Annotated in this window: 55 protein-coding genes (1 of these 55 running past the window's edge); 17 read left to right on the top strand and 38 right to left on the bottom strand. The window is 71.0% G+C overall.

The window, feature by feature from the left end:
* Nucleotides 1-186, bottom strand: partial view of a hypothetical protein gene (locus tag N5875_RS20865; protein ID WP_318208051.1) — the 5' portion only. Its footprint begins 81 nt before the window's first position; 186 of the gene's 267 nt are visible here — the first part of the coding sequence; it begins with the start codon at nt 184-186; the stop codon falls past the left edge of the window.
* A 188-nt stretch (nt 187-374) separates the two neighbouring features.
* Nucleotides 375-1544 carry a transposase gene (locus N5875_RS20860; RefSeq protein WP_318208052.1) on the bottom strand — a complete coding sequence of 390 codons (1170 nt, stop codon included), beginning with the start codon at nt 1542-1544 and terminating at the stop codon, nt 375-377.
* Nucleotides 1545-1561: 17 nt separating this feature from the next.
* On the opposite strand from N5875_RS20860, the gene tnpA reads away from it, so the two are divergent.
* Nucleotides 1562-1990: an IS200/IS605 family transposase gene (tnpA, locus tag N5875_RS20855; protein WP_318208053.1), complete on the top strand. Its 429-nt coding sequence runs from the start codon at nt 1562-1564 to the stop codon at nt 1988-1990.
* A 63-nt stretch (nt 1991-2053) separates the two neighbouring features.
* On the opposite strand, the gene N5875_RS20850 is transcribed toward tnpA, so the two are convergent.
* The gene (locus N5875_RS20850) at nt 2054-2257 is read right to left on the bottom strand and encodes a hypothetical protein (protein WP_318208054.1); all 204 of its coding nucleotides are present in this window, start codon (nt 2255-2257) and stop codon (nt 2054-2056) included.
* Nucleotides 2254-2610 (bottom strand): hypothetical protein, encoded by a 357-nt coding sequence (locus tag N5875_RS20845; protein ID WP_318208055.1) that lies wholly within the window; start codon nt 2608-2610, stop codon nt 2254-2256. Before N5875_RS20845 ends, N5875_RS20850 begins: the two co-directional genes overlap by 4 nt.
* 113 nt (nt 2611-2723) lie before the next feature.
* On the opposite strand from N5875_RS20845, the gene N5875_RS20840 reads away from it, so the two are divergent.
* Complete coding sequence (locus N5875_RS20840) at nt 2724-3617, top strand: hypothetical protein (protein WP_338495373.1); 894 nt, start codon at nt 2724-2726, stop codon at nt 3615-3617.
* Here the strand turns inward: N5875_RS20840 and N5875_RS20835 are convergent.
* Nucleotides 3601-4017 carry a hypothetical protein gene (locus N5875_RS20835; RefSeq protein ID WP_318208588.1) on the bottom strand — a complete coding sequence of 139 codons (417 nt, stop codon included), beginning with the start codon at nt 4015-4017 and terminating at the stop codon, nt 3601-3603. The two genes, N5875_RS20840 and N5875_RS20835, sit on opposite strands and share 17 nt — an antisense overlap.
* 156 nt (nt 4018-4173) lie before the next feature.
* Between N5875_RS20835 and N5875_RS20830 the strand changes: the two genes are divergently transcribed.
* Nucleotides 4174-5010: a helix-turn-helix transcriptional regulator gene (locus tag N5875_RS20830; protein ID WP_338495372.1), complete on the top strand. Its 837-nt coding sequence runs from the start codon at nt 4174-4176 to the stop codon at nt 5008-5010.
* Nucleotides 5007-5243, top strand: coding sequence for a DUF397 domain-containing protein (locus tag N5875_RS20825; protein ID WP_338495371.1), 237 nt, complete (start codon nt 5007-5009; stop codon nt 5241-5243). The genes N5875_RS20830 and N5875_RS20825 overlap by 4 nt, the downstream gene beginning before the upstream one ends.
* A gap of 4 nt (nt 5244-5247) precedes the next feature.
* On the opposite strand, the gene N5875_RS20820 is transcribed toward N5875_RS20825, so the two are convergent.
* From N5875_RS20820 to N5875_RS20805, 4 genes are all read right to left on the bottom strand, one after another.
* Entirely contained in the window at nt 5248-6159 is a 912-nt protein-coding gene (locus N5875_RS20820; RefSeq protein WP_338495370.1) for a glycoside hydrolase family 19 protein, read from the bottom strand.
* Between the two features lie 231 nt (nt 6160-6390).
* Nucleotides 6391-7242, bottom strand: coding sequence for a VCBS repeat-containing protein (locus tag N5875_RS20815; protein ID WP_338495369.1), 852 nt, complete (start codon nt 7240-7242; stop codon nt 6391-6393).
* A gap of 139 nt (nt 7243-7381) precedes the next feature.
* On the bottom strand, nt 7382-8338 hold the full coding sequence (locus tag N5875_RS20810; RefSeq protein WP_338495367.1) for a VCBS repeat-containing protein: 957 nt from the start codon (nt 8336-8338) through the stop codon (nt 7382-7384).
* A gap of 179 nt (nt 8339-8517) precedes the next feature.
* Complete coding sequence (locus N5875_RS20805; protein ID WP_318208061.1) at nt 8518-9459, bottom strand: NADP-dependent oxidoreductase; 942 nt, start codon at nt 9457-9459, stop codon at nt 8518-8520.
* 224 nt (nt 9460-9683) lie between these two features.
* Between N5875_RS20805 and N5875_RS20800 the strand changes: the two genes are divergently transcribed.
* Together N5875_RS20800 and N5875_RS20795 are read left to right on the top strand one after the other, a co-directional pair.
* Nucleotides 9684-11246, top strand: coding sequence for a substrate-binding domain-containing protein (locus N5875_RS20800; RefSeq protein WP_318208062.1), 1563 nt, complete (start codon nt 9684-9686; stop codon nt 11244-11246).
* A 167-nt stretch (nt 11247-11413) separates the two neighbouring features.
* Entirely contained in the window at nt 11414-13321 is a 1908-nt protein-coding gene (locus tag N5875_RS20795) for a serine/threonine-protein kinase (protein ID WP_338495364.1), read from the top strand.
* A gap of 109 nt (nt 13322-13430) precedes the next feature.
* Here N5875_RS20795 and N5875_RS20790 read toward each other — a convergent pair whose 3' ends face one another.
* On the bottom strand, nt 13431-14714 hold the full coding sequence (locus tag N5875_RS20790) for an adenylosuccinate synthase (RefSeq protein WP_055600217.1): 1284 nt from the start codon (nt 14712-14714) through the stop codon (nt 13431-13433).
* A gap of 142 nt (nt 14715-14856) precedes the next feature.
* Here N5875_RS20790 and N5875_RS20785 point away from each other — a divergent pair, with 142 nt between their 5' ends.
* On the top strand, nt 14857-15669 hold the full coding sequence (locus N5875_RS20785; RefSeq protein ID WP_338495361.1) for a diacylglycerol kinase: 813 nt from the start codon (nt 14857-14859) through the stop codon (nt 15667-15669).
* Nucleotides 15670-15708: 39 nt separating this feature from the next.
* Here the strand turns inward: N5875_RS20785 and N5875_RS20780 are convergent, their stop codons facing one another.
* Nucleotides 15709-16209: a MarR family transcriptional regulator gene (locus N5875_RS20780; protein ID WP_318208065.1), complete on the bottom strand. Its 501-nt coding sequence runs from the start codon at nt 16207-16209 to the stop codon at nt 15709-15711.
* Between the two features lie 84 nt (nt 16210-16293).
* On the opposite strand from N5875_RS20780, the gene N5875_RS20775 reads away from it, so the two are divergent.
* Together N5875_RS20775 and N5875_RS20770 are read left to right on the top strand one after the other, a co-directional pair.
* The gene (locus N5875_RS20775) at nt 16294-17190 is read left to right on the top strand and encodes an ABC transporter ATP-binding protein (protein ID WP_318208066.1); all 897 of its coding nucleotides are present in this window, start codon (nt 16294-16296) and stop codon (nt 17188-17190) included.
* Nucleotides 17187-18761, top strand: a complete 1575-nt coding sequence (locus N5875_RS20770; RefSeq protein WP_338495358.1) for an ABC transporter permease — start codon at nt 17187-17189, stop codon at nt 18759-18761. The genes N5875_RS20775 and N5875_RS20770 overlap by 4 nt, the downstream gene beginning before the upstream one ends.
* A 28-nt stretch (nt 18762-18789) precedes the next feature.
* On the opposite strand, the gene N5875_RS20765 is transcribed toward N5875_RS20770, so the two are convergent.
* The 18 genes from N5875_RS20765 to N5875_RS20680 form a co-directional block, all read right to left on the bottom strand.
* Nucleotides 18790-19977, bottom strand: a complete 1188-nt coding sequence (locus N5875_RS20765; protein ID WP_338495357.1) for a cytochrome P450 — start codon at nt 19975-19977, stop codon at nt 18790-18792.
* Nucleotides 19978-20057: 80 nt separating this feature from the next.
* Entirely contained in the window at nt 20058-20720 is a 663-nt protein-coding gene (locus tag N5875_RS20760) for a response regulator transcription factor (protein ID WP_030323560.1), read from the bottom strand.
* Nucleotides 20717-22030: a histidine kinase gene (locus N5875_RS20755; protein ID WP_318208069.1), complete on the bottom strand. Its 1314-nt coding sequence runs from the start codon at nt 22028-22030 to the stop codon at nt 20717-20719. Before N5875_RS20755 ends, N5875_RS20760 begins: the two co-directional genes overlap by 4 nt.
* 104 nt (nt 22031-22134) lie before the next feature.
* Nucleotides 22135-24366, bottom strand: a complete 2232-nt coding sequence (locus tag N5875_RS20750) for a VCBS repeat-containing protein (protein ID WP_338495355.1) — start codon at nt 24364-24366, stop codon at nt 22135-22137.
* 108 nt (nt 24367-24474) lie between these two features.
* Nucleotides 24475-25344, bottom strand: a complete 870-nt coding sequence (locus tag N5875_RS20745) for an alpha/beta hydrolase (protein ID WP_318208071.1) — start codon at nt 25342-25344, stop codon at nt 24475-24477.
* 136 nt (nt 25345-25480) lie between these two features.
* Nucleotides 25481-26680 carry a kynureninase gene (gene kynU / locus N5875_RS20740; RefSeq protein WP_318208072.1) on the bottom strand — a complete coding sequence of 400 codons (1200 nt, stop codon included), beginning with the start codon at nt 26678-26680 and terminating at the stop codon, nt 25481-25483.
* Nucleotides 26681-26690: 10 nt separating this feature from the next.
* The gene (locus tag N5875_RS20735) at nt 26691-27548 is read right to left on the bottom strand and encodes a tryptophan 2,3-dioxygenase (RefSeq protein WP_318208073.1); all 858 of its coding nucleotides are present in this window, start codon (nt 27546-27548) and stop codon (nt 26691-26693) included.
* 124 nt (nt 27549-27672) lie between these two features.
* A complete protein-coding gene (locus N5875_RS20730; protein WP_318208074.1) occupies nt 27673-28485 on the bottom strand; it encodes a DUF3152 domain-containing protein in 813 nt (270 codons plus the stop codon).
* A 322-nt stretch (nt 28486-28807) separates the two neighbouring features.
* Entirely contained in the window at nt 28808-29221 is a 414-nt protein-coding gene (locus N5875_RS20725) for a DUF3151 domain-containing protein (protein ID WP_318208075.1), read from the bottom strand.
* A gap of 129 nt (nt 29222-29350) precedes the next feature.
* Nucleotides 29351-30805: an MFS transporter gene (locus N5875_RS20720; protein ID WP_338495353.1), complete on the bottom strand. Its 1455-nt coding sequence runs from the start codon at nt 30803-30805 to the stop codon at nt 29351-29353.
* A gap of 198 nt (nt 30806-31003) precedes the next feature.
* A complete protein-coding gene (locus N5875_RS20715; RefSeq protein ID WP_338495351.1) occupies nt 31004-32164 on the bottom strand; it encodes a MalY/PatB family protein in 1161 nt (386 codons plus the stop codon).
* Between the two features lie 67 nt (nt 32165-32231).
* Nucleotides 32232-33254 (bottom strand): class II fructose-bisphosphate aldolase, encoded by a 1023-nt coding sequence (gene fbaA / locus N5875_RS20710; RefSeq protein ID WP_318208078.1) that lies wholly within the window; start codon nt 33252-33254, stop codon nt 32232-32234.
* Between the two features lie 222 nt (nt 33255-33476).
* Nucleotides 33477-34016 (bottom strand): orotate phosphoribosyltransferase, encoded by a 540-nt coding sequence (gene pyrE / locus N5875_RS20705; protein WP_318208079.1) that lies wholly within the window; start codon nt 34014-34016, stop codon nt 33477-33479.
* Nucleotides 34017-34026: 10 nt separating this feature from the next.
* Nucleotides 34027-34812, bottom strand: coding sequence for an aldose 1-epimerase (locus N5875_RS20700; RefSeq protein ID WP_338499220.1), 786 nt, complete (start codon nt 34810-34812; stop codon nt 34027-34029).
* A 24-nt stretch (nt 34813-34836) separates the two neighbouring features.
* Complete coding sequence (locus N5875_RS20695) at nt 34837-35754, bottom strand: SRPBCC family protein (protein ID WP_318208080.1); 918 nt, start codon at nt 35752-35754, stop codon at nt 34837-34839.
* A 110-nt stretch (nt 35755-35864) separates the two neighbouring features.
* The gene (locus tag N5875_RS20690) at nt 35865-37547 is read right to left on the bottom strand and encodes a polyamine aminopropyltransferase (protein ID WP_338495349.1); all 1683 of its coding nucleotides are present in this window, start codon (nt 37545-37547) and stop codon (nt 35865-35867) included.
* Between the two features lie 36 nt (nt 37548-37583).
* Nucleotides 37584-38141, bottom strand: coding sequence for a DUF2617 family protein (locus tag N5875_RS20685; protein ID WP_318208082.1), 558 nt, complete (start codon nt 38139-38141; stop codon nt 37584-37586).
* 296 nt (nt 38142-38437) lie between these two features.
* The gene (locus N5875_RS20680) at nt 38438-38689 is read right to left on the bottom strand and encodes a hypothetical protein (protein WP_318208083.1); all 252 of its coding nucleotides are present in this window, start codon (nt 38687-38689) and stop codon (nt 38438-38440) included.
* Between the two features lie 100 nt (nt 38690-38789).
* On the opposite strand from N5875_RS20680, the gene N5875_RS20675 reads away from it, so the two are divergent.
* Nucleotides 38790-39959, top strand: coding sequence for a pyridoxal phosphate-dependent aminotransferase (locus N5875_RS20675; protein ID WP_318208084.1), 1170 nt, complete (start codon nt 38790-38792; stop codon nt 39957-39959).
* Nucleotides 39960-40038: 79 nt separating this feature from the next.
* Here N5875_RS20675 and N5875_RS20670 read toward each other — a convergent pair whose 3' ends face one another.
* On the bottom strand, nt 40039-40575 hold the full coding sequence (locus N5875_RS20670) for a YbjN domain-containing protein (RefSeq protein WP_030323595.1): 537 nt from the start codon (nt 40573-40575) through the stop codon (nt 40039-40041).
* Between the two features lie 140 nt (nt 40576-40715).
* Here N5875_RS20670 and N5875_RS20665 point away from each other — a divergent pair, with 140 nt between their 5' ends.
* Complete coding sequence (locus tag N5875_RS20665; protein ID WP_318208085.1) at nt 40716-41135, top strand: hypothetical protein; 420 nt, start codon at nt 40716-40718, stop codon at nt 41133-41135.
* Nucleotides 41136-41155: 20 nt separating this feature from the next.
* Here the strand turns inward: N5875_RS20665 and clpB are convergent, their stop codons facing one another.
* A complete protein-coding gene (gene clpB / locus N5875_RS20660) occupies nt 41156-43780 on the bottom strand; it encodes an ATP-dependent chaperone ClpB (protein ID WP_338495346.1) in 2625 nt (874 codons plus the stop codon).
* A gap of 135 nt (nt 43781-43915) precedes the next feature.
* Between clpB and N5875_RS20655 the strand changes: the two genes are divergently transcribed.
* Nucleotides 43916-44320, top strand: coding sequence for a TIGR03618 family F420-dependent PPOX class oxidoreductase (locus N5875_RS20655; RefSeq protein ID WP_318208087.1), 405 nt, complete (start codon nt 43916-43918; stop codon nt 44318-44320).
* Between the two features lie 173 nt (nt 44321-44493).
* Here N5875_RS20655 and N5875_RS20650 read toward each other — a convergent pair whose 3' ends face one another.
* Both N5875_RS20650 and N5875_RS20645 read right to left on the bottom strand, forming a co-directional pair.
* Nucleotides 44494-44814, bottom strand: a complete 321-nt coding sequence (locus N5875_RS20650; protein ID WP_030323603.1) for a hypothetical protein — start codon at nt 44812-44814, stop codon at nt 44494-44496.
* Complete coding sequence (locus tag N5875_RS20645) at nt 44811-45074, bottom strand: hypothetical protein (protein ID WP_318208088.1); 264 nt, start codon at nt 45072-45074, stop codon at nt 44811-44813. Before N5875_RS20645 ends, N5875_RS20650 begins: the two co-directional genes overlap by 4 nt.
* Nucleotides 45075-45181: 107 nt before the next feature.
* Here N5875_RS20645 and N5875_RS20640 point away from each other — a divergent pair, with 107 nt between their 5' ends.
* Nucleotides 45182-46186 (top strand): helix-turn-helix transcriptional regulator, encoded by a 1005-nt coding sequence (locus tag N5875_RS20640; RefSeq protein ID WP_318208089.1) that lies wholly within the window; start codon nt 45182-45184, stop codon nt 46184-46186.
* Nucleotides 46187-46214: 28 nt separating this feature from the next.
* Nucleotides 46215-46688, top strand: coding sequence for a hypothetical protein (locus N5875_RS20635; RefSeq protein WP_318208090.1), 474 nt, complete (start codon nt 46215-46217; stop codon nt 46686-46688).
* 60 nt (nt 46689-46748) lie between these two features.
* Here the strand turns inward: N5875_RS20635 and N5875_RS20630 are convergent, their stop codons facing one another.
* The 4 genes from N5875_RS20630 to dnaK are packed head-to-tail and all read right to left on the bottom strand — an operon-like array spanning nt 46749 to nt 50924.
* The gene (locus tag N5875_RS20630; RefSeq protein WP_015034631.1) at nt 46749-47192 is read right to left on the bottom strand and encodes a helix-turn-helix domain-containing protein; all 444 of its coding nucleotides are present in this window, start codon (nt 47190-47192) and stop codon (nt 46749-46751) included.
* A gap of 4 nt (nt 47193-47196) precedes the next feature.
* A complete protein-coding gene (dnaJ, locus tag N5875_RS20625) occupies nt 47197-48375 on the bottom strand; it encodes a molecular chaperone DnaJ (RefSeq protein ID WP_318208091.1) in 1179 nt (392 codons plus the stop codon).
* Between the two features lie 57 nt (nt 48376-48432).
* A complete protein-coding gene (grpE, locus tag N5875_RS20620; RefSeq protein WP_318208092.1) occupies nt 48433-49077 on the bottom strand; it encodes a nucleotide exchange factor GrpE in 645 nt (214 codons plus the stop codon).
* Nucleotides 49077-50924 carry a molecular chaperone DnaK gene (dnaK, locus tag N5875_RS20615; RefSeq protein ID WP_187621800.1) on the bottom strand — a complete coding sequence of 616 codons (1848 nt, stop codon included), beginning with the start codon at nt 50922-50924 and terminating at the stop codon, nt 49077-49079. The genes grpE and dnaK overlap by 1 nt, the downstream gene beginning before the upstream one ends.
* A 208-nt stretch (nt 50925-51132) precedes the next feature.
* Here dnaK and N5875_RS20610 point away from each other — a divergent pair, with 208 nt between their 5' ends.
* Both N5875_RS20610 and N5875_RS20605 read left to right on the top strand, forming a co-directional pair.
* A complete protein-coding gene (locus N5875_RS20610) occupies nt 51133-51612 on the top strand; it encodes a sugar transferase (RefSeq protein ID WP_318208093.1) in 480 nt (159 codons plus the stop codon).
* 118 nt (nt 51613-51730) lie between these two features.
* A complete protein-coding gene (locus N5875_RS20605; RefSeq protein ID WP_338495340.1) occupies nt 51731-53992 on the top strand; it encodes a (Fe-S)-binding protein in 2262 nt (753 codons plus the stop codon).
* A gap of 66 nt (nt 53993-54058) precedes the next feature.
* Here the strand turns inward: N5875_RS20605 and N5875_RS20600 are convergent, their stop codons facing one another.
* Nucleotides 54059-54787: a hypothetical protein gene (locus N5875_RS20600; RefSeq protein ID WP_338495338.1), complete on the bottom strand. Its 729-nt coding sequence runs from the start codon at nt 54785-54787 to the stop codon at nt 54059-54061.
* Nucleotides 54788-55002: 215 nt separating this feature from the next.
* Between N5875_RS20600 and N5875_RS20595 the strand changes: the two genes are divergently transcribed.
* On the top strand, nt 55003-55896 hold the full coding sequence (locus N5875_RS20595; RefSeq protein ID WP_338495336.1) for a Yip1 family protein: 894 nt from the start codon (nt 55003-55005) through the stop codon (nt 55894-55896).
* Nucleotides 55897-55929: the final 33 nt, after the last annotated feature.

Genomic DNA, 55929 nt, shown 5'->3' with positions numbered 1-55929 from the left:
GTCGAGTCGTGACCCGTACCGGCCGGCGGAGAACCCTTCCAGCACGGCCAGATTGTCGCGGCGCCGCACTTCGTCGGCCAGCACGTCGTAGAGGTACGCCTGCAACGACTGGCCTCGCTCACCCGCTATGGCCGCCAACCGGTCACGCATGTCCTCGGGCACGTCACGAATCTGCAGTGCAACCATGCATGCATGGTTGCATGCACACAGGTGGGCCGCAATCGCCCGAGCGGCTCACCAGTAGGTGACCTGCCGGAGGTAGACGCACTCGTGCCGGGGCAGGACGAGGTAGGTCAACTTGACCCGGCCGTGAACGACCGGGCTTGGAGGTAGGGCGCCACTGGCTGTGGTGTGGCCTCCTCCGTCCAGGCCACCTATGGGGTGGCTGGGACGCGTGACTCACGCCCCGCGGTCCACACGGCTTCGCCCTTGCGGTCGATGTTGTGGGACGCGTTGTCGTCCGCGTGCATGGTGACGCCGCAGGCGCGGCACGCGAACGTTGCCTGGTCGACTCGGTTCTTCCGGTCGATGTGCCCGCACTCGGAGCATTGCCGGCTGGTGTACGACGGATCGACGTACACCAGCGGAACCCCGGCCCGGCGTGCCTTGTACTCAAGGAAGGAGCCGAGCTGGTGGAAGCTCCATGAATGCAGTTGTGCCCGCTGGTCCTTACGGAGCCGTACCCGGTCGCGGATGCCCGTGAGGTCTTCCAGGGCGATACCGCGACCGGTGCGTTCAGCGGTGGTGACGATCTTCTTCGAGATGATGTGGTTGATGTTCGCGGCGTGCCGCGCTTCCTTGCGGCTGCGGTGCTTGAGCCGCCGTTTGGCGGACTGCGTGCCCTTGGCCTGCAACTTACGGCGCAGGTCGAGCTGCCGCTTTCGATGCCGGTTCAAGCCGCGCCCGGCAGCCCGGTAACCGGTTGATGTGGTGGCGATGTTGACGATCCCGAGGTCCACGCCGATGAACCCGGACGGGTTCTCGTTGACCGGGCCCTCGGGGACCTCGCACACCGCGATCAGGTAGAACACGCCGTCGCGTTCGATCAGATCCGACTCGCCCTTGCGGTACTCGCGCAGCGTCTTGAGCGCGCCTGCGGAGCAGGCGAAGCGCACGTTCTTCAAGCGACCGGCGGTAGTCCAGATACTGACGGTCCGCGTGTCGTACTGCCAGGACAGGCAACGGTCGTCGTACGGCTGTGCCGAGTCCGGGCGGAACGTGACCGGCTTCGACTCCGCCTTGACCCTGCGCTTCGATCCGGGCTTGCCGAGGTTCCCGGCCCGGATGTTCGCCTTCAACGTCGTGTAAGCGTCCCGCACCTTCTTGATCGTGTGCTGGGCCGCCTGCGCCCCGAGACCGGAGGCTTTCAGCTCCGCGTAGGTGTGCTTCCGCAGCTCGTACTCGCGCGGCACACCGTGCTCGAACGCCACACCGGAAACCCAGTTGGCCCGGTCGTTGACCGTGCGCAGCGTCGCACCGATGGCCGATGCCTGTGCGACATCCGGCATCAGCTTGACCTGCACGACGATCTTCACGCGAGCCATCGTACTACAGTTGATCTATGTCACCACGATGGGAACCAAACCCCAACATTCGCAGGGGTCGCACGGTCGTCTACACCCTCCACGCGCACTTGGTCTTCACGCCGAAATACCGGCGCGGCCCCTTCACCGACGAGATCCTTCGGCGCTGCGAGGAAGTCATGCGGTCCGTCTGCGCGGACTTCGAAACGGAGCTGGTCGAGTTCAACGGTGAGCGTGACCACGTCCACCTGCTCGTGCATTACCCGCCCAAGGTGTCCATCTCCAAGCTGGTGGGCTCCCTCAAGGGCGTCTCCGCCCGCAGGCTCCGCCAGGAGTACCCCGACCACATTCGCAAGTACCTGTGGGGGGCACACTTCTGGTCACCCTCATACTTCGCGGCTTCCTGTGGCGGGGCACCGTTGTCCGTCATCAAGGAGTACATCGAGCAGCAGAAACGTCCGTCGTGACCTGCACGTCAGAGCAGCCCAGAGAAGCGATTCCTCCCGGGCCCGAAGGCCCGGGGTTCCTCGCTAGATCCCGCTGAACATGCCGCCGGGAACGAACGCGTCGTTCCCCTTCGGGCCCTCGCCCTGGTACGTGGAGCCGTCCAGGTAGAAGGCCTCGGCGGCCCTCACCAGCTCGTCGGCCCGCTTCTCCACCTCGGCGACGAAGGCAGGTGGCGCACCGCCGACGACGTACTCCTCATCGGGGTCGTACTCCCAGCGCCGGCTCACTCGGACACCGCCCGCGTGGCCTCGGCCTCGACCGCACGCAGTTCGTCCATCGCTTCCCGGAAGGCCGGGTCGGCCCTGCCGCTCGTACGGTGGAGCGTGTCCAGCGCGGAGCGGCGGCGCGTGGAGAGGTCGTACCGCCGCTCGATCTCCACCTCGCGGGCCCAGACGCCGATCCAGCCGTGCAGGGGCCCGAGGGTGTCGTGCGCGGCGGCCAGGGAGAAGGCCTCGTTCTTCTGCTGCTCCATCTCCGCCAGCCGGTGGGGAGCAATGCGGGCAAGCGCGACGCGCAACGCGTCGGGGGTGCGCTCGGGACGCGGAATCCGCTCTCCGCCGTGCTCGGGCTCTGTGCTCACGGTGTCCTCCCAGGGGTCCCCCGCCGGCCTAGGGGGTAGGCGTGTCCGGCGGATCGGGACGGGGAGAGCGGCCCGCGGAGGCAGCGTCACGGGCGCCGCCTATGCTGCGCGCCATGAGCACGCCAGGCCGCAGTGCCGCCACCACCCTGACCGGCTGGGGCATGGTTCTCAGCGGGGTGGCCGCCGTCGCCGCCTCCCTGTGGGCCGTCTCCCCGTATCCGCCGCTCATACCCGAGCTGGCCCTCGCCGGCCTCGCCGTGCTCTGCGCCGTGGCCTGGGTCGTCGCCTCCTACCGGGCCCGCGCCGACGGCCCGCTCTCCAAGCGGTACGTCGAGACCCGGCGCCCGAACCCCGTCCTGCCCTACCTGTTCGCCTTCGGCATCCCCCTCGCCGCCCTCGCCGCCGTCCTCACGGGCTTCACCGTCAGCAGTTCCTACGGCCGCGAGACCGAGCGCCTGGAGCGGGTCGGATACGGCGAGTACGAGGTCACCGTCGTCCGCCTCGCCGCCGAGCCCCGTTTCAACCCGGGCAACGAGGACCAGGACCCGCACTACTACACCGACCTCACCCTGCGGATCCCGTACGAATCCGGCCCGCGCGAGGTCACCGTCCGGGGCATGTACACCCGCCACAAGCCGCCCGTGCCCGGCATGAAGGTGGACGTCCACTTCGCGCCCCGCGACCCCGGCACACCCGTGACCGAGAACGGCGAACGCGACCGGACGGGCCGGTTCGTGAGTCTCTTCGTGCTCGTCTTCGTGAGCCCGTTCCTCCTGGTCGCCGCGATCGGCATGAAGTCCCAGATGGACAAGGACGACCTGCACGAGCTGCGCCGGTTCAGCCCCGTCGTCCACCTCCCCGCGCTCGGCCTCCTGCTCACCGGCCTCGTCCTGCTCCTGCCGATGGCCCTGGAGTTCCAGCTGGCCGGCCGCGACCAGCTCTACGCCCTCCTCGCCTCTCCGACCCCGATCCTGGCGCTGATCTGGGTGATCAAGACACGGCGCTGAACAGCTCGGTCACGGCGCTCCGCAGCAACAGCGGGTGAACGAACCGGTCGGGACTCGTCGGCGGGAAGCGCCAGGACAGCGGCCACGTCCGTCCCGTCAACGCGGGCACCGGTACGTAACTCACGTGAGCCGGTCCCGCGTTGAACCAGGTCACCCCGCGCGGCCACGCCTTCCGCGCCGTCGACCCCGGCGGGACGAGGAAGTAGACCCCGCGCCGCCCGTTCGCCTCGATCACGACCGGCCCCGGGTCGCCACCCGTGAGTACCTCTATCCAGTCGGCGAGCCGCCGCCCCTCGTCGCCGTCGACCCGAACGGCGTCGAATTGCACTCCCGCCTTACGGAGTTGGAATCCGGAAACAGGAATCCAATCCACGTTTACTTCCCGATTCTCTTCATTCACAGGGACATGTTCCCGCGCCGACGCTAGCGTTTTCCACGATTGCTGACGGTGCGTCGCTATCCCCTCGACCTGCGTCAACGCACCTTGAATGCAGTCGAATTCGGCGGGGAGCAGTTGAGACCGGTTGAGACCGGTTGAGTTCGAATGGGGATCGCGATGGCGCGAGAAGAGAACAAGGAACCGGTGGGTCCTGCGGCGCGGATGGCGGCGACGGTGGCGAAGAGAATGCGGCTCAGGAAGGGACTCACGCAGGAACAGCTGGGCGGGGAGATGGGCTTCACCGGCGCGGCGATCAGCGCGATGGAACGGTTCCTGCACCCTGTGAGCGACGACATGCTCGTCCAGCTCGAACGTGTCCTGGGCGGCGGGACGGGCATCTTCGAGGAGATGCGGGAGCTCGTACGGCTGGAGAAACTCCCGGAGCAGTTCCGGGGCTACGCGCCGATCGAGCAGAAGGCGGTGGCGCTGTGGCTGTACGCGAACCACGTCGTCCATGGGTTGTTCCAGACGGAGGCGTACGCGCGGGCGTTGATTGCGGGCGGTCACCCGGAGCCGACGGCGGAACGGGTCGAGGAGCTGGTCGTCGCCCGGATGGCACGGAAGGTGCTGTTCGACCGGAAGCCGGTGTGCGAGATCGAGCTGGTCCTCGACGAGTCGGTGCTGCGGCGGCCGATCGGCAGTGAGGAGATCATGCGCGAGCAGTTGGCGTACTTGGCGGAGTGCGCCCGGAGGACGAACGTGAACCTTCAGGTGCTCCCGTTGGACGCGGGGCTGGGGGGCCCTTACGCGGGCGATCGAGGCACTCTGGAGATCGTCGAGACACCGGCTCACGACCACGTGACCTTCCTGGAGATCCAGGGGGAGAGCCTGCTGATCACCGACCGAGCGAAGGTCAGTACGCATCGGCAGCGGTATGCGAAGATCCGGGCACAGGCCCTGGATCCGCGCCGGTCGCTGGGTCTCATCGAGGAGTTGGCGGGAGCACGGAGATGAACGACAACACCCTGCACTGGTTCAAGTCCAGCTACAGCGACAGCGGTGGCGGCAGCTGCGTCGAGGTTGCCTTCGACTGGCACAAGTCCTCGTACAGCGACGGCGGGGGCGGCAACTGCGTAGAGGTAGCCACCTGCCCCCACGCCGTCCACCTCCGCGACTCGAAGCAGAGCGACGGGCCCACGTTCACCGTGGAGCCCGCCGCCTGGGCCGCCTTTGTCGCCTGGCAGTAGCTGATCAGCAGTACAGGTTCGCCCCGGCGGGGACGCCCAGGATCTGGGTGAACTGCTGGTACTTGGTGACCCGGCTCTGGACCTGGGCCGGGTTGCCGCCGTTGCACTCCAGGCTGCCGTTGATCGCCCAGATGGTCTGGCCGAATCCTGCGCCGTTGACCATGGCGTTGTGGGCGGTCATCGTGCCGGGGCCGCTCTGGGTGTTCCAGTACCAGAGGCCGGTCATCATGGCGACGGCCGGGTCCTGCTCGACGCGCCAGGGGTTGTTCAGCAGGTCGATGCCGAGGGCGTCACCGGCGGCCTTGTAGTTGAAGTTCCAGGAGAGCTGGATGGGACCGCGGCCGTAGTACGCGGCCTGGCCGGCGGGGCAGCCGTAGGGCCGGCCCGCGTCGCAGTAGTGCGGGTAGTTGGCCGTGTTCTGCTCGACGATGTGGACGAGGCCGCCCGTCTCGTGGGAGACGTTCGCGAGGAAGGCCGCGGCCTCCTGCTTCTTCACCGTGTCGCTGCCGGTGTTGGCGAAGCCGGGGTACGACTTGAGGGCGGCGGTGAGGCCCGCGTACGTGTAGAAGGGGTTCCGGCTCGGGAACATCTGGTTGAACTGGGCCTCGGAGACCACGAATCCGGAGCTCGGCGGCGGGGTGGTGGGCGGGGTGGTGGGCCCGCCGCCGCAGACGCCCTGGTCGGCCCAGACGCCCCACTCGCCGGTCGTGCCGGGAGTCTCGTTCTGGGTCCACCACTTGGCCTGCCAGTTGTGGCCGTTGTGCGAGGCCGTCATCCCGCCCGTGTAGACGCTGGAGGAGTTCCACGCGGCCGCGCAGGCGGCGGCCGCGCCGGCGGAGGCGGTGGGGAGGAGGAGGACGGCGAGTCCGACGGCCGTACAGAGCGCGGCCAGTGAGGTGACCAACTTACGCAGCATGCGTACTTCCTTCCGGGTGGGGCCGGGTGGAGCCGGATGGGGAAGCACAGCGAATCGCTATTGGTCTGGACCTGTCAAGGTCTAGACCAGAAACTGTGACGGTTGGGGTTTCACGTGCCCTCGGGAGCACAAGAGGCGGCCCCGGGCTCGGAGTTCCGAGGCCGGGGCCGGGGCCGCCGTCATGCGGTCACCACACCAGTGGGACGGGTGGGACGGGTGGGACGGGTGCGCTTAGAAGAGGTTGAACTTCTGGTAGCCGCCGCCGACCCGGATCGGCGCCTTGAACGGGGCCAGGGCGTTGCCCGTGCCCGGGTAACGGAACAGGTCGCCGTTCGACTTGCGGGCGAGCAGGTCCGCCTTGCCGTCGAGGTCGATGTCACCGGTCGACAGCACGCGGTCGTACGTGTTCCAGCCGGCGCCGATCTTCGTACGGCCGGTGAAGGGGGCCCGGTAGTTGCCCGTGCCCTTGTAGAGCCAGAGGACACCCGTCTTGTCGCGGGCGACGATGTCGGGCTTGCCGTCGCCGGTCAGGTCGCCCTGGCCCGCGATCTGGCTGTACGTGTTCCAGCCGCCGCCGACCCGCACGCGGGTGGTGAGGGTGCCGTTCGGGTACGAGAGGTAGCTCCACAGCACGCCGGTCTTGTCGACACCGAGCAGGTCGGCCTCCTTGGCACCGCCGATGTTGCCCGGCGAGAGGATCGTCGAGTAGATGTTCCAGCCGCGGCCGACGACGTCCGTGTCCTGGGAGCCGCTGTCGGGCGACCAGAAGTCCAGCCGACCGTTCTTGTAGACGGTCCACTCGGCTTCGCCGTGCCCGTCGTTGTCGTTGTCGGCGACGATGATGTCGGCGACGTCGCCGACGTAGCCGAGCGGTCCGACGGTCTCGAAGCTGCCGTTGCCGACGGGGTACCAGACCTGGAGTTCCTGGGTCTGCTTGTTGGCGCCGTACATCTCGAAGGTGGGCTGCACCGGCAGCTCCGCACCGGCGGCGGAGGCCGTGCCGGCCACGGTCGCCGTGGCGACCGCGACGGCGGTGGCGACGAGCGCGCCCTTGAGCGCACGACGACGTCGGGTGATGGTCATCAGGATTCCCCCCTGGGACTCTTCGGCGGCGCGATCCATGCGCGCCACTGATCTTGGAATCCTGCCACAGAGCCGCGAAAAGTGGCCAAGCCGTGAAGAGACCGTGACGACGACGCCGTGCCGCACAAGTCGTGCGCGCTCAGAGCAGGTTGTAGATCTGGAAGCCGTGGCCGATCTTGACCGGCTTCTGGAACACGGCCTGGGCGCTGCCCCAGCCCGAGTACCGGAACAGGTCGCCGTTCGGCTTGCGCGCGATCAGGTCCGTCCGGCCGTCGGCGTCGAGATCGCCGACCGACAGCAGCCGGTCGTAGATGTTCCAGCCGGAGCCGATCTTCGTACGGCCCTCGAAGGGGGCCTTGTAGTTGCCGGTGCCCCTGTAGAGCCACAGGACGCCGGTCTTGTCGCGGGCGACGATGTCGGGCTTGCCGTCACCGGTCAGATCGCCCTGACCCTCGACCTGGTCGTACTGGCCCCAGCCGCCGCCGACCCGGGTGCGCGTGGTGAGCGTGCCCTCGGGGTACGCGAGGTACGACCACAGCACACCGGCCTTGTCGACGCCGATGAGGTCGACCTCCTCGGCTCCGCCGATGTTGCCGGGCGAGAGGACCGTACGGTACGTGTTCCAGCCCTTGCCGACCTGCTTGGAACGCTGTTCGAGGGAGGCCGCGAACCAGTTGTACCTCAGCGTCCCGTCCTTGTAGACGTACCAGGTGCCGTCCGACCGCCCGTCCTTGTCGTTGTCGCCGCTGATCGCGTCGGCGAGGTGGTCGTAGGAGAGCGCGATGTGGTGGCGGGGGTCGAAGCCGCCCTCGCGGTTCGGGAAGTAGAGGTACCCCTCGCTCGTCTGCTTGTGCACGCCCATCATCATGAAGCTGGGCGTCTCCACCGGGGTGTCCTCGGCGGCGAACGTGCCCGCGCGCGGGGCGCCCCCGGCCTGGCGCCCGGCCTGGCGGTCGGCCTCGGCCGTGGCACGCGCCCGGTCGGCACCGGCCGGGTCGCCGGAGGCGAAGGCGGTGCCCGCGGTGGCGGTCAGGGCGATCGTGACGGCGGTGGCGGCGAGCGCGCCGCGCAGTGCGCGCCGACGTCGGATGATCATGAAGGTTCCCCCCTGGGATCCATTCGGCCCGTCAACGGGCTCGGCGGCGGCACAGGTCATGTGCCGCCGGAGCCAGGAAGCCTCTCACGAGGGTCCGACAAGGCCGGGGCCCGGGGGCCAGGGGGCGGGGCCCGGGGCGGGGCCCGGGGGAGGGTCCCGCCAGGGTGGGGTGGCTTTGCTCAGATCAGGAGGACGATCCGGCCCGGTCGGTGGCCCGCCTCCGCGCGGCGGTGGGCCTCGGCGACCTCCTCCAGCGGGAGGACGTCGGCCACCCGGGTGATCAGCTCGCGGGCCGCCACCTTCTCCAGCGTCTCCTTCAGCCGGGCGGCGTCCGGTGTGGCCCGGACGGCCTCGACGCGGATGTTCCGTTCGGCGACCGGGACCCGGTCGGGTGCGATCGCGACGAAGACGCCGTCGTCCTTCAGGGCGGGCAGCAGCGCCTCCCCGACGAGCGCCCCGTCGAAGATCCCGTCCACGCCGTCGGGGGCGACCTCGGCCACCCCGGCGAGCACCATCCCCGGCATCCCGCGCGGGACCGCGTGGTCCGCGCCGAGGATCCTCAGTTCGCTCTCGTCGCCCTCGTGGGCGACGGCCACCACCCGCAGCCCGGCCGCGTGGGCGTACTGGACCGCCAGCCGGCCCACCACGGCGCTCGCACCGGTCACGAGCAGCGTCGCTCCGGCCGGCAGCGCGAGCCGGTCGAGGCCCTGCTGGGCCGTCGCCGAGGCCAGCGGGAGGGACGAGGCCACGGTGAACTCCACGTCGTCCGGGATCGGGGCCAGCCACTCGGGGGCGACCCGTACGACCTCCGCGTACGTGCCCTCGCCGGTCAGCTCCGTGTACCAGGGCACGTAACCGGCCACCCGGGTCCCGGCGGGCATCCCGGGCACGGGATCGAGCAGCTTTCCGGCGAAGTCCGAGCCCAGGACGAAGGGGGGCTTGAGCGTGCCGACCGCGTCGGCGTACCGGCCGGCCCGGATCCGCAGATCCGCCTGGTTCACACCGGCGGCCTTGAGCCGCACGCGCACCCTGCCGGGGACGTCCCCGGCCTCCGGCTCGGGCCGGCGGGCCATTCTGAGGACCTCGGGTCCGCCGTAGGCGGTCACTTCGACGACACGCATGGGGTTCTCCTCAGACTGAAGGCCCCCTCGTGGCCATTACACCCACGCTCCACACCCCCGGCAACCTCTGATGACCCGCCCGCGCAGAGCCCCCGCAGAGCCCGCGGCCGAGCCCGCGCCGAGCCCGGCCGGCGGCGGGGCCCCGGTTGACGGAAGGACGAATTCCAGGTGGCTGGAAGCGACGTACCCGCCGTAACCGCACACACGTCCGTACCGTCGCGCGGGTGGACTGGCTAACCGCTGAGAACATCATCGCCGTGGTCACCGCGCTCACCGGTGTCCTCGTCTCCATCGCCGCCATCTGGGTGCAGTGGTGGGTTCCGCGCCGCCGCCGGATCGGCTACCGCGTCCAGCTCGACACGTCCATCGGCGCCGGAGCCGCGGCCAGCACCGCTCTGACCGGCCCCGGCGCGACCGTGCGGCGAGGCTTCTTCGACACGACGCAGGAGCTGACAGACGCCACCATCGTCCTGCTCCGGATCGAGAACGACGGCGGCCTGGCCATCGGCAGCGACGACTACACGGACGGCGGCAGCACCGGACTCACCGTGCGGTTCTCGCACCCGGACGGCACCGGCCCCCACCGCCACATGAAGGCGATCGTCGTGACCGCCCCCGGCCATCCCGGGCTCCTGACCCACTTCGACGCCGCCTGGCAGCCGACCGTGGGCGCCAGCTCCATCAGGCTGCCCAAGGTTCCGCTCAACCGGGGCGCCCACTACAAGCTGCTCGTCCTGCTCACCGGCGGGCCGACGGGCGGCCCCGTCAACGTCGACGGCACCCTCGACGACGGCGTCGTCCACGTCAACCACAGCACGACCCCCGACGACAAGGCGCCCCTCTTCAGCCGGGTCGCGCGGACCGTCACCATCACCCTCACGCTCTGCATGATCGCCCTCGCCGTGATCATCGTCCGGGAGCAGACCCCGCCGCCGATCGGCTGCGCCAAGGGCAGTCTCACCGTCACCGGGTCGACGGCCTTCGCACCCGTCGTACGGGAACTCGCGAAGAAGTACGAGCAGGACTGCGAGGGCGCGACCGTGAACGTGGCGGCGCACGGGTCGACGTCCGGGATACGGCGGCTGGCCGAGGAGGGCGCGAAGACGGCCAAGGGCTCCCCCGCGGTCGTCGCCCTGTCCGACGGGCGCAAGCCGGGCGGCTTCCCCGAGCTGCGGGAGAGCATTGTCGCCGTCTCCCTCTACACCCTCGTCCTCAACGACGACGTGCCCGTGGACGACCTGACCCTGGACCAGATCCGCCGTATCTACCGGGGCGAGATCAAGAACTGGGGCGAGCTGGTGCCGGGCGTGGACCAGCGGATCCTGCTGATCAGCCGGGACGCCAACTCCGGTACCAGGGAGGTGTTCCAGCGCCGGGTCCTCGGGCGCAACGAGCCCGCCAACTCCTCCCTGGACTGCCGGACCAGCAACGACCCCGAGTCCGAGGTCATCCGCTGCGAACTCGACTCCACCGAACAGGTCCTGTCCACGGTGGCCAAGCTGCCCGGCGCCATCGGCTACACCGAACTCCGCGCGGGCACCGGTCTGAAGGGCCTGCACCGGGTGGCCATCGACGGCCGCCGACCGGTCCTGGACGAGCTGGGCGAGTCGCCCTACCCGTACCGGGAGATCGAGTACGCCTACACCTGGCGCGAGCCGAGGGCCGACTCGCTGACCGCCAGCTTCCTCACCTATCTGCGCTGGGGCAGCGGCCAGGACATCATCCGCGTCCACGGGCACCTGCCCTGCTCGACGCCGAAGGGACTGAGGATCTGTGGGGAGGGCTGACCTCCGGTCCGACGGGCGAGGGAGGGGGCCGGCCGCCCCCTGGTCCGGTGGGCGATCGGTAGGGACGGCCGCCCCTGGTCCGGCATGCGACCGGGGGACGGCCGGCCCCCGGTCCGGCATGCGATCGGTAGGGACTGCCGACCCCCGGTCTGGCATGCTCTGACGACGTGGAGCCATTGAACGTGGAAGACCCGGTCAGCATCGGCCCGTTCCGTCTGCTCGGCCGCCTCGGGGTCGGGGGCATGGGCCGGGTGTTCCTCGCGCGTTCGGTCGGCGGGCGGACGGTCGCGGTGAAGGTCGTGCACGCGGAACTGGCCGCCCAGGAGGAGTTCCGGCGCCGGTTCGCCCGCGAGGTCGCCTCCCTGGAGCGGGTCGGCGGCACGGGCACCGCGCCCGTCCTCGGCTCGGACACCACGGCCGACGCGCCGTGGGTGGCGATCGGCTACGTACCGGGGCCCTCGCTGCGGACCGTGGTCGGCGACGAGTTCGGGCCACTGCCGCCCGCGACCGTGAAGGCGCTGGCCTCCGGCCTCGCCCGCGCCCTCGTGCACATCCACGCGGCCGGGCTCGTCCACCGCGACCTCAAGCCGTCCAACGTCCTGCTCACCGTCGACGGGCCGCGGATCATCGACTTCGGCATCGCGCGGGCCGTCGACACCGTCGCCGACGGTGGCAATCTGACCACCACCGGCGCGGTCGTCGGCTCCCCCGGCTTCATGTCGCCCGAGCAGGTTCGGGGCGACCGGCTCACCCCCGCGTCGGACATCTTCTGCCTCGGCTCGGTCCTGGCGTACGCGGCGACCGGCCGTTCCCCCTTCGGGACGGCGGACAGCGGCGTGCACGCGACGATGTTCCGCATCGCCCACGACGAGCCCGACCTGACGGATCTGGCGCCCGAGCTGACCGGGGTGATCCGGGCCTGCCTCGCCAAGGACCCGGGCGCGCGGCCGTCGGCCGCCGAGATCTCGGAGACCCTGCCGATCCCCGATCCCTGGCTCCCGGCGGACGTCCTGGCCCGGCTGGGCCGCCACGCGGCGCGGCTCCTGGAGGCGGAGACGGAGAGCGCGACCGGAACGGGGACGGGAACGGGTGCTGCCGGGGGCGTCGTCCCTGCCGACAGTGACCCGACCCCGCCCACTCCCCTCCCGTCCACCGCCTCCACCGCGCCCCAGCCCCGGGCCGGGCGCCCGCGCCGGACGGCTTTGGTCGCCGGACTCGCGGCCCTCGCTGTGGCGGCCGCGGCCACCCTCACGTACACCTTCTGGCCCGACCCGGACACCGGCATGGACGACCAGAAGAACCGGGCCCCGAGCGGCACGGGCAACGTCGCGGCCCGCCCGGCCGGCATCGTCCCGGCCGCGTTCCTCGGTGCCTGGGAGGGCGTCATCCAGGGCTCCCAGGACCACCCCCGGGAGACCGCCCGGTTCGAGATCAGCCAGGGAGCGGCGGGCGCCAAGAACGCGGTCTACGTCCAGGTCGCGGAGAACCGCCTGTGCATGGGCCGCTCCCGGCTCGTCTCCGCCGACGAGGACAAGATCGTCCTCGGCGAGTCCGACGTGACGACCAGCGTGCCCGCCCAGCGCTGTGTCCCCGCCGCGCACCAGACGCTCACGCTGCGCTCCCCCGACGTCCTGGAGTGGACCTCGGGCACGGCGAAGGCCACCTTCCGCAAGGCCCCCACGGGTACGGAGGTCGTCCCCGCCCGGTTCCTCGGCCGCTGGTCGCGCATCCCCGCCCCGGAGGTGTACGGCGAGAACGACGAGCGCTACACCTCGCAGGTGACGATCACCCAGGGCCCGGTCGGGTCCCCCGTGGTCAGCGTCCTCGACGGCTATCCGCGCACCGTCGACGGCGTGCTCATGGACGAGGACTGGTCCTGCGGCACCACGGCCGTCCTCGCGGGCGTCGGCAACCTGCTGGTCGTCGGCCCCGCCACCCGGGACACCAACGCCTGGGACCGCGAATGCCAGGAGGGCCTCTCCCGCTACCTCCTCGTCGACAAGCTGAACGGCAAGGACCGGCTCCTCGTCTATCCGATGCTCGACGGCGAACCGAACGAGTACTACCGCTCGTAGGACGCATGCGCGAGGCATGCGCGAGGGCCCGCACCCCGGCGTACGGGGTGCGGGCCCTCGGGCGTCCCGCCCACAGCAACGAACTGCAGCGACGAACTGCAGCGACGAGCTACAGGAACGAGTTGATCTCGATCGTCTCGGTGCGGCCGGGGCCGACGCCGATCGCGGAGATCGGGGCGCCCGACATCTCCTCCAGCGCCTTCACGTACGCCTGCGCGTTCTTCGGCAGGTCGGCGAAGGTCTTCGCCTTGGTGATGTCCTCGGACCAGCCCGGCAGCATCTCGTAGATCGGCTTCGCGTGGTGGAAGTCGGTCTGCGAGTAGGGCAGCTCCTCGACGCGCTTGCCGTCGATCTCGTACGCGACGCAGACCGGGATCTGCTCCCAGCCCGTCAGCACGTCGAGCTTGGTGAGGAAGAAGTCCGTCAGGCCGTTGACCCGGGTCGCGTATCGCGCGATGACCGCGTCGAACCAGCCACAGCGGCGGTCACGGCCGGTGGTGACACCGCGCTCGCCGCCGATGCGGCGCAGCGCCTCGCCGTCCGCGTCGAAGAGCTCCGTCGGGAACGGGCCGGCGCCGACACGGGTCGTGTACGCCTTGAGGATGCCGATGACCCGGCTGATCTTCGTCGGGCCCACGCCGGCGCCGGTGCAGGCGCCGCCCGCGGTCGGGTTCGAGGAGGTGACGAAGGGGTACGTGCCGTGGTCGACGTCGAGCAGCGTGCCCTGGCCGCCCTCGAAGAGGACGACCTTGTCCTCGTCGAGCGCGTTGTTCAGGATCAGCGTGGTGTCCGCGACGAACGGCTTGATCTGCTCCGCGTACTGGAGCATCTCCTCGACGATCTGCTCCGCGTCGATCGCACGCCGGTTGTACAGCTTGGCGAGCAGCTGGTTCTTGCCCTCCAGCGCCGCCTCGACCTTCTGGGTGAGGATCGACTCGTCGTACAGGTCCTGGACCCGGATGCCGACGCGGTTGATCTTGTCGGCGTAGGTCGGGCCGATGCCGCGACCCGTGGTGCCGATCTTGCGCTTGCCGAGGAACCGTTCCGTCACCTTGTCGAGGGTGACGTTGTACGGGGTGATCAGGTGAGCGTTACCGCTGATCAGGAGCTTCGACGTGTCGACGCCGCGCTCGTTCAGCCCACTCAGCTCGGAGAGCAGGACCGCCGGGTCGACGACGACACCGTTTCCGATCACCGGGGTGCACCCCGGCGAGAGGATTCCGGAAGGGAGAAGATGCAGCGCGTACTTCTGGTCGCCGACGACGACGGTGTGGCCGGCGTTGTTGCCGCCCTGGTAGCGCACTACATAGTCAACGGATCCACCGAGGAGGTCGGTGGCCTTTCCCTTGCCCTCGTCACCCCACTGAGCACCGAGCAGCACAAGTGCGGGCACAGGCGTACACCCCTTCCGGGTGGGGCATGTCCAAGGTCAGGGGCCGAGGCCGCCTCACCGGTGTGCCCCGGAATAGACGAAGCCCCTGGCGCAATAGCGCAAGGGGCTCTTGCACAAAGATGCTACCCGAGGAAGGACCGAGGTGTCGGATCACGACCAGCTGCTGGTCATCGTCGACCCGGTCGCCCGCCGAATTGACGGCGAGTCCGTGCGGATCGCGAAAGATGTGCTGTCCGCGGGCGCGGAGGCGAAGATCTGCCTGCCGGACAGCCCGGAGGAATTCTCCCGCGCCCTGGCCCGGCGCGGCTCACGGCGCCCCGTGGTGCTCGGCGACGACCGTGCGCTGCTGCGGACGGTGGCCCTCCTGCACCGGGAGCGGGAGCTCGCCGCGGGCGCGCTCTCCCTGGTCCCGATAGGTGCCCCGGACGCCCTGGAGATCGCCCACGCCCTCGGCGTGCCGCGCTCGACCCCGGCCGCGGCCCGGGCGGTCCTCGACGGGGCCGTACGGCGCCTCGACCTGCTGGTCGACGACAGCGACGGCGTCGTCCTCGGCGACCTCTGTATCCCCGGCGGTCCTGCCACCCCCGCCCTGGCCTCGGCGTCCCCGACCGTCTGGGGCACCTGCCGCTCCCTCGTCCGCACCCTGGTCCGCCCGGCCCCGACGGCCCTCGCAGTCCGCGCCCACCGGCTGCGGGTGGAGGCGGACGGGGTGCTGCTCACCGATGTCGACACGCCGCTGGAGAGCCTGACGGTCCGCTCGGTCGGCGGTACGGCCGAGGTGGTCGTCCATCCCTCGGCCCTCCCGCCCCGGCACACGACCGCCCACGTCCTCACCGTCTCGGGCCCGGACTTCCGCTACCGCGCGGACGGCCGCGTGACGGGGCCGGTCCGGCGGCGGACGTGGACGGTCCTGGAGGAGGCGTGGGGGCTGACGCTGCCCAGGCCTCAGGACTAGCTAGCGCCTGTCTTTTGGATCATGCCGGGCTCACGGGACCTAGGTCCGCGCGTCCCGGTAGGCCGCCCAGCGGTCCATGATGCCCAGCATCTCCCGCTGGAGGAACGCGAAGAACTCCGCCGTCTCGGCCGTCCGCATGCCCGCCGCCGTGTCCGGTCCGAGCGTCTCGGAACCGTCGCGGAGGACCTTCTCCCAGCGGACGAGGATCTGGTCGCGGCGGGTGAAGGTCTCGTACCAGAGCTCGTTGTGCAGGACGTACCGCTCGCGCCGGGTGCCGGGGTCGCGTTCGCGGCTGATCATGCTGACCTGGCTGAGGTAGCGGATCGCGCCGGAGACGGCCGCCGGGCTGATCCGCAGCTGCTCGGCCAGCTCGGCCGAGGTCATCGAGGCGGTCTCGGAGGCGAGGAGCGCCGCGAAGACGCGGGAGGCCATGCGCTGCATGCCGGCTTCCGTCAGTTCGGCGGCGAAGCGCTCCACGAAGCGGGACACGCCCTCCTCGTTGCCGTCCTTGCTCGCCTCGGTGGTCGTCATGCCGGTCATCGTCTCCCTGGTTCGCTCCGCCGCTCCAACTTTATACGTTTCCTTAACTTCACAACTTTGTGAAATGAGCGTACGTTCTGAAGCATGACGAAGGCAATCAGCGTCGTCGGACTGCACAAGTCCTTCGGGCGTACCCACGCGCTCGACGGCCTCGACCTCGCCGTCGAGACCGGCGAGGTCCACGGCTTCCTCGGCCCCAACGGCGCCGGCAAGTCCACCACCATCCGGGTCCTCCTCGGCCTCCTCCGCGCCGACTCCGGCGGTGTCGGGCTGCTCGGCAGGGACCCCTGGCGGGACGCCGTCGAGCTGCACCGCCGGATCGCGTACGTCCCCGGCGACGTGACCCTGTGGCGCAACCTCTCCGGCGGAGAGGTCATCGACCTGTACGGGAGGCTCCGGGGAGGCCTCGACCGGGCGAAGCGCGCCGAGCTGATCGAGCGCTTCGAGCTCGACCCCACCAAGAAGGGCCGCACCTACTCCAAGGGCAACCGGCAGAAGGTCGCCCTCGTCGCCGCCTTCGCCTCCGACGTCGACCTGCTCGTCCTCGACGAGCCCACCAGCGGTCTCGACCCGCTGATGGAGGAGGTCTTCCAGAGCTGCGTCGAGGAGGCCCGCGACCGGGGCCGGACCGTGCTCCTCTCCAGCCACATCCTCAGCGAGGTCGAGACCCTCTGCGACCGGGTCAGCATCGTCCGCAAGGGCCGGACCGTGGAGTCCGGTTCGCTCGCCGAGCTGCGGCACCTGACCCGTACCAGCGTCACCGCCGAACTCGCCGCCGCGCCCAACGGCCTCGCCCACCTCCCCGGCGTCCACGACCTCGACGTCGTCGGCCACCGGGTCAAGCTCCAGGTCGACACCGACAAGCTCGACGCCGTCCTGCGCTCCCTGACCACCTCGGGCGTACGGAGCCTCACCAGCACCCCGCCCACCCTGGAGGAGCTGTTCCTCCGCCACTACGCGGACGAGGTGGCCACGTCATGAGCACCGTCAGCCTCGCCGGCACCGGCATCCTCACCCGGCTCGCCCTCCGCCGCGACCGGCTGATGATCCCGGTCTGGGCGCTCGTCACCGGCGGCATGGTCGCCAGCGGTGTCGGCTCGCTCGAAGGGCTCTACGGCACGGCCGCCGAACGCGCCGAGCTCGCCGCCTCCATGACCGCCAACAGCTCGATGCGCGCCCTCTACGGGCCGGTCTTCGACGACTCCCTCGGCGGGCTCGTCGCCTGGCGGTTCGGCACCTTCGCCGCCATCCTCGCCGCCGTCGCGAGCCTGATCGTCGTCGTCCGGCACACCCGCGAGGAGGAGGAGACCGGCCGCCAGGAGATGCTCTCCGCCGGTGCGGTCGGCCGCCGGGCCCCGCTCACCGCCGCCCTCCTCGCCGCCCTCGTCGTCAACGCCGCCGTCGCCCTCATCGTCACCGCCGGGCTCGCCGGGCAGGGCGCGGCCGGGGCGCTCGCCCTCGGCCTGGCGATCGGCGGCACCGGCATGGTCTTCGCGACCACGGCCGCGCTCGCCGCCCAGCTGACGGAGAGCGCGCGGCTCGCGAAGGGCCTGGCGGGGGCCGCCGTCGGCCTCGCGTTCGCCCTGCGGGCGGCCGGGGACTCCGGGACGGCGGACGGCGGCGGTGTCCTGACCTGGCTGTCGCCGATCGGCTGGGCCGAGAACGTCCGCGCCTTCGCCGGTGAACGCTGGTGGGTGCTGCTCCTGATCGCGGCGGCGGTCCTGGTCCAGACGGCGGCGGCGTACGCGCTGACCGGCCGCCGGGACGTCGGCGCGAGCTTCCTCGCGACCCGGCCGGGCCCGGCGGAGGGGCGGCTGGCGACGGCGGGCGCGCTCGCCTGGCGGCTCCAGCGCGGCACGCTCCTCGGCTGGTCGCTGGGCTTCCTGCTCGGCGGGCTCGTCTTCGGCGGGATGGTCGACGGCGCGGCCGACATCGTCGGCGACAACGAACAGGCCCGGCAGATCTTCGAGCGGATGGGCGGCCAGAGCGCCCTCACCGACGCCTTCCTCGCCACCATGGTGTCCCTCTTCGGGATGGTCGCGGCCCTGTTCGCGGTCGGCTCGGTGCTGCGGCCGCACGGCGAGGAGACCTCGGGCCGCGCCGAACCGCTCCTCGCGAACGCCCTCGGCCGGCTCCGCTGGGCGGCCGGACACCTGCTGATCGCCTTCGGTGGCTCGGCCCTGATCCTCGCCCTGAGCGGACTCGGTCTCGCCCTCGCGTACGGGCACGACCTCGGCCCGATCCTGGGCGCCTCGCTCGCCCAGCTCCCGGCGGTGTGGACACTCGCCGGCCTCGCGGTCCTCCTCTGGGGCGCCGCCCCGAAGGCCGCGACCGCCGCGTGGGGCGCGGCCGGTCTCTGTCTGGCCCTCGGCTGGATCGGCCCGGCGCTCGACCTCCCGCAGGCGGCCCTGAACCTCTCCCCCTTCGGCCACCTCCCGAAGCTCCCCGGCCCGGAGACGGCCTGGACGCCGGTCCTGGCACTGACGGCCCTGGCGGCGGCGCTCGTGGCGGCGGGCCTGACGGGTCTGCGGCGGCGGGACATGGTGAGCTGAGCACTGCTGCTTTGTAGAGCAGCAGTGCTCACAGCTCCACGAGCAGCTCCTCGAAGCCCCGGATCACGTATCCCGGCTTCCACACGGGCTCCACCGCGAGCCGCAGGCCCGGCGCGCGGCGGAGCAACTCGCCGAAGACGGCCTCCAGTTCGAGGCGGGCCAGCGGGGCGCCCAGGCAGTAGTGGATGCCCGCGCCGAAGGTGATGTGGGGGTTGTCGGCGCGGGTGAGGTCGAGCTCGTCGGCCGTGGGGCCGAAGCGGGCCGGGTCGCGGTTGGCGGAGCCGAAGAGGAGGGCGACCTCGGAGCGGCGCGGGATGACCTGGCCGCCGATCTCGATGTCGTCGAGGACCCAGCGCTCGAACATCTGGAGCGGGGTGTCGTAGCGCAGAAGTTCTTCCACAGCTGTGGACAACTTTTCGGGATCCGGACGGACGTCGTGCTTCAGCAGGGTCCACCAGCCGTTGACCGTCGTGTTCACGGTGGCCTCGTGGCCCGCGTTCAGGAGCAGGACGCAGGTGGAGATCATCTCCTGCTCCGTCAGCTCCTCCACCCCGATGAGCGCCGAGATCAGATCGTCCCCCGGGCTCTTCCGCCGCCGCGCGATCAGCTCCCGCAGATAGTCCGAGAACTCGACGGAGGCCTCGACCGCCCGCCGGGCCGTCTCCTCCGAGGGGTTCAGCTCGAACATCCCGCAGATCGCCGCCGACCAGGGCCGCAGCCGCCCCCGCTCCTCGTCGTCCTCGGGGACGCCGAGCATCTCGGCGATCACCGCGACGGGGAGGGGTTCGGCGACCGAGGCGAGCAGGTCGCCGCCGCCCGCCGCCACCAGATCCCCCACCAGATCGGCGGCGAGGCGGCGTACCGTCGGCGCCAGGCGCTCCACCGTCCTCGGGGTGAAGGCCTTCGACACGAGCCGCCGGATCCGGGTGTGGTCGGCCGCCTCCAGATCGAGCAGCCCGTGGTCGTTGAGCGTGTGGAAGGGCTCGTACGCCGCCGGCGGCGCCTCCCGGCCGAACTCCTCGTGGGTGAAGCGGTGGGTGTACGTCCGCCCGAGCCGCCGGTCCCGGAGGAGCGCCGACACGTCCTCGTGGTGCGGGATCAGCCACTGCTGCGTCCGCCCGTACCAGTGGGCGCGGCCGGTGGCGCGCAACTCGGCGTAGGCGGGGTAGGGATCGGCGACGAACTCCGGGGACCAGGGGTCGAAGGCAACGTCCATGACCGGACGCTACTACCGCCTGGAGGCCCTGCCCCACTACTGCCTGGAGGTCCTACCCCCCGACCCGCACCGGACCCGCACTACCCGCCGACCCGCACCAGACCCGCCTCGTACGCGAACACCGCCGCCTGCGTCCGGTCGCGCAGCCCCAGCTTCACCAGGATGCGGCTCACATGCGTCTTGATCGTCGACTCGGCGACGACGAGGTGCTCGGCGATCTCGGAGTTCGACAGGCCCTGCGCGATGAGCACCAGGACCTCCGTCTCCCGCTCCGTCAGCTCCCCTATCTGCGCCATCGCCGGCGGGCGCGGAGAGCTCCCCGGCGCCTTCGCGAATTCGGTGATCAGCCGCTTGGTGACGGTCGGCGCGAGCAGCGCCTCGCCGGCCGCGACGACCCGCACCCCGTCCGCGAGCTGCCGGGCGGAGGCGTCCTTGAGCAGGAAGCCGGAGGCCCCGGCGCGCAGCGCCTGGTAGACGTACTCGTCGAGGTCGAAGGTGGTCAGGACGAGCACCTTCGCGTCGGCGTCGGCGGCGACGATCTCCCGGGTGGCGTCGATGCCGTTCAGCTCGGGCATCCGGATGTCCATGAGGACCACGTCGGGATGGAGGGCGGCGACCTGGGCGACGGCCTCCCGGCCGTTGACGGCCTCGCCGACGACCTCGATGTCCGGCATCGCGCCGAGCAGCACCGAGAAGCCCTCGCGGACCATCATCTGGTCGTCGACGATCAGCACGCGGATCACTGGTCACTCTCCTCACGGCTCACGGGGACGAAGGCCGCGACCTCGTAGCCACCGTCCTCGGTGACCTCGGCGGTCATCTCCCCACCGAGCATCGTCACACGCTCCCGCATGCCGGTGATGCCGTGGCCGGCGCCCGGGGAGGGCTTGACCAGTCCGCGCGCCGGTCCGTTGGCGATGCGCAGGCCCAGACCGCCGAGGACGTAGCTGACCTCGACCTTCGCGGCCGCGCCGGGCGCGTGCCGCAGCACGTTCGACAGGGCCTCCTGGACGATCCGGTACGCGGAGAGCTCCACGCCCTGCGGCAGCTCGCGTACGGCGCCGGTCACGGTCTTCTCGACGACGAGCCCGGCCTCCTGGACGTTGCGGACGAGCGCGTCGAGGTCGGCGAGGGTCGGCTGCGGGGCGTCGGGGGCCTCGTAGTCCTCGGCGCGGACGACACCGAGGATGCGGCGCAGCTCGGTGAGCGCGGCGACGGCGTTCTCGCGGATGGTGAGGAAGGCCTGCTCCAGCTCCGGCGGCGGGTTCTCGACCCGGTACGGGGCGGCCTCGGCCTGGATGGCGACCACCGACATGTGGTGGGCGACGACGTCGTGCAGCTCGCGGGCGATGGTGGTGCGCTCCTCCAGGAGGGTCCGCTTGGAGCGCTCCTGGGCGGTGACGGTCTGCTGGGCGGTGACCTCGCGGTCGGCCTGGCGGCGGACCTGGAAGACGGTGACGGTGAGCAGGACCATGGCCGAGACGAACAGCATCGGGAGGGCGTCGGTGCCGCCACCCATCCCGAGGAACATCTCGGCGAAGAGCGCGTAGCCGGCCGTCCCGATCCACATCCACACGGCGGTGCGGGGCCGGGTGCGGGCGGCCACCACGGCGAGGACCACGAGGTGGGCGGCGAAGGAGTTCGCCGCCCAGGGCCAGCCGGTCCCGAAACCTGCGATGTACCCGATGAACGGCGTCGTGCCGATCGAGGCCCAGAAGGCGAGGACCGGCCTGATCAGGGTGAGCAGCACGATCGTGGCCGGCGCCAGGCCGGCCGCGAGCCCGATCGGGCCGATGGCGCCGTGGTAGCGCTCCATCCCGATGATGAAGACGATCATCGCCATGAAGGCGACGACCGCGTGCGGCAGCAACCCCGCGTACACGCGTATCCGCCGCGGCAGGAAGCGCAGGGGCCTGCTCTCCACGTCCATGCGCGGCAGCGGCCGGTAGGCGAAGGCGTCGTGGAAGAGTTCCTGGCGCAGGCCGCCGAGGGCCACCTGCGCCAGGCGGATCTCGGGGCTGCGGCTCGTCTCGGGGGTCTGTGTCTGGGTCACACGGAAACGGTACGGGGGGACGGGAGACCCGGTCGTCCCGCTCGATGCGGATCCTTCCGGGTCCCCCTTGAGGACTAGGAGAGTCCTCAGGCGACGCCGAGTCCTCAGGCGACGCTGTTGAACTTGGTTCCCTCTCCCGCGTACAGGTCCGTCGTCCGACGGCTGAACGGGGTGAGGGCGGAGCCCGTGGAGCGGTAGACGTACGTGCCGCCCGCTCCATACGCGATCAGGTCGGGGCGGCCGTCGGAGTCGACGTCTCCGGCGCCCACGAGCTGGGAGAAGGCGCCCCAGCCGCCGCCGACCCGCACGCGCGTGGTGAAGTTGCCGTTCCCGTTGCCCTGGTAGAGCCAGAGGACGCCGGCGGTGTCGCGGGCGACGAGGTCCCCGGCGGCCGTGCCGGCGATGTTGCCGACGGCGGTGAGCTGGTTGTAGACGCCCCAGCCGCCGCCGACGCGGGCGCGGGTCGCGAACGGCTTCACGGCGTCGCCCGTGCCCTTGTAGAACCACAGCACGCCGGAGGCGTCCGTGGCGAGGAGGTCGGTGCGGCCGTCGCCGTCGAGGTCCGAGCCGCCGGTCAGCTTGTTGTAGACGCCCCAGCCGCCGCCGATCCTCACCCTGGTGTCGAAGGTGCCGTAGCCCTTGCCGAGGTAGTGCCAGAGCACGCCCGAGCCGTCGAGGGCGACGAGGTCGGCGACCTCGTTGCCCGCGAGGTCGCCGACGGCCTCGATCTGCTTGTACGTGTTCCACCCGGCGCCGATCCGGGTGCGCCCGGCGGTCTCGACGTGGCCGTCCGCGGACCGGTCCCGCAGGTCGTCGCGCCACAGCACGCCGGAGGCGTCACGGGCGAGGACGTCGGTGGAGCCGTTGTTGGTGAAGTCGTGCGTGTTGATCGTGCGGACGACGTCCATGCGCCAGCCCTGGTGGACCGGTTCGCCGGTGCCGTCGAGCAGCACGGCCTCTGCCATCACCGCGTACGAGCCGTTCGGCGCGTCCGCCCCGTCGAGGACGCCGTCCCAGCTGAAGGAGAAGCGGTTGCCCTCGGCGGGGGCGTACACGCGGGTGCGGTACTCCTTCTCCGTGACCATGTGCGTCAGCGTGACGTCCACGTAGGCCTCGCGGTGCGACAGGGTCCACCCCAGCGTCACCTCGCCGCCGGTCTGGTCGAGGTTCACCCGGTCGGGGACGTGGACCTGCTCGATCTTCAGGTCGACCAGCGGGGCCTCGTCGGCCACCTTGGTGGCCTTCGGGGTGCCGTCCTCCGCGAGCTCGATCCGGAACAGCCCCTTGCCGTCGGCGGCCGTCGCGCCGTGCACCACTGCGGTGCCGTCGCCGGGGCTGCCCGCGGTCGAACCGGAGTCCATGAGCTGCCGGACCTCGCCGGTGGCGAGGGAGACGGCCCGGACGGGCGTCGTGGGGTTGCCGTACACCAGCCAGTCGCCGACGAGCGTGGAGTACCACTCGCCGTCGTGGGCGCCCAGGACGGTCCGCTTCTCCTCCCCGGTCGCGCGGTCGACGGACGCGATGTAGTCACCGGTGCCGGCCTCGTTGGCGAACCAGGTCACGTGGGAGGCGGAGAACTCCAGGCCGCCGAAACCGTATCCGGACTCGGGGGAGGCGTACGTCGTGGTGGCCGTGCCGGCCGCCACGTCGATCAGGGCCCGGCCACCGGTCCGTTCGAACTCCGGGCCGGTCTCGTACCCGACGAGGACGGAGCCGTCGTGGGCGTTCGAGCCGAAGTAGTCGGTGGCGTTCGCGGGCAGGCCCGAGATCTTGCGGTGGGTCGTCGTGGTGCCGTCCTTGGTCACGACGTGCAGTTCGGCCTGGCCGACCGCGTTCGTCAGCTGCGCGAGCACGCTCGTCGGGCTGAGGACGGCCACGTAGTTGCCGTCGAGCGCGCCGAGGTCGATGTCGACGCCCGGGGCGGAGGGGGTGGCCATGTTCCGCAGGGTGATCGAACGCATCTGGGCGGACCAGTTGTCGTCGCCGAGGACGACCACGTCGCCGGCTCCCATGGTCCAGCCGCCGTCCTCGGGCACCTGGAGCGAGGTCGCGGCGCCGCCGTCGTACGGCGTCCACAGCAGCTTCCGGGAGCCGTCGTGGCCGAGGGAGTGGGCGAGGAAGCCGGAGGTGCCCAGGCCCCCCAGGTCCATGCCCTCCGGGTAGACGGGGAGGACGGCGTCGTCCTGGGCGGCCGGGGCCGTCACGGCGGCCGGGGTGGCCGCGAAGGCGGTCGGCGCGGTGGCCAGGGTGCCGGCACCGAGGGCCGTGACGGCGAGGACCGCCGTGACGGCGGCGGCGAGACGGGTGGAACGGGTACCGGTGGAGCGGAACTGCAAGGTGAACCCCCACGAGAAGAGCGGGCACGGACGTGCCGTGCCCGATCAGACTCGCGACCGGATCAAGTGGTTGTACGGGAAACGAACGTCAGGTCGTCACCCGGCTCGTCACCAGGCCAGCTGGGCGATCTCCTCCGCCACCACCGCGCACGCGTCCGCCGCCGGGTCGATCAGCGGGAAGTGACCGACCTCCTCCAGGAGCGTCACGCCGACCGTCTCGCCCGCCTTCGCTGCCGCCTCGGCGTAGGCGTCGGCGACGGTGTACGGCACGTCGACGTCCGTACGGCCCTGGACGACGGTGGTCGCGATCCCGGTCGGCAGCAGTACCGAGGGGTCGGTGTGGGCCGCCCGCTCCTCGTACGAGGACGGGCCGCCGAGCAGTTCGGTGACCGCGCCGCCGCACACCCCCAGCTCGACCGACCGGCCGAAGTGGGCGATCGGGGCGAGGGCGACGACCCCGCGCAGCGCGGGCGGGGCGGGCAGCCGCCACGGGGAGCCGACGGGCAGCACGTGCCGGGCGGCGGCCCAGAGGGCGAGCTGGCCGCCCGCCGAGTGGCCGGTGAGCACGATCCGGCCGGTGTCGGCCTGCGGCAGGTGGACGGCGGCGAGTTCGGGCAGGGCGTCGAGCGCGGCCGCCACGTCGTCGAAGGTCTCGGGCCAGCGCCCGGCGACCGGGGTGGCACCACCCTGCCGGGGGATGCCGCTGCCGCGCCGGTACTCGACGTTCGCCACGGCGAAGCCGCGCCGGGCCAGGAAGTCCACGAACGGGGTCAGGTGCTGCCGGTCGTACGGTGCCCGCCACGCCCCGCCGTGCAGGGCGACGACGAGCGGCGCCCGGGTCCGTCCGCCGCGCGGGGCGTAGAAGTCGATCACCTGGTCCGGGTGGTCGCCGTACGCGGCGGAGACGTCCGGGGGGACGGCCGGGTGCGAGAAGGCCGACGACTCTTCGGCGGCATCGCGCGCGGCGGGGTCCGGCATGGTGTTCCAACCTCTCGGATACGGGGCCGAATTGGCCTGACCTGCGGGGACGGTACCAGGAGTGGAGCCCCCGCAGATCAGGCGATCATCGGACCGTACGAGACCGCGCGAGGCCGCGCGGAACCCTGCCGAGGCCTCAGGCGGGCAGGTCCGCCAGGACCTCCGCGAGCACCCGCGCCGCCCGCTCCGCGTCCGCGAAGCCGACGTACAGCGGGGTGAAGCCGAACCGCAGGATGTCGGGGCGGCGCAGATCGCCGACGACACCGCGCTTGATCAGCTCGGCCATGACGGCGGGCGCGTTCTCGCAGGCGAGCGCGGTCTGGCTGCCGCGCTCCTCGTGCGCCTCCGGCGTCACGGAGGTGACGCGGCCCTCCGGGACGTACGCGCGCACGCACTCCAGGAAGAAGTCCGTGAGCGCCAGGGACTTGGCCCGTACGTCCTCGACGGCGACGCCGTCCCAGACGTCGAGCGCCGCTTCGAGCGCCAGCATCGAAAGGATGTCGGGCGTCCCGACCCGGCCCCGTACGGCGCCCGCGGCCGCCTCGTACCCGGGGGTCATGGCGAACGGGTCGCTGTGCGAGTTCCAGCCGGGCAGCGGCGAGTCGAAGGCGGCCTGGTGGCGCTCGGCGACGTACAGGTAGGCCGGTGAACCGGGCCCGCCGTTCAGGTACTTGTACGTGCAGCCGACGGCGAGGTCGACCCCGTGCGCGTCCAGGCCGACCGGCAGGGCGCCGGCGCTGTGGCACAGGTCCCAGACGGCGAGCGCGCCCGCCGCGTGCAGCGCGGCCGTGATGCCGGGCAGGTCGTGGCGGCGGCCGCTGCGGTAGTCGACGTGGTTGACGAGCGCGGCGGCCGTCCGCGGGCCGGCCGCCGCGGCCATGGCGGCCGGGTCGACGGGCACGATCCGGTGACCCGTCATCCGCGCCGCGGACTCCGCGATGTACCCGTCCGTGGGAAAGGTCGTCGCGTCGACGAGGATCTCGTCACGGTCGTCGGCGCTCAGCCGGGCCGCGGCGACGACCGCCTTGAAGACGTTCACGCTGGTCGAGTCGCCGACCACGATCTGTCCCGGGGCGGCCCCGACGATCGGGGCGATCCGGTCGCCGATCCGCTCGGGCGCGGTCCACCAGCCGGACTCGTCCCAGGAGCGGATGCGCAGCTCGCCCCACTCGCGGGTGATGACGTCGGCCATCCGGGCGGGGACGTGGGCGGGCAGCGCGCCGAGCGAGTTGCCGTCGAGGTAGACGGTCCCGGCGTCGAGCGCGAACTTCTCGCGGTGCTTGCCCAGTCCGTCGGCGGCGTCGAGTGCGTGTGCCTTCTTCTGGAGGTCTGCCATGACATCAGTCTCAGACATGGCTGCGCGCCGTCCAGAGCTCCGGGAAGACGTTCTTCTGGGCGCGCTTCTCCAGCCAGGCCACGCCCGCCGAGCCGCCGGTGCCGGTCTTCGAGCCCATGGCGCGGCGGGTCGCCACCAGATGGTCGTTGCGCCATCGCCAGACGAGTTCGGCGACGTCGCTGAGCGCCTCGCCGAGCCGCACGAGCTCGCCGTTCTGGTCGGCGTCCGCGTAGATCCCGGCCCAGACCGCCTCGACCTCGGCCGAGGGCTCGTACCGCTGCGCGAGATCGCGGCCGAGGACCGCGGCGGGGACGGGCAGGCCGCGGCGGGCGAGCAGCCCGAGGACCTCGTCGTACAGGCTGGGCTCGTGGAGCGCCTTCTCCAGCTCGGCGTGAACGCGCGGCGCGCCCCGGTGCGGGACGAGCATCGACGCGGACTTCTCGCCGAGCAGGAACTCCATCCGCCGGTACATCGCGGACTGGAAGCCGGAGCCCTCGCCGAGCGCGGACCGGTAGGCGTTGAACTGGGCGGGGGTGAGCTGGGCGAGCGGCCGCCAGGAGTGGTTGAGCGCCTCCAGCTCGCGGACCGATCGCTTGAGCGCGTCCATCGCGACGGGGACGCGGTCCTCGCGCAGGGCGCGGCTCGCGGTCTCCCACTCGTGGACGATGACCGTGAACCACAGCTCCATGACCTGGGTGGTGACCAGGAAGACCATCTCGCCGGGGTCGTCCGAGCGGAGGTGCTGGAGGTGGGTGAGGACGTCCGCCTGGACGTAGTCCTCGTACGGCGTGGTGCCGGCGAAGTCGAGGTTCGGGGCGTTGGTGGCCGAACCTGCTGCGGAATCGGGAGAACCCGGGGAGAGTGACATTTCTGTCTCCTCGATACGAACTACCGGGTAGCGGTCTGCTCCACCGCCCGCACGTACGTCCCTGCGGCACGGGAGCCCCGGTCCCCTCGGGAGGCGTGCTGCGTCGCGCGCCGTCCCAAGCGCATCATGACACGATCGGCCCGGTGATGTAGTTCCCGTCTTCGTCATACGGAAATGCGTTCGATCGACACCCGTCCAGGCCCTTGATCTGCTGCATCATCGCGGGCGCGAGCTTGCCCGGACCCGGGCAGCCCATGTGCTGCCGGATGCCGATCTCGTGCCCGACCTCGTGGTTGATGATCAGGTGCCGGTACTCGGCGGCCTCCCCCGCGAAGGTCGGCGAGCCCAGCATCCACCGCTTGAGGTTCACCACGACCCCGTCGGTGGTCTCGCAGTTCAGCTCGCCGCGGGTGTTCAGGCCCTGCCGCAGGCAGAGCGCGTCGGCGGTGTCGGGGGTGGCGATCCGGATGACGAAGTCGGCGTTCTCCGAGACCAGCTGGAAACGGCCCCGGCCGTGCGCGGCCCAGCCGCGCGGATGGGCCAGGATCCGCTGGATCTCGGCGGCCGTCTCGCGCGCCGACAGGTCGATGCCCTCCTCGACCTGGACCCGGTAGCGGCGCAGCTCTCCGCTGTCGCCGACCGGCGTACCGGAGGCCTGCGCGGTGGTGAAGGTCCCGGCACCGGACTGCGGCACGGTGGGCGGCTGCTTCGGGGTCGCCTTCGGCTTCGGGCTCGACGTCGGTTTCGGGGGCGTCGACCTCGGTTTCGGCGGCGGCTTCGGCTTCGCCGTCGTGGGCCGGGGGGCGGGGGTGGCCTCCCCCGGGGCCGGGCTCGTCGTCGCCGTCGACGCGGGGGTGGTGGCCGGGGCCGCCGTGTCCTCGACGGGCGGGCCGTTGAAGTGGGCGAGGGCGACGCCGGCGCCGAGCGCGACCGTCATCAGGACCAGCGTCGGCAGCACGAGTCGGCCGGCGGGACCGCGTCTGCCTCTGCCCCGCCGCCGGCTCCGCGTTCGTCGCCGTCCTGCGGATGCGGATGCGGCACGCTTGCCCACGACAGACTTCTCCCCTGCGTCGGCCGGCAGTGGGGGAAGAGGAAAGGAAGCCTCGGTACCGGCGTGTTCGGTCCTTGTTCGGTCCTGCGGTTCCGGGGATCGTACCGGCCCCAGTCGAACAGTCTCGAACGGCCCGGGGAGTCTGTCCGGATTTCCCCCGGTCCGTCGGAGCAGGGGAAATCCGGCCAGTTTCAGCCGTCGGGCGATGTCAGCCGAGCGTCTCCGCCGCGGTCTCCGAGGAGTCCCGCAGGAAGGTCGTGCAGCGCTCGAACTCGTCCTTCTCGCCGATCTCGCCGGCCGCGCGGGCGAGCGCGTGCAGGGCGCGCAGGAAGCCGCGGTTCGGCTCGTGCTCCCACGGCACCGGGCCGTGGCCCTTCCAGCCGTTGCGGCGCAGCGCGTCGAGACCGCGGTGGTAGCCGGTACGGGCGTAGGCGTACGACTCGACGACCGAGCCGCGCTCGTACGCGTCGTCCGCGAGCTGCGCCCAGGCGAGCGAGGAGGTCGGGTACTTCGCGGCGACGTCCGCCGGAGCCGTACCGTTCGCGAGCAGCTCGCGCGGACCCGGGTCGTCGGGCAGGTGGGTGGGGGCCGGTCCCCCCAGGAGGTTCTCATGCATGGCCATGGGGCCCAGTCTGCCTCAGTCCCGCCTGCCGGAGGACCCGTGGCGGGAACAGTCCCAGCCCGCCGAAGGGCCCGTGGCGGGAAGCACCCGGTCCCGTCCCCGGCACCGTCCCCGGCGGCCGGACGCCCCTCAGGCCGACGCGTCCCGCTGTCCCGGGTCGAGCGGTGGGGACGTCACCCCGCAGTGCACCTTGCACTCCGGGTGGCAGTCCGCCCCCGCCGGGGTCCGCATCGTCGTCCAGGCGAGCACCGCGCCCACCACCAGGATCCCCGCGCACATCGGCATCGCCCGCCGGAACGTCGACCCGAACTCCTCCGCCGAGAGATACGCCTCCGGGCCCATCCCGGCCAGCATCGGCAGCGCGGCCACCGCGAGCAGCCCGGCCGCCCGCGCCGCCGCGTTGTTGATGCCGCTGGCCAGGCCCGCCCGGGACACGTCCACCGAGGCGAGCACGGTCGCGGTCAGCGGCGCGACCAGGGCCGTCATCCCGAGCCCGAGCACCAGCAGGGCCGGCAGCACGTCCCGTACGTACGAGGCGTCCTCACCGACCCGCAGCATCAGGAGCATCCCCGCGGCGCACAGCAGCGGCCCCACCGTGAGCGGGATCCGGGGCCCGATCCGCTCCCCCAGCTCCCCGGACCTCGCCGACAGCAGCAGCATCAGGACGGTCGTGGGCAGCAGGGCCGTACCGGCACCGAGCGCCGAGTAGCCGGCCACCACCTGGAGCTGGAGGGCGGCCAGGAAGAAGAAACCGCCGAATGCGGCGTACACGCACAGCGTGACCAGGTTGACCGCCGTGAACATCCGGGACGCGAAGATCGACGCCGGCACCATCGCGCGCTCGCCCCGCCGCCGCTCCACCACCACGAACCAGGCGCCGCCGACGACCCCGGCCGCCCCGGCCCACCAGGCCTCGCCGATCAGCGCGTACGTCACGAGCGCGAGGGCCGCCGCGCCCAGGACCGCGCCGAGCACGTCGAAGCGTCCGTGCGCGGTCTCGTCCCGCGATTCGGGGACGTGCTTCAGCGCGACGGGGACGCAGAGGGCGGCGAGCGGCACGTTCAGCAGGAACACCCACCGCCAGCCCGGACCGTCCACCAGCCAGCCGCCCACGAACGGCCCGATCGCCGCCCCCACCCCGCCGAAGCCGGACCACAGCCCGACCGCCCTGGCCCGGTCGTCCTCGTGGAAGCTCGCCTGGATCAGCGCCAGGGACCCCGGGGTCAGCAGTGCCCCGCCCACGCCCTGGAGGGCGCGGGCGGCGATCAGCACCCCGGCGTTCGGGGCGAGGCCGCAGAGCAGCGAGGCGAGGGCGAACCACACCACACCGATCACGAAGATCCGACGCCGGCCGAACCGGTCGCCGAGCGATCCGCCGAGCAGGATCAGACCGGCCAGGGTGAGCATGTAGGCGTTGACCGTCCACTGGAGCACGGCCAGGTCGGCGCCCAGGTCCTCGCCGATGTGCGGCAGCGCCACGTTGACGACGGTGGAGTCGAGCAGCGCCATGCCGGAGCCGAGGACGGTCGTGAACACGATCCATCGCCCGGTCCTCGATGCCATCCGCACGTCCCGCACGCCCATGCCAGCCATGGTCCTCGCGGAGACGGCCCCCTGCACCCCGGTGCGAGCATCCGCCTCACGGAACGCCCGGGTCAGGCGGTACGCCACCGCCCGCCGCCCCGGGTCAGGCGGTACGCCACCCCCCGCCGCCCCGGGTCAGGCGGTACGCCACCGCCCACTGCCCCGGGTCAGGCGGTACGCCACCGCCCACTGCCCGGGTCAGGCGGTACGCAACCGCCCAGCCGCCCGGACCAGCGAGGCCACCCCCCGCTCGGCCTTCTCCCGCGGACAGCCCACGTTCAGCCGGACGAAGCCGGGCGTGCCGTACACCCCGCCCGGCATGATCGCGACCTTCTCGACGGTGATCAGCTCCTCCTGCAGCCGGGTCTCCTCGATGCCGAGGGGCCGCAGGTCGATCCAGGCGAGGTAGCCCGCCTGCGGGGGCGCCCAGCCGAGCTCGGGAAGGCCGGTCGCGAGGTGCTCCCGGAGCATGTCCATCGTGCCCGCCACGTACGCGCGCAGCTCGTCCAGCCAGGCCGCGCCGTGCCGGTAGGCGGCGATGTGGGCGGTCAGCGAGAGCACCGCGGGCGAGGCGAGCCCCTCGCCGGTCTCCATGCGCCGGACGAAGGTCTCGCGCTCGTCGGGGTCGCCGATGACCCCGTACGAGCCGGAGAGCGCGGGGAAATTGAAGGCCTTGGTGCCCGAGGTGATCAGTGCCCAGCGGTGGCCCCGGCCCCGCTCGGCGATCCGGGTCCACGGGATGTGGCGGTGGCCCTCGGTGGTCAGGTCCGCGTGGATCTCATCGCTGACGACGGCCGCTCCGTGGCGCTCGGCGAGCGTGGCGAACTCCCGGAGCTCGTCCTCCGTCCACACCCGGCCGGTCGGGTTGTGCGGGGAGCAGAGCAGCAGGACCTTGCCGTCCGGCCGGGCCAGCTCCCGTTCGAGGGCCTCGGTGTCGCCGACCGGGACACCGCGCAGCTCGCGCCCGAGCCCGGTGACGGCCTTGCGGAAGCCGTCGTACGTGGGGGTGTGGACGACGACGCCGTCGCCGGGTTCGGTCCACATCCGCAGGAGCTGGGAGAGCTGGTTGAGCACGGAGGGCGCGTACACCAGGGAGTCCGGGTCGATCTCGGCGTCGTACCGGGTGGTGTACCAGTGGCGTATCGCCTCGCGGAACTCGCCGAGCCGCCAGTCGGTGTAGCCGAAGACCCCGTGGTCGACGCGGTCCCGCAGGGCCGCGAGGACCTCCGGCGGGGAGGTGAAGTCCATGTCGGAGATGGTGAAGGGGAGCAGGTCGGGGACGCCGAAGCGGTCCGCGATCCCGTCCCACTGGACCGACCAGGTCCCGTTCCGGTCGGTCTGCCGGTCGAAGTCGTACATCAGGCCTCCCTCGCGGTACGCGAAGGGCCCGGCACCTCGGGAGGTACCGGGCCCTTCACTCACAGGCTTACTTCAGCTTGGTGCCGGTCGAGCGCAGCGCGGCGCACGCCTCGGTCACCCGGACGGCCATGCCGGCCTCGGCCAGCTTGCCCCAGGTGCGCGGGTCGTAGGTCGACTTGATGCCGACCTCGCCGTCGACCTTCAGGACGCCGTCGTAGTTCTTGAACATGTGGTTCGCCACCGGACGCGTGAAGGCGTACTGGGTGTCGGTGTCGAGGTTCATCTTCACGACGCCGTTCTCGAGCGCGGTGGCGATCTCCTCGGCCGTGGAGCCCGAGCCGCCGTGGAAGACGAAGTCGAACGGGGAGGCCTTGCCGTACTTCTCGGCGACACCGGCCTGGAGGTCCTTGAGGAGCTCCGGGCGGAGGACGACGTTGCCCGGCTTGTAGACGCCGTGCACGTTGCCGAAGGAGGCGGCGAGCAGGTAACGGCCCTTCTCGCCCAGGCCGAGGGCCTCGGCGGTGCGGAGCGCGTCGTCGACGGTGGTGTACAGCTCGTCGTTGATCTCGTGGCTGACGCCGTCCTCCTCGCCACCGGTCGGGGTGATCTCGACCTCAAGGATGATCTTGGCGGCGGCGGCCTTCGCGAGCAGCTCCTGGCCGATGGCCAGGTTGTCGGCGAGGGTCTCGGCGGAGCCGTCCCACATGTGCGACTGGAACAGCGGGTTACGACCGGCCTTGACGCGCTCGGCGGAGACGTCGAGCAGCGGACGGACGTAGCCGTCCAGCTTGTCCTTCGGGCAGTGGTCGGTGTGCAGCGCGACCGTGATGTCGTACTTCGCGGCGACGATGTGCGCGAACTCGGCCAGGGCAACGGCGCCCGTGACCATGTCCTTGTTGTACTGGCCGCCCAGGAACTCGGCTCCGCCGGTCGAGATCTGGATGATGCCGTCGCTCTCGGCCTCCGCGAAGCCGCGCAGGGCGGCGTGCAGGGTCTGGGACGAAGTCACGTTGATGGCCGGGTAGGCGAACTTGCCTGCCTTCGCCCGGTCGAGCATCTCGTTGTAGACCTCGGGGGTTGCGATGGGCATTCGTCCGCTCCTTGTGATGTGCGGGGTGTGTGCGTTGCTGTCCCTGACCTGGGGGCGACGTCATCGTCGACGCCCATCCTTCCAGACTCTTCCCCGGGCTCCCACGGGCCCGGCACACCAAGGGGCGGGGTGTTTCACGTGAAACACCCCGCCCCTTGAAAAAAGTGCAGGTCAGGACAGGTATCACCCGGGTCCGGGACCTAAGTCACGACTTCGCGGCGGTTACGCCAGGTCGAGATCGGCCAGCTGGTAGCCCGTGAGGTACGTCAGACCCGCCCCGGCGATGGCCTCGGCGGCGCCCCGGTCGACGATCGTGGCCACGGCGACGACCTCGCCGCCGGCTTCGCGGACGGCCTCGACGGCGGTCAGCGGCGAGCCGCCGGTGGTCGAGGTGTCCTCGACGACCAGGCAGCGACGGCCCTTGACGTCCGTGCCCTCGATACGGCGCTGCATGCCGTGCGCCTTCTGCGCCTTCCGTACGACGAAGGCGTCGAGGCGCTGTCCGCGCGCGGCGGAGGCGTGAAGCATCGAGGTCGCCACCGGGTCGGCGCCCAGGGTCAGACCGCCGACGCAGTCGAAGTCCAGGTCGGCCGTCAGGTCGAGCATGACCTGACCCACCAGCGGCGCGGCCTCGCCGTCCAGCGTGATCCGGCGCAGGTCGATGTAGTAGTCGGCTTCCAGACCCGAGGAGAGGGTCACCTTGCCGTGCACCACGGCCTTGTCCTTGATCTGCTGGAGCAGCTCAGCGCGTACGTCAGTCATGCTGAGCAGCTTAGAGCCGCCGCCAGGTCCAGACGCTCTCGACCTCCAGGGGGTCGATCGGGGTGACCAGACGGGGGTGGGTGTTGAGGCCGTTCGGCGGGCCGGACTGCGGCTCGACGCAGACGGCCTCCTCGGGCTCGTCGTAGATCACGACCCACTCGGCGCGGCTGGTGACCTTCAGCTCCAGCTCCTCCGGCCAGGTGAGGGTGACGTCGACGCCCTCGGGCATGCCGAAGCAGTCGTCCCAGGGACCGGGGGCGGGGTCGATACGGCGTCCGGTCGGGAGGTGGTTGTCGCCGCGCTCCTCCTGCCAGGCGGCGGTGAAGTCGAGCCGCACGTCCTGGCCGCCCCGGCCGAGGTTGCGCAGGAACCAGGGGTGCCAGCCGGCCTGGGCGGGGAAGGAGTCGTCGTAGGTCTCGACACCGAAGCGGAGGGTGAGGGCGTCCTCGGCCAGCTCGAAGACCTGGGTGACCGTGCCCTTGTAGGGCCACGGGTCACCGAGCTCGCAGGTGAAGACGGCCTCGGTCGCGGAGACCCGGGCGGTCTTCCAGGCGAGGTCGCGGACGGTGCCGTGGATGGCGTGCGGGGGTGCGTTGACCGGGAGCTGGTGGCTGGTGGGCCCGTTGCGGAAGCGGCCGTTCTCGGTCCGCCCGCACCAGGGAACCATCGGGAAGCTTCCGAAGCGCTCGCCCTGGCGCAGCACCTCGGTGCCGCCGATGCGAAGGCTCTCGATCCGGCAGCCGTTCTCGGGGCTGATGGTCAACTCGGCGTCGCCCGCCGTCAGTCGCGTCTGCATGCTCACGTCCCGACCCTAATCGTGTCAGCGGCGTCGGCGCAGTGCCCGGCCCACGACCACGGCGGAGGCGAGCGCGAGGGCCGCGGCCGGGGCGATCCAGCGCAGGGTGGCACCGGCGCTCGACGCCGCCGGCGCGGGAACGGGGGCGTACCGGCCGCGCGGCGGCGCGTGGTCGACCTCCTCGGCGCTCCGGCCGATCATGGTCCGGCGGGCGTGGGCGGCCTCGGCGGCGGGCTGCGGGGCGGGGAACTCGATGGGCGTGTCGCCGAATTCCTCGTCGAGGAGGGGGTCGAGGGAGGGCGGCGGGACCGGCGCGTCGAAGACGGGACTCCGGCGCGGCTCCTCGACACCGTCGTCGACACCGTCGTCGTCGGAGTCGGGCTCGACGATGTCATCGGCGACGTCATCGGCGGAAGCATCGGGGGTGACATCGGCGGCAGAATCGGCGGCATCGGCATCGGCATCCGTATCGGCGGTGGCCGCCCCTTCGGGCGTCTCCCCCGACCCGTCCGACGCCTCCGCCAGCGCCGCCAGTCCTTCCGCGAACTTGTCGAGCAGCCGGGCGCCCGCCGTGGCCCGGGCCTCGTCCGTCGCCTCGGCGAGCCGGCCGACCGTCGTCAGGCCGCCGGTGAAGTTCAGGCTGGTGCCCTCGGCCACCGGAGTGAGGACGACGGTGAGCGACAGCTCCGCCGTGCCCTTGCCCCGGGCCTCGGTCCCCCGGCCCTCGTAGGTGATGGCGCCGTCCCGCTCGACGACCTTCAGGGCGCCCCGGTAGGTGATGGTGTTGCCGCCGACCCGCACCTTGAGCCGGCCCGTGAGCGGGCCCGCCTCCGCGTCGGCGTCGCGCTGGAGACCGGGGACGCAGCGCACCACCCGGGCCGGGTCCGTGAGCGTCGTACGCAGAACCTCGGCCGGGACCGGGACGAACACCTCATGCTCCATGGAAGCCGAGCCTACTCAGGCGGGGGCGCGGCGTCGCCCGTTCGGCACGGAACCCGGCTGCCGCGCCGCCCCCGCTGTTGCCTCTTACCGTCGTCCTGCTGCCGAAACCTTCAGCCTCCGTACCTCGGGTGCACCAGCGTCGACGGGGGCGGTTCGGCGCCCCGGTGGCGCTCGGCGCGGCGCGCCGCCGCCTCCAGGGTGTCCTCGGCGAGCGAGCGCAGCCGGGGCACGTCGGGGGCGAGGCCGAGGACGGGTGGGCGGCTGCCCGGTACGGCCAGGAGGAAGCCCCAGTCGCCGGGCCCCCGCCCCGTACCGGCGGCCCTGTCGGCGCGGTCGGGTCCGGCGGCGAAGCCCGGGGGGCGGCCGCTCGCGCTGTAGGGGCGGGTCGCGAAGCCCGCCGCGCGCAGGGTGGCGTCCACGGTCCAGTAGGTGCGGGGCCGGTCGGTGACGGACCCCGCATGCACGGCGAACCGCCCGGCGGGCGTGAGGACCTGGGCCACGAGCCCGTAGAACTCCTGCGCGTACAGCTTGGTGCTGGGGGTGATTCCGGGGTCGGGCAGATCGGAGATCACCACGTCGTACCGTTCCTGCAGACGCTCGGTGGCGCCCCGGAGCCCCCGCAGCCAGCGGAAGGCGTCCGCGTGGACCACCCGGACGCGCGGGTCCCGGAACGCCTGCGCGTTGAGTGCGGCGAGGGCCGGGTCCGTCCGGGCGAGACGGACGACGCCCGGATCGAGTTCGACGACGGTGACGGAGCGGACCCCGGGGTAGCGCAGGGCTTCGCGGGCGGCCATGCCGTCGCCGCCGCCGACGATCAGCACGCGGGCGTGCGCGCCGTTCATCGCGGGGTGGACCAGCGCCTCGTGGTAGCGGTGCTCGTCCTCGCCGGCCACCCGGAGGCGACCGTCGAGGAACAGGTCGGGCGGGCCCTCCGGTCCCCCGGTCACGACGACCTCCTGGAGCTCGGTGTGGACGGCGACCCGCACCCGCTCCCCATACACCGCCCGGCGCGCGGCCTGTTCGAAGTCGTCGACGAGCACGGTCGCCGTGGCGAGGACGGCGAGGACCGCCACGTTCACCGCGACGAGCAGGGCCCGGGAGCGGGAGGTCAGGTCGCGGCGGAACACCCAGAGGACGAGGCCGCCGCCCGCCACGGTGTTGACCGCGCCGGTGACAAGGGCGCCGGTGAGCTGGCCGAGCCAGGGCAGCAGCAGGAAGGGAAAGGCGAGGCCGCCGACCAGCGCGCCGACGTAGTCGGCGGCGAAGAGGTCGGCGACCGTCCCGGCGGCGTCGTCCTGCTCCCCGAGCGAGGCCTTCCGCCCGGACCGGCCCGAGCGGTCGCCCCGCTGTATGAGCGACATCAGGAGCGGGATCTCCGCGCCGATGAGCACCCCGATGGCGAGGGAGAACGCCACGAGGACGTACCGCGATTCGCCGAACCAGGCGAAGGCCGCGTACAGCACCATCGCCGAGGTGCCGCCGACGAGCGCGAGTCCGGCCTCGACCAGGCCGAAGCCGACGGCGGCGCGGCAGCGCAGCGCCTTGGCGAGGAGCGAGCCCACCCCCATGGCGAAGACCATGACGGAGAGCACGACGGAGGCCTGGGTGACCGAGTCGCCGATCAAGTAGGAGGCGAGCGCGACCAGTTCGAGCTCGTAGACCAGGCCGCAGGCGGCGCAGACGAAGACCACCGCGAGGACCGGGAACCGCACCGTCCGGCGCGGCGGCTCGGGCCGCCGCGCGGGCGCCCGCCGCACCTCCTTGGGTGGCATGGTCACGGTCGGCTCGATCATGACCGTAACGCTACGTCACGACCAGGACACCCCCTGTCACTCACACGAGTGGATCTGGAGCTCCGGGAGGGCGTATGAGAGCGTTGCAGGCATACGTACGCCGAGACGGGTCCTGGTCACCACCAACTGCCCTTCCTGCGGGTAGGCGTGCCAGGTGCGCCAGCGCACCTGGCCCTCGTGGCGCTGCGCCAGCATGGCCGTGAAGGCGTGCGGGGAGCCGGGAAAGGTCCCCGCGAGGCCGTTGGGGTGGTCGGCGACGAGTGCCAGCAACTCCTGCGCGCGGCCCGCGAAGGAGCCGTGCGTGAGCGTTTCGACGCGGGCGGCGAATTCGTACTCCCATTCGCCGACGCGCTTGGAGACGCCGAGCGGCAGCGGCGTGCTGCTGCCGGGCATACAGGCGACGGTCTCCGAGCAGCTGCGGCCCTCCTCTTCCAGGAGCACCTGGTGGGAGGCGCCGAGCAGCCTCAACTGCAGCTTGGCGCCGGAGAGTTCGAGGTCGAGCACGGCGAGGGCGGGCAGCGGCTCGCGCCCGAGGGCCCAGGCCAGATCGGCCGCACGGGTATCGGTGTAGGAGGTTTTCAGGGTGGTGAGCATGGGTCGGCTCCGCAAACACGGTTTGACGGGTGGGCCGGGGGCGCCCCGGAGAAGGGTTCAACGGCAGTGGGGGATCGCCGGCTCGGGTCCACACACGGTCCGAGGGCTGTCTCTGTCAGGAGCGAGAGAACCACGGACGCCGGACGACTCGCAGCGTTTTTACCCAACTTGCTGTGTTTTCCAACCCCTTCGGGGACCCCACAGTTCAATTGTTCAATCAGAACTGATCGACATGTCGGCTCTGATTGCCCACGTCACGTGCCACGCGCCTGCGGAGCCTTCCGTCACTCGGGTGCTCAGCTGCCGCCTCCGCAGCCACCACCACCGCCGCCACCGCAGGAGCTGGAGGACCCGCCGCAGGAGCTGGAGCCGCCACCGCAGCTGCTCCCGCTGCCGCCGTCCGCCCAGGTGATGCTGCCGCTGTCCGTGCCCGCCCGCCGCCCGCGCGACCGCGACGTCGAGGCCCCCTTGCCGAGGCCGTTCCCCACGGCGAGGATCACCCCCGCGACGACCACGAATCCCAGGACGATGAAGAGGAAGATTTCCATCAGTACTACCCCCGTTCTCTTGTGCGAGGGAGATTCCCGCTACGGCGTCCCGTCAAAGCGCACTTGAGGAAGTCCAGAGCTTCGCCGCAGGATGGCCGTCATGACACGACCGCCGCTCAACCGCCGCCTCGCCGAGTTCGGGACGACGATCTTCGCCGAGATGTCCGCGCTCGCCGCCAGGACCGGGGCGATCAACCTCGGCCAGGGCTTCCCCGACACCGACGGCCCCGAGGAGATCCGGGAGGCGGCGGTCCGCGCGCTGCGGGACGGCCGCGGCAACCAGTACCCGCCCGGCCCCGGCGTCCCCGAGCTGCGCTCGGCGATCGCCGACCACCAGCGGGACCGGTACGGCCTCGCGTACGACCCGGACACGGAGGTGCTCGTCACCGCGGGCGCCACCGAGGCGATCGCGGCGGCGCTGCTCGCCCTCGTCGAACCGGGCGACGAGGTCATCGCCCTGGAGCCGTACTACGACTCGTACGCCGCCTGCGTCGCGATGGCCGGCGGCACCCGGGTCCCCGTCACCCTCCGCCCCCACGACGGGTCCTACGTCCTCGACCTCGACGAACTGCGGGCCGCCGTCACCGACCGGACCCGGCTGATCCTCCTCAACACCCCGCACAACCCCACCGGCACCGTCCTCACCCGGGCCGAGCTGACCGCCGTCGCCGAACTCGCGGTCGAGCGGGACCTGCTCGTCGTCACCGACGAGGTGTACGAGCACCTGGTCTTCGACGACGCCGAGCACCTGCCGATCGCGAGCCTGCCGGGGATGCGGGAGCGCACGGTCACCATCGGCTCGGCCGGCAAGACGTTCTCGTTCACCGGCTGGAAGGTCGGCTGGATCACCGCGAGCCCCGAGCTGACCTCCGCGGTCCGCTCGGCCAAGCAGTTCCTCACGTACGTGTCCTCCGGACCGTTCCAGTACGCGATCGCCGAGGCCCTGCGCCTCCCGGCCACGTACTTCGACACCCTCCGCGCGGAGCTCTCCGCCAAGCGGGACCTGCTGAGCGAGGGCCTCGCACAGGCCGGCTTCGCGGTCTACAAGCCGGCCGGCACCTATTTCGTCACCACCGACATCCGCCCCCTCGGCGCCGAGGACGGCTTCGCCTTCTGCCGCTCGCTGCCCGAGCGTGCCGGGGTCGTCGCCATCCCGAACGCCGTCTTCTACGACCACCGCGAGGCCGGCGCCCCCTTCGTCCGGTTCGCCTTCTGCAAGAAGACCGAGGTCCTGGAGGAGGCCGTCTCCCGGCTCAAGCGACTGGCCTGACGCCCGGCCGCACCACCGCGGACGACGAGAGCCCGGCCCCTCGGAAGGGGCCGGGCTCTCGTGGTGGTGCGGGGGAGGCTCAGGCCTCTTCGTCGCCCGCGGCCTTGTCCTCGGGGGACTCCAGGCCGAACTGCTCGACGATCCACTTGTCGAACTCGATGGAGGCGCGGACCCAGCTGACCGTGGAGGACACGAAGTGCTCCAGGGCGACGCCGGTGCCGATCAGCATCTGGGCCTCACCGATGAGGCGGAGGGTGGCGGAGCCGTCCTCCTCCTCGTGCAGGTGGGTGTACACCTTCGGCCACAGGGTGCGGCGGTTCCAGTCGTCGATCGCGTCGAGGATCTTGGCGCGGTCGTCGGCCGAGTGCGGGCGGTCGTAGAACGTCCGCACCGAGAAGACCTGCTGCTCGTCCTCGCCGCGGAACATGAAGTACGTGCGGAATTCCTCCCACGGCGCCGCGAGGTCACCCTCGTCGTCGATGACGTACTTCAGCTCCATCTGCTCGAGGAGCTGCTTGACGAGGTCCTGGTCGGGGACGACGGGGCCCGCCGGTCCTGCGGCCTGAGGCTGGGGCTGGCCCCCGAAATTCGGAATCGAGGACGGGTCGATGCTCACCGTGTATTTCCCTTCGTACGGATGCTCGCCATCCTCCCCCATGCCGGGCGGTCTGTGGCAAGCCCCGCCTCCCGCGATCCGCTGCGGGCTGACAAGATCTGGTCCTCATGGGGGAGAGAACAGGGAAGAAGACCGGACCGGTGAAGCCGCGCAGGTGGACCTGGGTCTGGGTCTCGGCGCTGGTGACCGTGTTCTGCGGCGGTCCGATGGCCCTGCTGGTCTGGGGCGCGATGGCCTGGGACGAGATCGGTGAATCGAAACCGGTCGACTGCGCCGAGGTGATGACCTTCGCGCGGGGAAGCCTCCCGGTGAGCGCCGAGGACGCCCGCTGCACGGCGGCCCACTGGCAGGACACGCAGGCCACCGCCGAGTTCCGGATCCCACGCTCCGAGGTCGGGGGGTGGCTGGAAGCGACCTATCCGACGGGGAAGCCCTCGTTCTCCTGCGAGCAGGACCGGTGCGTGGACGTGTCGTTCGACGAGATGCTGTACGTGCACGTCCGGGTCACGTACGAGGACGGGGACACCGCCCTCGTACGTGTGGAGGCCTTCGACAACTGAGCTACTGCGCCGCAACTGAGCTACTGCACCGCCCCGACGATCAGGCCGTCCTCGGGTGGGGTCTCCCCCAGCTCATCAAGAGCTTGGGGACGGTCCACGCGGACCGTGTCGCCGTCCTGGACCTCGCCCGCGAGGATCTCCTTGGCGAGCCGGTCGCCGATCGCCGTCTGGATGAGGCGGCGCAGCGGCCGCGCGCCGTACGCCGGGTCGTTGCCCTCCTCGGCGAGCCACTCCAGGGCCTCCGGGGTGACGTCCAGGGTGAGCCGCCGCTCGGCGAGCCGCTTGGCGAGACGGTCGATCTGGAGCCGGGCGATCCGGCCGAGCTCGGCCCGGTCGAGGGCGGAGAAGACCACCAGGTCGTCGAGCCGGTTGAGGAACTCCGGCTTGAAACTGGCCCTGACGACATCCAGGACCTGCTGCTTCTTCACGTCCGCGGGGGTCGTCGGGTCGACCAGGTACTGGCTGCCCAGGTTCGAGGTGAGGATCAGGATGGTGTTGCGGAAGTCCACCGTCCGGCCCTGGCCGTCGGTGAGACGGCCGTCGTCCAGGACCTGGAGCAGGATGTCGAAGACCTCCGGGTGGGCCTTCTCCACCTCGTCGAGCAGCACCACGCTGTACGGGCGGCGGCGGACCGCCTCCGTGAGCTGGCCGCCCTCCTCGTACCCGACGTAGCCGGGAGGCGCGCCGACCAGGCGGGCGACGCTGTGCTTCTCGCCGTACTCCGACATGTCGATGCGGATCATGGCCCGCTCGTCGTCGAAGAGGAAGTCCGCGAGCGCCTTCGCCAGCTCGGTCTTGCCGACACCGGTCGGACCGAGGAAGAGGAAGGAGCCGGTGGGACGGTCGGGGTCCGCGATGCCCGCGCGGGTGCGCCGCACGGCGTCGGAGACCGCCTGCACGGCCTCGGACTGGCCGATCAGCCGCTTGCCGAGCTCGTCCTCCATGCGGAGCAGCTTCTGGGTCTCGCCCTCCAGGAGGCGGCCGGCGGGGATGCCGGTCCAGGCGCCGACCACGTCCGCGATGTCGTCGGGGCCGACCTCCTCCTTGACCATGGTGTTCTTGCTGGACTCCTGCTGGGCCTCCGCCTCGCTCGCCTCCTCCAGCTCCCGCTCCAGGGCCGGGATCTCCCCGTAGAGCAGCTTGGAGGCGGTGTCGAAGTCGCCGTCGCGCTGGGCGCGCTCGGCGCGGCCGCGGGTCTCGTCGAGGCGTTCCTTCAGCTCGCCGACCCGGTTGAGGGACTGCTTCTCCTTCTCCCAGCGGGCGGTCAGGCCGCGCAGCTCCTCCTCGCGGTCGGCGAGGTCGCGCCGCAGCTTCTCCAGACGCTGCCTGCTCGCCGGGTCCGTCTCGTTCTTGAGGGCCAGCTCCTCCATGCGGAGCCGGTCCACGGAGCGCTGGAGCTCGTCGATCTCGACGGGCGAGGAGTCGATCTCCATCCGGAGCCGGGAGGCCGCCTCGTCGACGAGGTCGATGGCCTTGTCGGGGAGGAAGCGGGAGGTGATGTACCGGTCGGAGAGGGTCGCGGCGGCCACCAGGGCGGAGTCGTTGATCTGCACCTTGTGGTGGGCCTCGTACCGGCCCTTGAGGCCGCGGAGGATCGCGATGGTGTCCTCGACCGTGGGCTCGGCGACCAGGACCTGCTGGAAGCGGCGCTCCAGGGCGGGGTCCTTCTCGATCCGCTCGCGGTACTCGTCGAGGGTGGTCGCACCGACCATGCGGAGCTCGCCGCGGGCCAGCATGGGCTTGAGCATGTTGCCCGCGTCCATGGCGGAGTCGCCGCCGGCGCCCGCGCCGACGACCGTGTGCAGCTCGTCGATGAAGGTGATGATCTGGCCGTCGCTCGCCTTGATCTCGGAGAGCACGGTCTTCAGCCGCTCCTCGAACTCGCCGCGGTACTTCGCGCCGGCGACCATCGCGCCGAGGTCGAGCGAGACCAGCCGCTTGTTCTTCAGCGACTCGGGTACGTCGCCCTTCACGATCCGCTGGGCGAGGCCCTCGACGACGGCGGTCTTGCCGACGCCGGGCTCACCGATGAGGACCGGGTTGTTCTTGGTGCGGCGGGACAGCACCTGGACGACGCGCCGGATCTCGTGGTCCCGGCCGATGACCGGGTCGAGCTTGCCCTCGCGCGCGGCGGCGGTGAAGTCCGTGCCGAACTTCTCCAGTGCCTTGTACTGACCCTCCGGGTCGGGTGTGGTCACCCGGCGTCCTCCCCTGCTCTTCTCGAAGGCGTCGAGCAGCTTCGATGCGCTCGCGCCCTGCTCGCCGAGGATCTCACCGACCCGGCCGCCCTTGGCGGCGAGCGCGATGAGGAGGTGCTCGGTGGACAGGTAGTCGTCGCCGAGCTCCTTGGCCCGCCGGTCGGCGTCGGCGATCACCGCGAGGAAGTCGCGGGTGGGCTGCGGGGGCGCGACCGTGGACCCGGTGACGCTCGGCAGGGCGGCGAGCAGTCGCTCCGCACCCGCGCGTACGGCGGCCTGGTCGGCCTCGACGGCGGCGAGCAGGTCGGTGATGTTCTCGTTGTCCTGACCGGTCAGCAGCGCGAGCAGCAGATGGGCGGGGGTCAGGTCGGCGTGCCCGTCGGACACGGCGCGGCTGCTGGCCGCGTTGATCGCGTCCCGGCTCCGGTTGGTCAGTTCGGCGTCCACGTGCGGTGCTCCTCCTGGGGTGTACGGGTCCGGGTGTACGGGTCCTCTCCCTTTATGACTCATCCAGGGTACACAAAGTTGAGTCGAATGCGCTCAAGGTGTCGGAGGGGGCTCTTCCCCGGGTACGTTCCGTGCATGGCGACCGACCCGAGGAACCCCTCCGACTCGTACCTCAGCTTCTGGCGCGAGTACCACATGTGCACCCTGACCACCCCGCGCCCGGACGGCACCCCGCACGTCGTGGCGGTGGGCGTCACCTACGACCCCGAGGGCGGATACGCGCGGGTCATCACCAACAAGCACAGCCGGAAGGTCGCCAACGTCCTGGCGGCGGGCGTGGACGGCGCGCGGGTCGCGGTCTGCCAGGTCGACAAGGGGCGCTGGGCCACCCTGGAGGGCGTCGCGCACATCCGTACGGAGGCGGAGGTCGTCGCGGACGCGGTGGGGCGCTACGCGGAGCGCTACGGGCGCACGCCGGCGGAGAACCCGGACCGGGTGGTCATCGAGATCGCCCTGACGCGCGCGATGGGCCGGGCCTGAGCAACGCGAGCGCCCTCACGCGCGCGAGGGGCCGGGCCCGAACACACCCGAGCGCCCGCACGCGAGGGGGGCGCGTGCGGGCGCAGCACAACGGCGCCATCGCGTTTCAGGTCCGCGATGGCGCCGCTGTGTGGGGGAAGTGCCGGAGCGATCTACAACGACGGGGGAATCGCTCAGGCACTGCGGGGGGTGGCGGTGATGGTCTCGGGCTCGATCAGCTGGTGGTCCCGCTGGTCGAGATTGACGAAGATCATGCCGTACCGGATGGCACAGCGGATGGGCTGTGGGGCGCCGCGGGGACGGCGGAGGCAGCGGTACGCGCGGACGTCCTCGTCCTGCTCCCGTGCCACCACGATCGGCTCTCCGAAGAGGGTGATCTTCAGCGCGTCGCCACGGTGGGGGATTGCCGTGGCGAGGTCGACGAAGTGCCACCCGGACCGGTAGGCCGAAGCCATCTCCCGGCGGAACCTGGGGTCGTCCGGCGGCACGGTCACGCGCCCGCGCCCTTGGGAGCGATCTCCCAGGACGGCTCGCCGGGAGTGGCGAGCGCGACGTCCCTGGGAGCGCTCTCCCACGAAGGCTCGTCGGGTCCCGCCACCACGTCGTGCGCCGGAGCGATCTCCCACGAGGGCTCGCCCGGCCCTGCCACGGAATGCGCCGGGGTGCTCTCCCACGAGGGCTCGCCGACGGCGAGTGCGCCGAGAGCAGCCGCCGCAACGGCTATGGCGCTAAGTGCACGAACCATCCTGGTCATGGCCGATCTCCACCTCTTTTGATCACTACCTCCCCCCCGCGAGTAAGACGATGGCTCACTCCCGACCCTTTCCACCAGCCAACCCGGGCATCATGTTCCTGTAATTCATGACCCTGAGGGGGGTGCAAATGAGGCGAGAATGCGACGAGTCCGGTCATAAGCACAGTCACGGTGAACTATGCGACGTGGGCAAGGAGCTCTATGCGAGTGCTCTCCGCACCGGCCGCATAGCCCGCGCGGACGCCGAAGCAGCCCCCTGCCTGAGGGAACTCTCCCTCCTGCACCCGGACCCGGACGACAGCCAGTGCCTGCGTCCCGTGCCGCCGTCGATCGCCCTCAACCAGCTCGTGCACCCCATCGAGCTGGAGATACAGGTCCGGCGGCAGCACGCACTGGCCCTCGCGGACGTTTTCGAGCCGTTCATGGCGATCCACACGCAGGATCCTTCCGGCGCCCAGGCGATCACGGTCCTCGAAGGCCTCAGCGTCATCAACGCCGCCCTCGACCGCGCCATCAACGAGTGCACCGAGGAACTCCTCACCATCCAGCCCGGCAGCGGCCGCCGCCCCGAGACCCTCGAAGCGGCCCTGCGCCGCATGGAACCGCTGCTCGACCGCGGTGTCCGGATGCGGACGCTCTACCAGCACACGGCACGGCACCACCCCGCGACCCTCGCCTACGTCGAACGCGTCGCGCCCTACGGGCTCGACCTGCGCACCCTCGAGGAGATCGTCGACCGGCTGATCATCGTCGACCGCAAGGTCGCCTTCGTGCCCGCGCGCAGCGACCGCCAGGTCGCCCTCGAACTCCGCCACGAAGGCCTCGTCCAGTACCTCGTCGGCGTCTTCGACCAGTTCTGGCTGCACGGCGTGCCGTGGGAGGACGAGATCCCGTACAGCCCCTCCGTGGACGGCATAGGCGGCGTCCAGCGCTCGATCGCCAAACTCCTCGTCGAGGGCCATGTCGACGAGGCCATCGCCCGCCGGCTCGGCATGAACGTCCGCACCTGCCGCGCCCACATCGCCAAACTCGCCGCCGCCCTCGGCAGCGGCAGCCGGGCCCAGCTCGGCTACTTGATCGCGCAGTCGGGCATCCTCGAACAGGACAACTGACCAGCGTCGAACGGGACAACCGACCACCGTGTACGTACAGATCGACCTCGACGGACCCGCCGGCACCCTCCGCGTCTCCGGGCACGAGCTGCCCACCGTGGAGCTCGTACGGGCCCCCGGGGCCCGCCCCGACACCCACACCCCGATCGGGACCCGCAAGCCCGCCCTGCTCGCCCTGACGGTGGCCGGGGAGGCCGCCGTCATCACGCCCGCCAAGGGGCGGCTGCTGCGCCGCTCCTACCGTGTGGACGCCCGTGTCGACGGCGTGCGTTACCGGCTCGTCCCCAGCTCGCACGTGGACAGCCGGCTCACCCGGAACGGGAAGGCGCTCGGCACCCTGGAGTCCGCGGGGGACGGCAGGGTCGACGCCGACTGGGACCCGGCCGCCACCCCCACCCCGCTCGACCACGCCGTCGGCACCGCCCTCGCCGCCGCGTTCGGCACGGGCGCGGCGCCCTGGTGGGAGACGCTCGGCGACATCGTGGCGGAGCTCATCCCGTAGACCCGGGTACGGAAGAGCCCCCCTCCACCAACCATGGAGGGGGCCTCTTCCGTACGGGAACTACTCGCCGCGCTTCGGGCGCCAGACCACCAGCGCACTCGCCTGCTGCACATCCTGGTACGGCACCAGATCACGCCGGTACGAGGCGTGCACCTGGGCCTCGCGCTGCCGCATCGCCGCCGCCGCGCCGTCGACGGCCGCCGACAGCTCCGCGATCCTGCTCTGCAGCGCCGCGACCTGGTTCTCCAGCTCGATGATGCGCTTGATCCCGGCCAGGTTGATGCCCTCGTCCTGCGACAGCTGCTGCACCTGACGGAGCAGCTCGATGTCACGGGCCGAGTAGCGCCGGCCACGACCCGCCGTACGGTCCGGGGAGACCAGACCGAGACGGTCGTACTGACGGAGGGTCTGCGGGTGCAGACCGGAGAGCTGGGCCGCCACCGAGATGACGTACACCGGCGACTCGTCGGTCAGTTCGTACGGATTGCGTCGGCGCCCGTCCACCGGGTCACGCTCCCTTCGCGGCCTGGAACAGCTCCGCCCGCGGATCCTCGGAGGCGGTCGCCTCGCGATAGGTCTGCAGGGCGTCACGTGCCTTGTCGTCCAGCTCCTTCGGCACCGCGACCTCGACCGTCACGAGCAGGTCGCCGCGCGTGCCGTCCTTGCGGACCGCGCCCTTGCCCCGGGCGCGCATGGTCCGGCCGTTCGGAGTGCCCGCGGGCAGCTTGAGGGTGACCGGGGGGCCGCCGAGGGTCGGCACCTTGATCTCGCCGCCGAGCGCCGCCTCCGTGAAGGAGACCGGCACCGTGACGGTGAGGTTGTCGTCCTTGCGGCCGAAGACCGGGTGGGTGTCGACGTGCACCACGACGTACAGATCGCCGTTCTGCCCGCCGCGCTCCCCCGGTGCTCCCTTGCCGCGCAGCCGGATCTTCTGGTTGTCGGAGACACCCGCCGGAATGCGGACCTGCATGGTGCGGGAGGACTTGGCCCGGCCGCTGCCCTTGCAGACCTCGCAGGGGTTCTCGGCGATCAGGCCGCGGCCCTTGCAGTCCACGCACGGGTCGGTGAGCGAGAAGCCGCCGCCGCTGCCGCGCGAGACCTGTCCGGTGCCGACGCAGGTCGGGCACACCCGGGGGGTGCCGTTCCTGTCGCCGGTGCCCGAACACGCCGTGCACGGCTGCTGGCTGGACATCCGCAGCGGTACGGTCGCGCCCTCGATGGCCTCGGTGAAGCTGAGCGTCACCTCGGACTCGATGTCCTGACCGCGCCGCGGCTGGGTACGGGTACCCGCACCCCCGCCGCGGTTGAACAGGCCGCCGAAGACGTCCCCGATGCCGCCACCGCCGCCGAAGCCGCCGCCCGCGCCGCCCTGGGTGCCGCCGAAGAGGTCACCCAGATCGAAGTTGAACGAGCCGCCGCCGGGGCCTCCGGGTGACCGGAAGCCGCCGTTCCCGAAGAGGGCGCGGGCCTCGTCGTACTCCTTGCGCTTCTTGGGGTCGCCGAGGATGTCGTTCGCCTCGGAGATCTCCTTGAAGCGCTCCTCGGCCTTGACGTCGTTCTTGTTGGCGTCCGGGTGGTTCTCGCGGGCGAGCTTCCGGTACGCCTTCTTGATCTCGGCCTCGGTGGCGTCCTTGGGGACGCCGAGAACCTTGTAGTAGTCCTTCTCGACGAAGTCCTTCGTGCTCATCGACGTCCCTCCTTCCGGACTGCTCCGGGGTATGTCACCGCTGCCTGGCCGGTCGCGCTACCCCTCCTCGGGGGCACCGCTCTCCTCGTCAGTGGACGACTTCGCGTCGTCCTTGGCCGGAGCCGCGCCCGGCTGGGGCTCGGCGACGGCCACACGGGCGGGCCGGATGGTCCGCTCGCCGATCCGGTACCCCGGCTGCAGGATCGCCACGCACGTCGTCTCGGTGACGTCCGGCGCGTACGAGTGCATCAGGGCCTCGTGGATCGTCGGGTCGAAGGGCTCGCCCTCCTTGCCGAACTGCTGCAGACCCATCTTGGCGACGACGGTCTCCAGCGATTCGGCCACCGACTTGAACCCGCCCACGAGCTCGCCGTGGTCCCGGGCCCGGCCGACGTCGTCGAGCACCGGAAGCAGATCGGTCAGGAGGCTCGCGACGGCGATCTCCTTGACCGTGACCCGGTCCCGCTCCACGCGGCGGCGGTAGTTCTGGTACTCGGCCTGGAGCCGCTGGAGGTCCGCGGTGCGCTCCTCGAGCGCCTTGCGGGCCTGGTCCAGCTGCGCCAGCAGAGCTACGTCAGTAGCGTCCCCGGCCGGGGCCGCCCCCTCCGCCTTGTCGGCGGAGGCAGCGGCATCGGTCTCCTCGGGCGTGCCGTCGGCGGGGACTTCGGGCTTCTCCTCGAAGCCCGGGGTCTCCTCCGACATCAGGCAGCGCCGCCCTTCGGCTTGTCCTCGTCGACGATCTCGGCGTCGACGACGTCGTCGTCCGCCTGGGCCTGCTGGCCGGCGCCGGCGTCGCCGCCCGCGGCCTGCGCGCCCTGGGCGTCGGCGTACAGCGCCTGGCCGAGCTTCTGGGAGACGGCCGCGACCTTCTCGGTGGCGGTGCGGATCTCCGCGGTGTCCTCGCCCTTGAGCTTCTCCTTCAGCTCGACGAGAGACTCCTCGACCTCGGCCTTGACGTCACCGGGGACCTTGTCCTCGTTGTCCTTGAGGAACTTCTCCGTCTGGTAGACGAGCTGCTCGCCCTGGTTGCGGGACTCGGCGGCCTCGCGGCGACGGTGGTCCTCGTCCGCGTACTGCTCGGCCTCCTGGCGCATCCGGTCGACCTCGTCCTTCGGCAGCGAGGAGCCGCCGGTGACGGTCATCTTCTGCTCCTTGCCCGTGCCGAGGTCCTTCGCGGTCACGTGCATGATGCCGTTGGCGTCGATGTCGAAGGCGACCTCGATCTGCGGGACACCACGCGGGGCCGGCGGCAGACCAGTCAGCTCGAACATGCCGAGCTTCTTGTTGTACGCCGCGATCTCGCGCTCGCCCTGGTAGACCTGGATCTGCACGGACGGCTGGTTGTCCTCGGCCGTCGTGAAGATCTCGGACCGCTTGGTCGGGATCGTGGTGTTGCGCTCGATGAGCTTGGTCATGATGCCGCCCTTGGTCTCGATACCGAGGGACAGCGGGGTCACGTCGAGGAGCAGGACGTCCTTGACCTCACCCTTGAGGACACCGGCCTGGAGCGCGGCGCCGATGGCGACGACCTCGTCCGGGTTGACGCCCTTGTTGGCGTCCTGACCGCCGGTCAGCTCCTTGACGAGCTCGGCGACGGCCGGCATACGGGTCGAACCACCGACGAGAACGACGTGGTCGATCTCGGAGAGGTTGATGCCCGCGTCCTTGATGACGTTGTGGAACGGCACCTTGCAGCGGTCGAGCAGGTCCGAGGTCAGCTGCTGGAACTGGGCTCGGGTGAGCTTCTCGTCCAGGTGCAGCGGGCCCTCGGCAGAGGCCGTGATGTACGGCAGGTTGATGGAGGTCTCGGTCGAGGACGAGAGCTCGATCTTCGCCTTCTCCGCGGCCTCGCGGAGACGCTGGAGAGCCATCTTGTCCTTGGCCAGGTCCACACCGTGGCCGTTCTGGAACTGCGTCACCAGGTAGTCGACGACGCGCTGGTCCCAGTCGTCACCACCGAGGTGGTTGTCACCGTTGGTGGCCTTCACCTCGACGACGCCGTCGCCGATCTCCAGGAGGGACACGTCGAAGGTGCCGCCACCGAGGTCGAAGACGAGGATCGTCTGGTCGTCCTTGTCGAGGCCGTACGCGAGAGCGGCCGCGGTCGGCTCGTTGACGATGCGCAGGACGTTGAGGCCCGCGATCTCACCGGCCTCCTTGGTGGCCTGGCGCTCGGAGTCGTTGAAGTACGCCGGGACGGTGATGACCGCGTCGACGACCTTCTCGCCCAGGTAGGCCTCGGCGTCGCGCTTCAGCTTCTGCAGGATGAAGGCGCTCATCTGCTGCGGGTTGAAGTTCTTGCCGTCGATCTCGATCTTCCAGTCGGTGCCCATGTGGCGCTTGACCGACCGGATGGTCCTGTCGACGTTGGTGACGGCCTGACGCTTGGCCACCTCGCCGACGAGCACCTCGCCGTTCTTCGCGAAGGCGACGACGGACGGCGTGGTCCTGGCGCCCTCGGCGTTGGTGATGACGGTGGGCTCGCCGCCTTCCAGAACGCTGACGACGGAGTTAGTCGTGCCCAGGTCGATGCCGACCGCACGTGCCATTTCGATTCCTCCAGCTGACGTACTTGAGTGGATCTGGCTCAAGGATGCATGACGACGCGGACTGCGTCAACAGACCTGAGTGGAGGGGGCTCAACTCTTCGCCGCCCGAACCACTCACAGCGCGCCGTTCCCCCGTTTGACCGGTTTCGCATGAAAGGGTCCGGACATATCCCAGGATCCCAGGATTACCGCCGAAGGGTATGAGCACATGACGGCGAAGCGCGCGGTCGACATGGCGGCCGGACTCCTTCTGCTCCTCGCGCTGTCGCCCCTGATCGCGGGCACCGCCCTGTCCATCGCCCTCAGCGGCAGCGGCGCGGTGCTGCGCCGCCGCACGGTGGCAGGCTTGGAGGGAGAACCCTTCACGATGCTGACCTTCCGTACGAAGAGTCCGCTGGCCGCGCTGCCGCTCCTCGTGCATGTCGTCGGCGGCCGGATGTCGCTGGTGGGGCCATGCCCGCTGACCCCCGGCCACCGCGAGTGCGCGGGCGAGGGACGCCGTCGGCTCTCCGTACGCCCCGGGCTCACCGGCCCGTGGCAGATCAGCGGACGCTCGGACCTCCCGTGGGAGGAGCGTGAGCTGCTCGACCTCCACTATGTGGACCACCACTGGCTGGGGATGGATCTGACGATCCTGGCGCGTACGCTTCCAGCAGTCCGCAGGCGTCGCGCGGCAAGGTTTGCCTGAGCGACACAGATCACCGCGAGCGCCGCTACAGCACGGGGCCCCGAACGGGTAATCTCAGCACGGACTCCATAAGTTACCGCTTAGTAGCCGCTTAGTAGGCCCGCCCGAGGAGCCCCTCATGCAACTCGCCGCGATCATCGTGTCGATCGCCATCACGGTGGTGGCCGTCGCGCTGTTCGGTCGTGCCACCGTGCAGATCTACCGGTTCGTGCGCCTCGGGCAGCCCGTGCCCGCCGGCACCCGCACCGGTGACCCCACCCAGCGCACCGTGACCCTGGTCAAGGAATTCCTCGGCCACACCCGGATGAACCGCTGGGGCATCGTCGGCTTCGCGCACTGGTTCGTGGCGGTGGGCTTCTTCTCGCTGCTCCTGACGATCGTCAACGCCTTCGGCCAGCTCTTCCAGGCCGACTGGCTGATCCCGATCATCGGCGACTGGCTGCCGTACGAGATCTTCACCGAGTTCCTCGGCCTGATGACGGTCCTGGGCATCGTGACCCTCATCGTGATCCGGCAGCTCAGCAAGCCGACCAGGGCGGGCCGCAAGTCCCGCTTCGCGGGCTCCAAGACCGGCCAGGCGTACTTCGTCGAGGCCGTCATCCTGATCGTCGGCCTCTGCATCATGACGCTGCGGGCCCTCGAAGGCGTCCAGCACCACGTCACCGGCTGGGAGCCGGGCTTCTTCGCCTCGTACCCGCTGATCGCGCTGCTCGACGGCCTGGACCTGAGCACGATCCAGCACCTGACCTACTTCGTCGCGGCGCTCAAGATCGTCACGTCCTTCACCTGGATGATCACGGTCTCGCTCAACACGAACATGGGCGTCGCCTGGCACCGCTTCCTCGGCTTCCCGAACATCTGGTTCAAGCGGAACGCCGACGGCTCCACCGCGCTCGGCGCGCTCCAGCCGATGACGACCGCGGGCAAGGAGATCGACTGGGAGGACCCGGCCGAGGACGCCGTCTTCGGTGTCTCCCAGGTCGAGCAGTTCTCCTGGAAGGGCATCCTCGACTTCTCGACCTGCACCGAGTGCGGCCGCTGCCAGTCGCAGTGCCCCGCCTGGAACACCGGCAAGCCCCTCTCCCCCAAGCTCCTCATCATGTCGCTGCGCGACCACGCGCACGCCAAGGCGCCGTACCTGCTCGCGGGTGGCGGCAAGGACATGGAGGGCAACGAGAAGGCCACCGAGGAGCAGCTCAAGGACGTCCCCGCGTCGGCCCTCGCCGAGGCCGAGCGCCCCCTCATCGGCACCGCCGAGGAGAACGGCGTCATCGACCCCGACGTCCTGTGGTCCTGCACCACCTGCGGCGCCTGCGTCGAGCAGTGCCCGGTCGACATCGAGCACATCGACCACATCGTCGACATGCGCCGCTACCAGGTGATGATCGAGTCCGCCTTCCCCTCGGAGGCCGGCACGATGCTGAAGAACCTGGAGAAGAAGGGCAACCCCTGGGGCCTGGCGAAGAAGCAGCGCGTCGAGTGGACCAAGGAGGTCGACTTCGAGGTCCCGATCGTCGGCAAGGACGTCGAGGACCTCACCGAGGTCGACTACCTCTACTGGGTCGGCTGCGCCGGCGCCCTGGAGGACCGCGCCAAGAAGACCACGAAGGCCTTCGCGGAACTCCTCCACATGGCGGGCGTCAAGTTCGCGATCATGGGCGGCGAGGAGAAGTGCACGGGTGACTCGCCCCGCCGCCTGGGCAACGAGCCGCTGTTCCAGCAGCTCGGCGCCGAGAACGTCGCGATGCTGAACATGGCGTTCGGCGAGGACGACGAGGACGAGTCGACGAAGAAGCCGAAGTCGGCCAAGAAGATCGTCGCGACCTGCCCGCACTGCTTCAACACCATCGCGAACGAGTACCCCCAGCTGGGCGGCGAGTTCGAGGTCATCCACCACACGCAGCTGCTCCAGCACCTCATCGACGAGGGCAAGCTGGTCCCGGTGACCCCCGTCGACGGTCTGATCACGTACCACGACCCGTGCTACCTGGGCCGTCACAACAAGGTCTACACGCCGCCGCGCGAGATCATGTCCGCCGTCCCCGGCCTGCGCCAGCAGGAGATGCACCGCCACAAGGAGCGCGGCTTCTGCTGCGGCGCCGGTGGTGCCCGGATGTGGATGGAGGAGCGGATCGGCAAGCGCATCAACAACGAGCGCGTCGAGGAGGCCCTGTCCCTCAACCCGGACATCGTCTCCACCGCCTGCCCGTTCTGCCTGGTCATGCTGACCGACTCGGTCAACGGCAAGAAGAACGAGGGCAAGGCCAAGGAGTCCGTCACGGTCGTGGACGTGGCCCAGCTGCTCCTCGACTCGGTGAAGACCCCGGTGGACCCGGAGCCGGAACCGGCCGAGGAGCCGGAGCCGGAACCGGCTGCCTGAGGCTGATGTGAAAGGGCCGTCCCGCGCGTGAAGCGCGGGGCGGCCCTTTCTGCTGTGTCAGGCGTATCAGGCGGTCTTCTGGGCGACGTACTTCTCCACGAGCCGACCCTGGAAGTCGTAGACCCAGCTGTTGGCACCCTGCTTGGGGGTGTCGATGGCGGCGAGCTTGTAGTGGTGCTTGCCGGCGTCGACGAGCTTGTACGTCCAGCCGTGGTGGGCGGCGGTCGGGTGCTCGAGGTCGAGGGAGCCGATGGGGGCGCCGTTCTTCTGGGTGAGCTCGACGCGGGGCCGGCTCTTGCTCGCGAAGAACTTGGCGACGTTCCCGTCGGGGAGGGTGATCCGGGCGTCGGCCGCGCGCACGGTGTTCTTCTTCTGGTGCGGGTGGGGCTTGGGCTGGGGCTTCGGGGTCGGCTTGGGCTCCGGCTTCGGGGCGGGCTTCGGGGTGGTCTCGACCCACGACCGCACGGTGCCGTCGGGCCGGAGGACGACATGGAGGCCGTTGTTCTGCCCGTACGCGGGCTGCCCGTCGGTGCTGACGAGGGTGTCGATCAGGGACCCACCGGCGTAGATCTCGGCGGAGAAGCGATCGGGGCCGTCCTTGTAGACCTTGGCGAGGGAACCGTCGGCGAGGTCGACGTTCCGCCAGAGAACCGACTCGTCGCTCGACGTCGGCGTCGGGTCCGGGCCCTGGTCCGGCCCGTCGGCGGCGAAGGCTCCGGCGGCCGGCAGGAGGAGGGCGGCGACGGCCCCGGTGGCGACGGCGGCGGTACGGGCGGAACGACGGGTGACACGCATCGGAAGAGCTCCTTGCTCGGGTCGCTGACATCTCCGAAGCTACGAGTACGACATTGAGGTGATACGTCGGATTTGTAACGACGACCGCAAGCCTGCCCACCGACCGTGTCACGGCCCACGGCGGTTCCGCTCAACCCCCTAGGGGATGTCACAGCTCAGTGGCAAGGACAGGTCCGGGGAGCGCCCGCACGGCGGAAGCGGGTACGTTCGACGACGTGGCTGGATTCAGGAACGGACGCGGCCGGGACAACCGCCCCCCGCACAATCAACCGCAGCAGGCGCCGTACGGGTACAACGCGGCCCCGCCGCCGTACCCGCAGCAGCAGTGGCAACAGCAGCCACCGCAGGGGCAGCAGGGGCAGCAGGGATACCCGGGGCAGCAGGGACAGCAGGGACAGCAGGGACAGCCCTACGGGGAGCCGGAGTACTTCGGCGAGCCGTACGGCCAGCCGCAGCACCCGCACGCGGCGACGGCGAACAACCCGGGCCACACCCAGATGTTCAGCGTCGACGACCCCTACGGCGACGCCTCGACCCACCGCCCCGGCGCCGCGCCCGTCCCGACGGGCCCCCGGCTCCCGTGGAAGGCGCTCCTGAGCGGCATCGTGCTGCGCCCGGCGGACACGTTCCTGCGCATGCGGGACCACGCCGTGTGGGGCCCGGCGCTGATCGTCACCTTCCTGTACGGGCTGCTCGCGCTGTTCGGTTTCGACACGGCGCGCGACGAGGTGATCAACGCGACCCTGTCGACGGCGATCCCGTCCGTCCTGATGACCGGCGTCGCCTTCGTCGTCGGCGGACTGATCCTGGGCGCCGTGACGCACACGCTGGCGCGCCAGCTGGGCGGCGACGGGGCGTGGCAGCCGACGGTGGGCCTGTCGATGCTGATCATGTCGATCACGGACGCGCCGCGGCTCGTCTTCGCGATGTTCCTGGGCGGCGAGAACGGCCTGGTCCAGGTGATCGGCTGGCTGACCTGGCTGGCGGCCGGAGCGCTCTTCACGATGATGGTGAGCCGCTCGCACGACCTGCCGTGGCCGAAGGCGCTGGGCGCGTCGGCGATCCAGCTGGTGGCGCTGCTGAGCCTGATCAAGCTCGGCATGCTCTGACGACACGGGAAACGGAACACGAAGAGGCCCCCA

It is taken from the genome of Streptomyces sp. SJL17-4 (genome assembly GCF_036826855.1).
GTDB lineage: Bacteria > Actinomycetota > Actinomycetes > Streptomycetales > Streptomycetaceae > Streptomyces.
This window is presented reverse-complemented; position numbering and strand designations above follow the sequence as displayed.

What these genes read in the sequence shown, in the direction of transcription:
- N5875_RS20860 (WP_318208052.1), bottom strand. Translation starts at nt 1,544, where the DNA reads ATGGCTCGCGTGAAGATCGTCGTGCAGGTCAAGCTGATGCCGGATGTC.
- tnpA (WP_318208053.1), top strand. Translation starts at nt 1,562, where the DNA reads ATGTCACCACGATGGGAACCAAACCCCAACATTCGCAGGGGTCGCACG.
- N5875_RS20840 (WP_338495373.1), top strand. Translation starts at nt 2,724, where the DNA reads ATGAGCACGCCAGGCCGCAGTGCCGCCACCACCCTGACCGGCTGGGGC.
- N5875_RS20830 (WP_338495372.1), top strand. Translation starts at nt 4,174, where the DNA reads ATGGCGCGAGAAGAGAACAAGGAACCGGTGGGTCCTGCGGCGCGGATG.
- N5875_RS20825 (WP_338495371.1), top strand. Translation starts at nt 5,007, where the DNA reads ATGAACGACAACACCCTGCACTGGTTCAAGTCCAGCTACAGCGACAGC.
- N5875_RS20820 (WP_338495370.1), bottom strand. Translation starts at nt 6,159, where the DNA reads ATGCTGCGTAAGTTGGTCACCTCACTGGCCGCGCTCTGTACGGCCGTC.
- N5875_RS20815 (WP_338495369.1), bottom strand. Translation starts at nt 7,242, where the DNA reads ATGACCATCACCCGACGTCGTCGTGCGCTCAAGGGCGCGCTCGTCGCC.
- N5875_RS20810 (WP_338495367.1), bottom strand. Translation starts at nt 8,338, where the DNA reads ATGATCATCCGACGTCGGCGCGCACTGCGCGGCGCGCTCGCCGCCACC.
- N5875_RS20805 (WP_318208061.1), bottom strand. Translation starts at nt 9,459, where the DNA reads ATGCGTGTCGTCGAAGTGACCGCCTACGGCGGACCCGAGGTCCTCAGA.
- N5875_RS20780 (WP_318208065.1), bottom strand. Translation starts at nt 16,209, where the DNA reads ATGACCGGCATGACGACCACCGAGGCGAGCAAGGACGGCAACGAGGAG.
- N5875_RS20775 (WP_318208066.1), top strand. Translation starts at nt 16,294, where the DNA reads ATGACGAAGGCAATCAGCGTCGTCGGACTGCACAAGTCCTTCGGGCGT.
- N5875_RS20770 (WP_338495358.1), top strand. Translation starts at nt 17,187, where the DNA reads ATGAGCACCGTCAGCCTCGCCGGCACCGGCATCCTCACCCGGCTCGCC.
- N5875_RS20765 (WP_338495357.1), bottom strand. Translation starts at nt 19,977, where the DNA reads ATGGACGTTGCCTTCGACCCCTGGTCCCCGGAGTTCGTCGCCGATCCC.
- N5875_RS20745 (WP_318208071.1), bottom strand. Translation starts at nt 25,344, where the DNA reads ATGCCGGACCCCGCCGCGCGCGATGCCGCCGAAGAGTCGTCGGCCTTC.
- kynU (WP_318208072.1), bottom strand. Translation starts at nt 26,680, where the DNA reads ATGGCAGACCTCCAGAAGAAGGCACACGCACTCGACGCCGCCGACGGA.
- N5875_RS20735 (WP_318208073.1), bottom strand. Translation starts at nt 27,548, where the DNA reads ATGTCACTCTCCCCGGGTTCTCCCGATTCCGCAGCAGGTTCGGCCACC.
- N5875_RS20730 (WP_318208074.1), bottom strand. Translation starts at nt 28,485, where the DNA reads ATGACGGTCGCGCTCGGCGCCGGCGTCGCCCTCGCCCACTTCAACGGC.
- N5875_RS20725 (WP_318208075.1), bottom strand. Translation starts at nt 29,221, where the DNA reads ATGGCCATGCATGAGAACCTCCTGGGGGGACCGGCCCCCACCCACCTG.
- N5875_RS20720 (WP_338495353.1), bottom strand. Translation starts at nt 30,805, where the DNA reads ATGGGCGTGCGGGACGTGCGGATGGCATCGAGGACCGGGCGATGGATC.
- N5875_RS20715 (WP_338495351.1), bottom strand. Translation starts at nt 32,164, where the DNA reads ATGTACGACTTCGACCGGCAGACCGACCGGAACGGGACCTGGTCGGTC.
- fbaA (WP_318208078.1), bottom strand. Translation starts at nt 33,254, where the DNA reads ATGCCCATCGCAACCCCCGAGGTCTACAACGAGATGCTCGACCGGGCG.
- pyrE (WP_318208079.1), bottom strand. Translation starts at nt 34,016, where the DNA reads ATGACTGACGTACGCGCTGAGCTGCTCCAGCAGATCAAGGACAAGGCC.
- N5875_RS20700 (WP_338499220.1), bottom strand. Translation starts at nt 34,812, where the DNA reads ATGCAGACGCGACTGACGGCGGGCGACGCCGAGTTGACCATCAGCCCC.
- N5875_RS20695 (WP_318208080.1), bottom strand. Translation starts at nt 35,754, where the DNA reads ATGGAGCATGAGGTGTTCGTCCCGGTCCCGGCCGAGGTTCTGCGTACG.
- N5875_RS20690 (WP_338495349.1), bottom strand. Translation starts at nt 37,547, where the DNA reads ATGATCGAGCCGACCGTGACCATGCCACCCAAGGAGGTGCGGCGGGCG.
- N5875_RS20685 (WP_318208082.1), bottom strand. Translation starts at nt 38,141, where the DNA reads ATGCTCACCACCCTGAAAACCTCCTACACCGATACCCGTGCGGCCGAT.
- N5875_RS20680 (WP_318208083.1), bottom strand. Translation starts at nt 38,689, where the DNA reads ATGGAAATCTTCCTCTTCATCGTCCTGGGATTCGTGGTCGTCGCGGGG.
- N5875_RS20675 (WP_318208084.1), top strand. Translation starts at nt 38,790, where the DNA reads ATGACACGACCGCCGCTCAACCGCCGCCTCGCCGAGTTCGGGACGACG.
- N5875_RS20655 (WP_318208087.1), top strand. Translation starts at nt 43,916, where the DNA reads ATGGCGACCGACCCGAGGAACCCCTCCGACTCGTACCTCAGCTTCTGG.
- N5875_RS20645 (WP_318208088.1), bottom strand. Translation starts at nt 45,074, where the DNA reads ATGACCAGGATGGTTCGTGCACTTAGCGCCATAGCCGTTGCGGCGGCT.
- N5875_RS20640 (WP_318208089.1), top strand. Translation starts at nt 45,182, where the DNA reads ATGACCCTGAGGGGGGTGCAAATGAGGCGAGAATGCGACGAGTCCGGT.
- dnaJ (WP_318208091.1), bottom strand. Translation starts at nt 48,375, where the DNA reads ATGAGCACGAAGGACTTCGTCGAGAAGGACTACTACAAGGTTCTCGGC.
- grpE (WP_318208092.1), bottom strand. Translation starts at nt 49,077, where the DNA reads ATGTCGGAGGAGACCCCGGGCTTCGAGGAGAAGCCCGAAGTCCCCGCC.
- dnaK (WP_187621800.1), bottom strand. Translation starts at nt 50,924, where the DNA reads ATGGCACGTGCGGTCGGCATCGACCTGGGCACGACTAACTCCGTCGTC.
- N5875_RS20610 (WP_318208093.1), top strand. Translation starts at nt 51,133, where the DNA reads ATGACGGCGAAGCGCGCGGTCGACATGGCGGCCGGACTCCTTCTGCTC.
- N5875_RS20605 (WP_338495340.1), top strand. Translation starts at nt 51,731, where the DNA reads ATGCAACTCGCCGCGATCATCGTGTCGATCGCCATCACGGTGGTGGCC.
- N5875_RS20600 (WP_338495338.1), bottom strand. Translation starts at nt 54,787, where the DNA reads ATGCGTGTCACCCGTCGTTCCGCCCGTACCGCCGCCGTCGCCACCGGG.